Source organism: Dyella ginsengisoli LA-4, from assembly GCF_000334915.1.
Classification (GTDB): domain Bacteria; phylum Pseudomonadota; class Gammaproteobacteria; order Xanthomonadales; family Rhodanobacteraceae; genus Dyella_A; species Dyella_A ginsengisoli_A.
Window position 1 is genome coordinate 113127 of sequence record NZ_AMSF01000025.1, and the last position, 55991, is coordinate 169117.

Consider the following 55991-nt stretch of genomic DNA (forward strand, 5'->3'; position numbering starts at 1 on the left):
ACTGCCGCGGCAGACAGAACATCGCGAGAAAGGCGAGCACGGTCTGCGCCAGGAAGCCCGGCGACTGGCCCTGGGTGAACCGCGCTGGCGGCAGCGCTGCCAGGGCATCCCAGCCGGGCCCGCGCCAGAGGGCGTAGATGGCGAGCGTGAGGAAGGCGACCAGCTTGATGATCGACTCCAGCGCGATCGCCAGCATCATCCCGTGATGGTGTTCGCTGGCGTCGATGCTGCGGGTGCCGAACAGGATGGCGAATGCGGCCAGCAACAGCGCACACCAGAGCGCGCTGTCCGCGGAAGGAATGATCGACGTCGGCCCGGTATCCGACAGCACGTCCACCGACATCGCCATCGCCTTGAACTGCAGTGCGAGGTAGGGCACGACAGCCGTGACCGCGATCAGCGCGACCAGCGCGGCCAGGCCGTGCGATTTGCCGAAGCGCGCGCCGATGAAGTCGGCGATGGTGGTGATGTTGCGCTGGCCGGCCACGGTTACCAGCCGGCTCATCAGGCCGAAGCCGAACAGGAACAGCAGCGCCGGACCCAGGTAGATCGGCAGGTAGGCAAGGCCATCACGCGCCGCCGTGCCGACCGCACCGTAGAACGTCCAGGACGAACAGTAGACGGCAAGCGCCAGGCTGTAGACCAGCGGCCGCAGGGACGCCTTGCGCGGGTACAGCGGGTTGCGGTCGCCCTTCCAGGCGACCACGAAGAGCAGCCCCACGTAGAGTGCGGCCACGATCAGCAGCAGCCAGCCTGAAATCACCGTTGGCCCTCGCCCGATGCGCGCGCGTCCGTGGCGCTCCTGTCCGGTTCTTGTGCTGGCCGCATGCGGCCCGGCACCATGCCGGGCATGTCCGAGCATGTCCGGCCGCCGCAGGCCAAACTAGCAGAGCCCCTGGGCGAAGACGAGATTCACGTGTGGTCCTGCGCCTATCGCCCCGGCGTGGGGCGGGCTCCGCTGCGGCGCCTGCTCGCCCGGTATCTGGGGTGCGAGGCGGACACGCTCCAATTGCATGAAGAGGAGCACGGCCGACCGACACTTCTGACTGGCAGGCACGCGGCGCTCTGTTTCAACTGGTCGCACAGCGGCGAGCGCGCGCTCGTTGCGGTGGCCCGGACGGTTCAGCCCGGTATCGATCTCGAGCATCGCGGCCGGCGCACGCGTGATGTGCTGGCACTCGCCAGGCGCTTCTTCGCCAAGGCCGAGGCAACCGCGCTCGAACGCTGCGACGATACCGCCCGGGTGCTGCAGTTCCTGCGCTTTTGGACGGCCAAGGAGGCGCTGCTCAAAGCGCAGGGCCGCGGCCTGGCGTTCGGCATGGAGCGGGTCGTCGTGTCGTTCGACCTAGGCGGCCCGGAACTGCTCGCGTTCGAAGGTGAAGCACTCGAAGACTGGCACCTGGAAGAGCTCATGTGCGACGAAACGTGGGTGGCCGCGCTGGCCTGGCGCGGTCCCTCGATGGAGGTCCGCTGGCGCGGCGATTTCGAGTGATCCGGCGTCACGCAGTTGGCGTACTCTTGACGTCCGCCGCGGTGTTTCGCTCCGCGCGCGTCCTTCCCTCGCCGCGCTGGTGCCGACTTACATGACCCTGCTGAGCGTCAACCTCAACAAGATCGCCGTGCTGCGCAACTCGCGCGGCGGCGACGAGCCCTCTCTCGCCCGGGCTGCACATACCTGCATCGAAGCCGGTTGCGGCGGCATCACCGTCCATCCGCGCCCGGACCAGCGACATATCCGGCCCGACGATGTCCGGTTGCTGGCGCAGCTGCTGCGGGGGCGCGTCGAGTACAACATCGAAGGCAACCCGTTCGCCGAGGCCCGCGGCAACTATCCGGGTTTGCTGGCGTTGGCCCGCGAGGTGAGGCCGACGCAGATCACCCTGGTGCCGGACGGCGACGGCCAGATCACCTCGGACCACGGTTTCGACCTGGTGCGTGACGCAGACCGGCTGGCGCCGCTGGTGGCCGGCTTCCGTGAAGTCGGTTGCCGGGTCAGTCTGTTCGTGGACGCCGGGACGACCAACTTTGAGCCGGCGGTGCGCATCGGCGCGCAGCGCGTGGAAATCTACACCGGCCCCTATGCCGCCGCTTTCGCGGAGGGCCGCGTCGGCGATGCGCTTGCAGCCTGCGTGGAGACCGCCCGGCGGGCGCAGCAGGCGGGGCTCGCGGTCAACGCCGGCCACGACCTGAGCCAGGCAAATCTCGGCACGTTCAAGGCGGCCATCCCCGGTCTGGCCGAAGTGTCGATCGGTCATGCGCTGATCGGCGAGGCACTTTACGACGGGCTCGCGGCGACGGTACGCCGCTACCTGAGGATCCTCGACTAGCCAGCGGTCGGCAAGAACAGCTCCGGAAAAAGAAAACCCCCGCTCGAGGCGGGGGTTTCCGTTCACGCTTGCGTTTCCGGCAGAGCTTACTTACTGCTCGGTGAAGCCGATCTTGACCAGGCCGTAGCTCTTCGCGTCCGCCAGGGCCCGAGCGAGATACTCGTAGGCCACCGCGTCATCCGCGTTGATCTGGATTTCCGGCTGGTTGGTCTGCTGCGCGATCACCGCCATCTGGGCTTTCATGCCGGCCTCGTCGACAGGCACATCGTTCCAGTAGTAGGCACCCGATGCGTCGATCTTCAGACGGATCGGATCGAGATGATCGGTATCCGGCGGCGGGTTGTTGGTCGGCTGCGGCAAATCGATCTTCACGTCATGCGTCACGATCGGCGCGGTGAGCATGAAGATGATCAGCAGCACCAGCATCACGTCGACGAGGGGCGTGACGTTGATGTCCGCCATCGGCCCCTTGCCGCTTCCCGTACTGAAAGCCATGGTCGTTACTCCTTCGCCGTCGTGATGAAACCGACGTGGACCATGCCCTGGTCCTTCGCATCGGAGAGGATCTTCTTCACGATCTTGTACTCGGTCGTCTTGTCAGCGCGGATCTGGAGTTCCGGCTGGGGAGACTCGGACGCAGCCACGGCCAGGGCCGCCTTCAGCTGGTTCTCGTCCACCGATGCATCGTTCAGGAACATCGATCCGTCCGCCTGCACGGCCAGGTCCAGCGGCTTGATGGGCTTGGGGTCAGCCTTGATCGGAGTCGCCGTGGGTAGCTTGACGGTGATCCTGTGGCTGGCCAGCGGTGCCGTGATCATGAAGATAATCAGCAGCACCAGCATCACGTCCACGAGGGGCGTGACGTTGATTTCCGACATCGGACCGCCGGAATTTCCGGTGCTCATCGCCATGGGTCAGGCCCTCACTTGCCTTCGACGCGGGCGCCAGTGGCGAAGAAGTCGTGCAGGTCGTGCGCGAACTCGTCGAACTGGGCGTAGGTCAGACGGTTGGAGCGGTTGAAGAAGTTGTAGGCGAGCAACGCCGGGATTGCGGTGAACAGACCGATCGCGGTCATGATCAGCGACTCACCCACCGGGCCGGCCACGGCCACCATCGACGCGTTGCCAGCGGCAGCGATGCCGATCAGCGCGTTGTAGATGCCCCACACGGTACCGAGCAGACCGACGAACGGAGCGGACGAGCCGACCGTTGCCAGCAGGGTCAGGCCGCCTTCCAGGCGCAGGCTCTCGCGGGCCACGGCCTGACGCAGGGCGCGGTCGATGAACTCCGAACGGCTCAGCGTCTGGGCCAGACCGTTGCCGCCAGCAGCAGCCTGCTGGTGGTGGGCGACGGCCGAGGCCGCGTCCAGGGCGATCTTGGAGAACGGCTCGCTCTTCGGCTGGGCCTCGAGCTCGCGGATGGCTTCCTGGGTGGAACCGGTGTTCCAGAAGCCATCGATCACCTTGTCGGCGCGCGAACGGACCATCGCGTTGCGAATCGCGTTGGCGACGATGAAGTACCACGAGGACACAGACATGATCACCAGGGTGACCAGCACGATCCAGCCAAGCGGATCGAGGTTGTGGAGAAGTGCGTCGAAGCCGATCTGCTTCATCGCTTCGGCGTTGGACAGAGGTGCAGAGGTCTCTTGGAACATAACGCTACCCTTGGGAAGTCAAGCGTGAACTGTAACTGTAATGGGGATTACAGCTGATTGAGGTTGAAATTGACCGGGACACGGGCGTAACCCTCGACCTTCTGACCATTGCGGATCGTCGGGTTGAAGCGCCAGTGGCGTGCAGCTTCGATGGCGGCGCGGTCCAGCTCGCGATAACCACTCGAGACGTCCACCTTGACGTCCTTCACCGAGCCATCGATACCAACCAGGATCAGCAGCGTCACCGTACCTTCGTGACGCTGACGGATGGCCTGCGGCGGGTAGCGCGGCTGCAAACGGCTGTTGTAGCTCAGATCCTGGCTGGCCGTGATGTCCGACGGCGGCGCAGGCGGTGCCGGCGGCGCAGGCGGAACCGGCGGTGCCGGGTTGTTCGTCGCTTCGTCAACCGGCGGCGGCGGCGCCGGCGGCGGCGGAGTCGGCGGCGGCTGCACCTGCTTGATGATTTTCGGCGGCGGCTGCTTCGGCGGCTCCGGCGGCGGCGGCGGCGGGGGCGGCGGCGGCGGCGGCGGCTCGATGAAGTTTACCTGGACGACCTTATCCTTCTCTTTTTGTGCCTGCTTCGGCGGAGCCATGGGCGCCACCAGCATCAGGAACGCGAAGGAATGCAGCGCGATGGCGGCTGCCAACGCCCAGGTGCGCCTCCAATTGAACGACTTATTGTCGATTTCGTGGTTGCTTGAGGCCATCTGTCACTATCTTGGAGCTAGTCGATCGGTGGGCGTTTGCCGCAGCGCTGAAGCGATGTCTCAGGCCTTAACAAGGCCATGAAACGCGGGAACTTTTCGCGCGCGGAAAGATTTCAACGGTACATCAGCGCAAGGCGTTTGTATAGCTCCCGGGCACGGGTTTTGGACGTCTATTTGTGCCCGGGGAACAAGGCCTTGGCGTTACTTGCCGGCTCCTGCCTTCCGCAACCAGTCCTTGGCCTTTGCCGCGGTTTCCGGATCCTGCGCGGCCTTCCTCATCGCCGCGATGGCGGCGGGCTTGTTCTTCAGGCCGCGCTCGGCCTCGGCCAGCAGCATGTAGGCCGAACCCTGGTGCTTCACACCCTTGGCAATACCCTGCTGGATCAGTGGAACCGCTTCCCGGTTCTTGTTCTGCACCACCAGGATCTGGCCGGCGCGAACGGCGGCCTCGCCGTCGGTCGCCATCGGGATGGCCTTCTTGTACGCGGCGACAGCCTTGGCCTCGTTGCCTGCCACGTAGGCCGCATCGCCGAGCAGCTTGTTGTTCTCGTAGGTACTGGGGATGATCCCGCTGGCCATGCCGTCCTCAAGCGTCTGGACGGCCTTCAGGGCGCTGGGCTTCGGGTTGTCGGTCGTCTGACCGGTGATCAGGTAGAGCTTGGCCAGATTCACATAGTCCTTGTCGGACTTCAGCACGCCCTGAGCCTTGGCCTTCTCCATCAGCTTGATGGCCTCGGGATACTTCTGCGCCTGCATCAACACCGCCACCGCATTGTTCAGCGTGGTCGGGTCGTTCGGGTTGGCCTCGAACTGCTTTTCGGCCAACTGCGCAGCCTGGTCGCTCTGACCCGACTCGGCATAGCTCGCCATCAGGATCTGGTTCCAGCTGTTCTGGGGCTTGTCGGACATCGACATCGCCTGCTTCATCGCGGCGATCGCCTCCGGATACTTCTGCAGCCGGTAGTAGGCATTGCCTTCGAGCGCGTGGGAGTCAGCCGTGTCGCGCTTGCCCTCGGCGCGCCATTTGGCGATCGTGTCGATCGCTGCCTCGTACTGCTCGTCCGCCAACTGGAACTGGGCCATCTCGTATTCGAGCTGGAAGTAGGTGTCATTCGGCATGACCCCGTTGGCCAGTGCCTGGGACAGCAGAGAGATGGCTCCCTTCAGGTCGCCTGCGTTGTACTTCAGGCTGGCCAGACCCTGCAGGGCCAGCGCCTGGGCGTACTTGCTCTTGCTCTTGTCCAGAATGGGCTGCAGGACGGACTCGGCTTTGGCCGCGTCGCCCGAGTTCACCGCATCGAGGCCTTCGTTGAGCTGCTTCTGATCCTTGCTGCTGGTCAGGTCGAGCTTGGGCTCCTTGCGGGTTGCGTTAGGGTACAACGCTTCCTTCTTGTCCTTGTCTGCATGGCTGGCGTGAGCCACCGGCGCAGCAATGATCGTCAAGGCAAGGGTCGCACCTGCCAGCAACTTGAACAGGGGGGCATGCTTCATGGCTGTCCTCATGTCGGGATTACGCGCAGAAAGGCGTAAGGGGATCCCCAAGACTACCGGCACATGCAATCGATAACAAGTCGCGCTGCCACATGACGATTTTATAAAAATCAAACATTTAGCATGCGGCTGCGTATGCAGTTATCTGTAACGCACCTCCAGCGAACACGGCGGCGCCACCAGAATGATGAGCGCCGCCGGACGGGCTGGCCTGAACCCTGTCAGATGTCGAGGTTTGCGACCTTGAGCGCGTTCGCTTCAATAAAGTCGCGGCGCGGTTCGACGGCCTCGCCCATCAGCATGGAAAACATCTGGTCGGCAGCGAAAGCGTCCTCGATACCGACCTGCAGCATGCGCCGGGTTTCCGGATTCACCGTGGTCTCCCACAACTGCTCCGGGTTCATTTCGCCCAGGCCCTTGAAGCGCTGGATGGTGCGGCCCTTCTTTGCCTCGTCGAGCAGCCAGGCGCGGACCTCGGCGAAGCTCGACACGCCACGCGAGGCGTTGCCGCGGCGGATGACTGCACCGGGCTGGACCAGCCCCGAGAGATGCTGGCTGGCCAGGAGGATCGGGCGGAACTCGCTGCCGGCGAAGAACGTCTGCGGCAGCAACCAGGTGTGGCTCAGCCCGTGCTGCTCGCGGACCACTTCGATCGCCGCCGGCTGCTCGGCCGTGGCCTCGCGCAGGGCCAGTCGGTAACGGGGCTTGCCGAGTCCGGAGGCGGCCAGCTTGTCCGTGACGGCATCCAGCCAGCCCTGCATCGCCTTTGCATCCGACCATAGGGCGGCGTCGATCGGCGGATGCTCGAGCAACGCGGTGAGCACGGCCGTGTCGACGCGGTGGCCGAGACGGGTGATCTGGTCGAGTGCGTGCTGGTAGTCGCGCAGCAACTTCTCGAGGGCTTCGCCGGTGATCGCCGGAGCCCCCGGGGCGTAGACCAGCTCGGCGTTGTCCACCGCGTTCGAGATCAGGTACTCGTTGAGCGCCGCGTCGTCCTTCAGGTACAGCTCCTGCTTGCCCTGCTTGAGCTTGTACAGCGGCGGCAGGCCGATGTAGACGTGGCCGCGCTCGATCAGCTCGGGCATCTGCCGGTAGAAGAACGTCAGCAGCAGGGTGCGGATGTGCGAGCCGTCCACGTCCGCGTCGGTCATGATGACGATGCGGTGGTAGCGGAGCTTGTCCGGGTTGTAGTCCTCCTTGCCGATACCGGTGCCGAGCGCGGTGATCAGCGTGCCGACCTCCGCCGAGGACAGCATCTTGTCGAAGCGGGCCTTCTCGACATTGAGGATCTTGCCTTTCAGGGGCAATACGGCCTGGTACTTGCGGTTGCGACCCTGCTTGGCCGAGCCGCCTGCCGAGTCACCCTCGACCAGGAACAGTTCGCACAGCGCCGGATCCTTCTCCTGGCAGTCGGCGAGCTTGCCCGGCAGGCCGGCGATATCGAGCGCGCCCTTGCGACGGGTCATCTCGCGGGCTTTGCGGGCTGCTTCGCGGGCGCGGGCGGCGTCGACCGCCTTGGAGGCGATAGCCCGGGCTTCGTTGGGGTGCTCGAGCAGGAACTCGCCCAGCTTCTCGTTGACCGCCTGCTCGACGGCCGTCTTGACCTCGGAGGAGACCAGCTTGTCCTTGGTCTGCGAAGAGAACTTCGGATCGGGCACCTTCACCGAGAGCACGGCGATCAGGCCTTCGCGCATGTCATCGCCGGACAGGGCAACCTTGGCGTTCTTGGCCAGCCCTTCCTTTTCGATGTAGCCCTGCAGCGAGCGGGTGAGCGCGGCACGGAAGCCGGTGAGATGCGTACCGCCATCTCGCTGGGGGATGTTGTTGGTAAAGCAGAACACGGTCTCCTGATAGGAGTCCGTCCACTGCATCGCAAGCTCCACCGAGATCCCATCCTGCTCGGACATCGAACTGAGGCTGATCACATTCGGATGCAGCGGGGTCTTCAGCTGGGACAGATGCTGTACGAACGAGGCGATGCCGCCCTCGTAGGCAAAGCGGTCCTGCCGCCCCTCCCCACGCTCGTCCTTCAGGTCGATGGTGACGCCGGAGTTGAGGAAGGCCAGTTCGCGCAGCCGCTTGGCCAGTATGTCGTAGTGGAATTCGACCTGGCTGAAGGTTTCCGGGCTGGGAAGGAATCGCACCGTGGTGCCGCGACGCGTGGTCTCGCCCACCACCTTCACCGGGTACTGGGGCTCACCCAGCTTGTATTCCTGGACGTGCTCCTTGCCTTCGCGATAGATCGTCAACCACAGGTGGGAGCTCAGTGCGTTGACCACCGAGACACCCACACCATGCAAGCCGCCGGACACCTTGTACGAGTTGTCGTCGAACTTGCCTCCTGCGTGAAGCACGGTCATCACCACCTCGGCGGTGGAACGTCCCTCCTCTGGATGCATTCCGACCGGAATGCCGCGGCCGTTGTCGCTCACGCTGACCGACCCATCATCGTGAATGGTGACGACGACATGGTCGCAATAGCCGGCGAGCGCTTCGTCGATCGAGTTGTCGACGACTTCGAACACCATGTGGTGGAGGCCGGTTCCGTCATCGGTGTCGCCGATGTACATGCCGGGGCGCTTGCGCACCGCTTCGAGGCCTTTGAGTACCTTGATGTTGCTCGAATCGTAAGTCGTGTTCATTCGGTGGCTGGTCTCCGGCGCCGGAATCCTCCGGCATGGCGCCTCGAAGGGCCGGAGGATGGTCAACCTTCCGATTATAGCAGGGGCGTTGCCACACCCTGTTCCACGTGGAACACGTGCGTGTGGGGGTCCAGGCTGGCTGGCAGTTCGGTCCCCGTGACGAGAACCTGAGCGTCGGCCACGCGCAGCTGCTCGACCAACGCCGCCTGGTGGGCCCGATCGAGCTCCGAGGCGAGGTCATCGATGCAAACGATCGGCCACTCCCCCCGCTCTTCCGAAAAGAGGCTGGCCTGGGCAAGCAGGCAGGCCAGTGCGGTCAGCTTTTCCTGGCCGCGCGACAAGTGCTCCCGGGAGGGTGCGTGGGCAAACGAAATCTGCCAATCGGCCCGATGCGGCCCCATGGTCGTGTGGCCCTTGGACAGGTCCCTTCCGCGCGAACTGGCCAACTGCTCCCTCAACGTCCCATGTTCGGACCATCCCGGGCGATACCGCAGGTTCATTTCGCCCAGCTCCGGTAGCAGGTATGCCGCCGATTTCGCCAGAACCGGAACAAGGCGATCGAGGTAGCCCCTCCTGAGTCGGTCGATGGTCGCGGCACTCTCGTCGAGTTCGTGCTCCCAAGGCGCGAACAACGCATCGTCGGAGCACTTGCTCCGAAGCAGGCTGTTCCTCTGCTTCAAGGCCCTCTGATAGCGCCGCCAAAGAGCGAGGAAAGCGTGTTCCACGTGAAACACCCCCCAATCGAGAAACCGCCGGCGCTCTTCTGCTCCTCCGGAAATCAGCGCGTGTGAGCCAGGATCAAAACTGACCACCGCGCATCTCCCGAGCAATTCCGCGACCGGACAGCCCTCGAAATTAAGGCGCGCTTGCCAATGCGCCCCATCCTTGCCCATGCCGAGACGATCCAGCCCCCCGTCGGCATGCAACACCTCGGCAAAGATGCCCAGCGAGCGCTCTCCGCGTCGAATCAGCGCCTCGCGCGCACCGCTCCGGAACGAGCGACCATGGGAGAGCACAAAAGCTGCTTCGAGCAGACTGGTCTTCCCTGCGCCATTGGGGCCAACGAAAGCATTGATGCCAGGCGACAACTCGAGATCGGCGTCTCGAATACACCTGAGCGAGCTGACCTTCAGCCTCACCAGGCGCACGGAGACACCCACAACGAAGAACGCCGGAGCGTCAGGTGACGGCTCCGGCGTCCAGTGGCAACAGGGATCGAGCGCCTCTGGCTCACGCGAGCGACATCAGAGTCGCAGCGGCATGATCACGTGACGGGACTGCTCACTGTCGTCTTCCTGCACCAGGCAACTGGACTGTGCGTCGCGCAGGTTGAGTCGAGCTTTGTCTCCCCGCAACGCAGCGAGTGCATCCAGCAGATAACCCACGTTGAACCCGACCGCGAGATCCGAAACCGAGGTCTCCGCCTCGACCTCCTCGACGGCCTCTTCCTGTTCCGGGTTATGCGCCACGATGCGCAGCCTCCCGGGGGAAAGCTCCAGTTTCACCCCACGATACTTTTCGTTGGAGAGAATCGCCGCGCGCTGGAGCGCTCCCCGCAACACCTCGCGATCCAGCGTCGCCCGCTTGTCCGCACCGAGCGGGATCACCGCTTCGTAATCCGGGAAGCGTCCGTCGATCAGCTTCGAGGTGAACACCACATCACCACGACGCACCCGCAGGTGATTGCGCCCGAACTCCAGCTCGACCGTGCCATCGCCGTTCTCGAACAGACCGATCAGCTCATTCACGCCCTTTCGCGGAATGATGATCTGGCGGCGCGCGGAGACCGAACTTTCCAGCTGGGTTTCCTTGAGCGCCAGTCGATGACCATCGGTCGCCACGCAGCGTAGCGTGTGTTCCTGCAGGTCAAGCAGCATGCCATTGAGGTAATAGCGCACGTCCTGGTTCGCCATCGCGAATGCCGTGCGCTCCATCAGATCCTTGAGCACCTCTTCCGGCAGGCTGACTTTCTCGACCAGTTCGATCTCGTCGATCGTCGGAAACTCCCCGGCCGGCAAAGTCGCCAACGTGAACCTGCTCCGCCCCGCATTGAGCGCTACGCGGTCGCCGTTGAGTTTGAGCTCGATCTGGGCGCCATCGGGCAACGCACGAACGATGTCGAACAGCTTGCGTGCGGGAATCGTGGTTTCCCCATCAGCCAGGTTCTCTGCGCCCGTTGTCGCGACCATCTCGACTTCCAGATCCGTCCCGGTCAGGGACAGGCGACCGTCGGAGACTCGGACCAGCAGATTGGCCAGCACGGGCAGCGTCTGGCGCCTCTCGACGACGCCAACGACCTGCTGGAGCGGCTTGAGCAGGGCTTCTCTTTGGATGCTGAATTGCATAGGTGGGCGTCCCCTAACACTGCTTTTCTGTTTTTAAAAGAAGGGCGGTAGTTGTTTCTGTACCGGTGCAAAACCCGGATTCAGGAAAACAATGATTTAAAATCAATACCTTGAAGCAAATCCACCCTGTGTCTGAAGCCTTGGCGAGTCTGTGCGCCAATTGTGGATAAATTTCGATGCCAAAACATCCCCCACTTATCCACAAGTTTCGGCACCTCTTATCAAGAGCTTGTGCCTGGAACCGGCTTGAACCTCAACCCGTGAGGGTCCGGATCAGCTGTTCCCAGTCCTGCCGCATGCGTGCGTCGGTCTCGCACAGCTTCTTGATCGTCCGGCAGGCATGGAGCACGGTGGTGTGGTCGCGACCCCCGAACGCCTCCCCGATCTCCGGCAGACTGTGCTCGGTCAGCTCCTTGGCCAGTGCCATCGCCATCTGCCTCGGCCGTGCCAGCGAGCGCACGCGCCGTTTGGACAACAGGTCCTGCAGACGCACGTTGAAGTACTCGGCGACGATCTTCTGGATGTTCGGTACCGTGACGGCCTGGGCGTGCGTAGCCAGCAGGTCGCGCAGGGTTTCTTCCGCGAAATCGGTGGTGATCGGTCGACCGAAGAAGTTGGCCTTGGCCGCGAGCGTGTTGAGCGCGCCTTCCAGGTCACGAACGTTGGAGCGGATGCGCTTGGCCAGCAACATCGCCACGCTCTCGCTTACCTGCACGCCCTTGTCCTGCGCCTTGGACAGCAGGATCGCGGCGCGGGTCTCGAAATCAGGCGGTTCGATCGCCACAGAAAGGCCCCAGCCCAGCCGCGACTTCAGCCTCGGCTCGAGCTTGTCCACTTCCTTCGGGTAGCGGTCGCAGGTCAGGATGATCTGCTGTTTGGACTCGAACAGCGCATTGAAGGTGTGGAAGAACTCTTCCTGGGTGGTGTCCTTGCCGGCGAAGAACTGGATGTCGTCGATCAGCAGCGCGTCGACCGAACGGAAACGCTGCTTGAACTGATCCATGCTCTTGGTGCGCAATGCCTCGATCATCGAGCCGACAAACTGCTCCGAGCGCAGGTACAGCACCTTGAAGTCCGGATTGTGCTCGCGCATCAGGTTTCCGGCGGCGTGCATCAGGTGGGTCTTGCCCAGACCGGTGCCGCCGTACAGCAGCAGCGGGTTGTAGGCCCGGCCGGGATTGGTGGCCACCTGGATCGCGGCCGCCTTGCCGAGCTGGTTGGACTTGCCCTCGACGAAGGTCTCGAAGGTGTAGTGCGGGTCCAGGTTGTGGACGAACGGCGCGCCCTGGGGGACCTGGGCCACTGCCGCCGGACGTGCGGGGGCAGTGGCCGACCCAGATCGCGTCGTCGGGGCGCGATAGGTGTTCGACCCGACTTCGAGACGCACCTCGAGCACATGCCCGGTGAGCTGTTCGATCACCGCTTCGATCCGCGCCAGGTAGCGGTCGCGAACGGTGTCCAGGGTGTAGGGGTTCGGGGCGAACAACTGCAGCCCGGTATGCGCGTCCCGCGCTTGCAGGGGCATCAGCCAGGTGTGCAGTTCGTCGGCGCCGAGCTCGCCTTCCAGACGCTCGAGGCAGCGCCGCCAGAGATCACTCATGAATCGTTCTTTCAACCACGGCAGGGGCGCTTGCGCGCAGGGTGGACGCGAAAGTCTAACAGCACCATCCACCGCGAATGGCAGATTTATCCACACCCCCGTCCACAGCCCGCGCGAGGGGCCATTTGACAGCAGGTCGCGCAACTCCGCATAATTTCCAACCTTTTTCTCACCATTAACCAGGAGGAAGCCATGAAGCGGACCTTCCAGCCCAGCAAGCTCAAGCGCGCCCGCACCCACGGCTTTCGTGCCCGCATGGCCACGGCCGACGGTCGCAAGATCATCAATGCGCGTCGCGCCAAGGGCCGCAAGCGCCTGATCCCGTAAGCGGCGCGCAAGCCATGCGTGCCGCCGGCCTGCCGCGCGAGGCGCGGCTTCGCCGCGCCGGTGATTTCGCCGCTCTGCGACAAGCCAGCGGCCGCCAAGGCGGCCGCTGTTTTTCTGTGCGCTATCGACCGAACGATCACGGCCACGCGCGGCTCGGCCTGGCGATCTCGAAACGAGTTTCCAAGCGCGCGGTCGAGCGCAACCGCATCAAGCGCCTCGTGCGTGAGTCATTCCGCCGCATTCGCCACCAACTGCCCGCCATCGACCTTGTGGTGATGGCGCGCGAGCAAGCCGCGCACTTGCCCGGACCGGAGTTGCTGGCCGAGCTCGACCAGTTGTGGCGCAAGCTTCTGCCGTTGAAGCCCGATCCCGCGGCCGGCACAATCGCGCGTTGACCTATTTTTTTCCGTCGCCGCGCCCTGGCGCCGCGCCTACCGGACCTGCCTCGCGATGAACCAAACGCGTACCTTCCTCCTGTTCGCCCTGGTGGCCGTCGCCTACCTGCTGTGGAACGCCTGGGAAAAGGACTACAGTCCGCAACCAGCCTTGCCCGCCGTGGCGGCCGCAGGTACCGCCGCCACCCCGGCCGCTGCGACCACCGCTGACGGAAGCGTTCCGGGTGCGTCCGTGCCGACCACGCCAGCGCTGCCGTCGAACGAGGTGGCCAAACCGGCTACCGGCGACAAGGCGCAGCTGATCACCGTCACCACCGACGTGCTGCGGCTGACCATCGACACCCGTGGCGGCAGCCTGGTGCGCTCGGAACTGCTGGACTACCCGGTCACGCCGCGCACGAAGAAGGATCCGGACCCTGCGCCGATCCGCCTGCTCGACGATACCGGCTCGCATTTCTTCGCCGCCCAGGACGGTCTGATCAGCGGCACCGGTGCGGCGCCGGACCACCGCGCACTGTTCCAGTCGACGCAGGCCAGCTACACGCTGGCCAAGGGGCAGGACGCACTCAACGTGGACCTTACCTGGACCGACCCCTCCGGGCTGAAGGTCACCAAGCGCTACACCCTGCACCGCGGCAGCTACGTCGTCGACCTCAGCCAGAAGATCGACAACGGCAGCGCCAAGCCCTGGACCGGCAACGCCTACCGCCAGCTGCAGCGCGTGGTGCCTCCGGCCCCGGTGCACAGCAATTTCCTGGCGAAGTTCTCCGACCAGTCGCGCTACAGCTTCTTCGGTGCTGCCTGGTACAGCCCGGAGCACAAGTTCGACAAGCTGGCCTTCGACAAATTCGCCAAGGAGCCGCTGAACCAGCCGGTCACCGGCGGCTGGCTGGCGATGGAGCAGCACTACTTCGTCACCGCCTGGCTGCCGCCGGCGCACGAGGCCGACACCTTCTCCAGCACCGTGATCAACGATCAGGACGGTCCGCGCTACCTGGTGCGCGACATGGGCCCGTCGATCACCGTGGCACCGGGTCAGAGCGGCAGCACCGATGCCCGGTTGTACGTGGGTCCGAAGCTGCGCGAGCAGCTCGGCGCGCTGGCGCCGGGCTTCGAGCTGGCGCTGGACTACGGCATCTTCTCGATCGTCGCCAGCCCGCTGCACTGGATCCTCTCCCACCTGCACCACCTGGTCGGGAACTGGGGTTTCGCGATCATCCTGCTGGTGCTGCTGATCAACGTCGCCATCTACAAGCTCAGCGAGGCGCAGTACGTCTCGGCGGCGCGCATGCGCAAGCTCAAGCCGCGGATGGACGCCCTGAAGGAGCGCTACGGCGACGACAAGCAGAAGATGCAGCAGGCGATGATGGAGCTGTACAAGAAGGAGAAGATCAACCCGGTCGCCGGCTGCCTGCCCATCCTGATCACGATCCCGATCTTCTTCGCGCTGTACACGGTGCTGCGCGAGAGCGTGGAGTTGCGTCAGGCACCGTTCGTCGGCTGGATCCATGACCTCTCTGCGGCTGATCCGTACTTCGTGCTGCCGGTGTTGTACATGGGCGTGATGCTGATGACCCAGTGGATGATGCCGACCCAGCCCGGCATGGATCCGACGCAGGCGAAGATGATGAAGTTCATGCCGCTCATGTTCGGCGTGATGTTCGCCTTCTTCCCCGCCGGTCTGGTGCTCTACTACATCGTCAACGGCCTGTGCCGCCTGGCGCAGCAGTGGTGGGTCACGCGGCGCATCGATCGCGCCGAGGCCGCCAAGGCGCTGGTCAGTCGCTGATCCCGACGGCCCGCCTCTGGCGGGCCGTTGCTTTTCCCGAGTCCTCCGCGTGAACGCCGCCGCGAACCACGACACCATCGCCGCCATCGCTACCGCAGCGGGCGCGGCTGGCGTCGGCGTGGTACGGGTCTCCGGGCCGGGCGTTCCGGCAATCGCGCGGGTCCTGCTCGGCCGCGCTCCGACGCCGCGGCATGCACACTTTGCCTCCTTCCGCGAAGACGACGGTGGGTTGATCGATCGGGGCCTGTTGCTGCATTTCCCGGCGCCGCACTCCTACACCGGCGAGCACGTGCTCGAATTGCAGGGACACGGCAGCATCGTCCTGCTGGATGCCTTGCTGCGCCGGGTCTGTGCGCTTGGTGCGCGTCTGGCCCGACCCGGCGAATTCACCGAGCGGGCGTTTCTCAACGGCAAGCTCGACCTCGCCCAGGCCGAGGCGGTGGCCGACCTGGTGGCGGCCCGCTCGCTCGCCGCGGCCCGCGCCGCCCTGCAGTCGATGGAGGGCGCCTTTTCGCGCCGGGTGCTCGACCTGCTGCAACAACTGATCGACCTGCGCGTGCACGTGGAGGCGGCGATCGATTTTCCCGAGGAAGAAATCGACTTTCTCGCCGATCCGGCCATTGCCCGGAAGCTGCAGGCGCTGCGCGAGGGGCACGCGGCACTGCTGCAAGAGGCCGAGCGCGGCGTGCGGTTGAGCGACGGTCTTCGGGTGGTCATCGTCGGCCGGCCGAACGCGGGCAAGTCCAGCCTGCTCAATGCGCTGGCCGGGCGCGATCGCGCCATCGTCACTTCGATCGCCGGCACCACCCGCGACGTGTTGCGCGAGACCGTGTGGCTCGATGGCATCGCGCTGGAGCTGGCCGATACCGCGGGCCTGCGCGATACCGAGGACGAGGTCGAGCGCGAAGGCGTGCGTCGAGCGCATGGCGAGCTGGCCATGGCCGACGTCGCGCTGCTGGTAACCGAGCGGGCGCATCGCGCGGAAGATCTGTCCCTGCTGGACAGGCTCCCGCCGGAGGTCACGCGCCTGGTGGTGGTGAACAAGATCGATCGCGATGGCCGGCTACCCGCGACGGATGTATCGGACGCAGCCGGGGCGCTGTGGCTGTCGGCGTGCACCGGCGACGGCGTGGATGCCCTGCGCGAGGTGCTCAAGCAGCTCGCAGGACAGAGCGGTGGCGAAGGCGCGTTCAGTGCGCGTCGCCGCCACGTCGAAGCGCTGCGGCATGTCGGCGACCGCCTGGTGCAGGCGGCGCATGCGCTGTCTGCGCTGCACGCCGGCGAACTGGCCGCCGAGGAACTGCGCCAGGCCCAGCACGCACTGGGCGAGATCACCGGCACGTACACCAGCGACGACCTGCTCGGCGCGATCTTCGGTTCGTTCTGCATCGGCAAGTAGCGCACACTCGCGCCAGACGCCGCGGATCAGGCGTTGGCGAGTCCCGCCGTTGCCTCGCGCAGCCGTCGCCAGTGGCGCCAGGACACCAGTGCGTTGACCCAGTACACCGCGTAGAGCACCGAGGTGAGATAGAGGCCGCGGCTGAAGTACAGCGGCACGGCGATCGAGTTGACCAGCAGCCAGAACGGCCAGTTCTGCACGCGCCGACGCATCATCAGCAACTGCGCGACGATGCTGAAAGCGAGCACGGTCGAGTCCAGAAATGGCGCGTAGGCATTGGTGAAGCGCCGCAGCAGCAGGCCATAAATCACCGCTCCGGCGGCGCCGGCCAGCAGCTGTCCGAGCAGCTGACGCGGGGGCAGGTCGGTCACCGGCAGTTCCCCGCCGTCGCGGCCATGCAGCCATTGCCACCAGCCCACCACGCTGGTGCCGACGAAGAACCCCTGCAGCACCACGTCGGCATACAGGCGGCTGTGCAGAAACACGAAGGCGAACAGGCTGCAGCCGACAATGCCGGTCCACCAGGTATGCACGCTGTTTCGCCCGGCCAGCAGGATCGACGCTCCAGCCAGCACGTTGGCGGTGATCTCCAGTGGACTCACGCGCCGGCCCGGCTGCCGAGGAAAGCCTCCAGCTCATCGCGGGTGGGCATTCCGCCCTGCGCACCGAGCCGGGTCACCGACAGTGCAGCGGCGGCGCAGGCCTTGCGCACCGCCACCTCGAGCCCGTCGCGCAGAAACACCGCCAGCGCACCATTGAAGGTATCGCCGGCACCGGTGGTGTCGACCACATCCACGCTGAAGCCATGCTGGTGCAGGGGTTCGCCCTGCTCCCGGTACCACGCGCCTTCGCCGCCCCGCGTCAGCACCACCGGGCATGGCGCGCGTCGCATCAGCTCGCGGAAGTCGGTATCGCCCGCATCGCCCAGCACCGCCGCCAGTTCGTGCTGGTTGGGCGTGAGGTAGCGTGCCTGCGCCAGCCACTCCCGCGGCAGCGGTTGCGCCGGTGCGGGATTGAGAATCACGGGTACGTCGACCGCCCGCCCGAGCCGGACCGTGGCTTCGACGGTTTCCAGCGGAATTTCCATCTGCACCAGCACCGCGTCGGCCCGCTCGATGAGCGCCCGCGCGGCCTCGACCTGCGTCGCCGTGACGTGGGCGTTGGCGCCTGGAACCACGACGATCTGATTGTCGCCTTCGGCCACGGTGATCGAGGCGGTGCCACTGCCCACGTCGTCACGTGTCGTCACATGGGTGGTGTCCACACCCTCCTCGACGAGCCCGCGCGCGAGTTGCTCGCCGAACGCGTCGCGCCCCACCGCGCCGACCATCACCACCTGTGCGCCCAGTCGCGCCGCCGCGACCGCCTGGTTGGCTCCCTTGCCGCCGGGGACGGTGAGAAAGCGCTCGCCCAGAAGGGTCTCGCCTGCTACCGGAAAGCGCGGCACCAGGGTGACCAGATCCATATTGATGCTGCCGACGACGACGATGCGGGCCATGCGCACTCCGGAAAGCGATCGGGTCGTGCAGCATACGCGATGCCCGTCGCGCCTACGCGCCGTCGTCGGCGCCGTCCCGCCGCTTCTGCTTGCGGCGCTCCTGCAGTTGTTGCTTCCACTGCGCGTACTTCTGCTTCTGGTTGTCCGTCAACACAGCCTGGATCTGCGCGTCGGTGCCGCGCTGGATCGCGCGCAGCCGGTCGCGTCGCACCCGCTTGTCCAGCGATGAGTCGCTGCGCAGCTGGGACAGCTGTTGCTGGCGCTGCGCGATCACCGGCGCCAATGCGGCTGCCTGCTGCGGGCTCAGCTGCAGCAGCCGGCTGAGGTGCCGGACCTGGCGCTGCGGATCCTTCGCGGTGCGGGCGCCGGCGGGCACCGTGGTGGACGCATCCTGCGCCGGCACCTGGGGCGATGCCAGGCCCAGGCCGAGCAGTGCGAGAAACATCAACGGACGGGACATGGCCGGCTCCTGCGGAGGAAAGGTTCTTCCCGAACGCCCGGCCATGCGGCCGGTTGACGCCGCCCTTACCGGCTTCTGCTCGGGCCGTTGCCTGGGTCATGCCGGCGGGTGGACGGAACGGCTGCACTGCCTGGGCAAAACCGCCAGCGGGTCCGGCGTGGTCCGGAGCGTGCCGCCGGTGTTGCCAGCGTGGCGCGCCGATGCACCCCTGGATACCGCACCTGTCCCTTGGTGGGACTCAGTCGATGAAGTTGCTGCGCAACAGCTCGCCCACCTCGTCGCCGCGACCGCTCAGCACCGCCTTGGCCGAGTACAGCGCGGTATGCAGCACCTGGCCGGGCTCGATCTTCGGCGGCATCACCAGTTCATAGCGGTTGACCCTGACGTCGAGCAGGGCCGGGCCGGGTCGGGACAGGACGTCCCGGACCGCCTCCTCCAGCGTGTCAGCGCCTTCCACCCGGCGACCGTAGATGCCCATGGCGTCGGCGAGACGGGCGAAGTCGGGGTTCTTCAGATCGGTGTAAGCATCGAGCAGGCCTTCCACCTTCTGCTCCATCTCGACGAAGCCGAGCGAACCGTTGTTGTAGACGACCACCTTGATCGGAATGCATTCCTGCACGGCGGTGAGCAGGTCGCCCAGCAGCATGGCCAGCCCGCCGTCGCCGCACAACGCAATCACCTGTCGCTGGGGCAGTGCCTTCTTGATGCCGAGCGCCGAAGGCATCGCGTTCGCCATGGTGCCGTGTACCAGGCTGGTGAGCGTTCGTCGCCGGCCGTTGCTGCGCACATGCCGCAACAGCCAGACCATCGGGCTGCCGCCATCGGCGGTGAAGACCGCGTCGTCGTCGGCATGGCGATCGATCAGCGCCGTCAGGTACTGCGGATGGATCAGCCCGTCGTGACCGGCATGCTCCTCGCCCTGTTCCCGCCCGCGCGTGTCCGCGCGAACGCGCAGGCTGTTGCGCAGGAAGGCGTGGTCCTCCCGCGGATGCAACCGTGGCAGCAACGCCTGCAGCGTCTCGCGGACGTGCCCGACCACGCCGAGGTCGACGGGATGGCGGCGCCCCAGGTGGGTGGCGTCGCTGTCGACCTGGATCAGGGTGGCCTCGTGTGGGTAGAACTGACTCCAGGCGAAGTCCGCACCGAGCAGCAGAAGGGTGTCGCAGGCATCGATCGCGCGGAAGCCGGAGGGCTCGCCGATGATGCCGGTCATGCCGACGTTGTAGGGATTGTGCGGTTCGATGAAGTCCTTGGCCCGCGAGGTGTGCGCCACCGGAGCCTGGATTCGTTCGGCCAGTGCGACCACCTCATCGTGCGCGCCCTCGCAGCCCGAGCCGCAGTAGACCGTCACCCGCTTGCCGGCGTTGATCCGTTCGGCCATCGCGTCGAGTTCGGCGTCGCTGGGTCGCAGCACCGGCGTGGGCACGTGCGGACGGAACGCGAGGCCCTCCTCGACTTCGGCGCTGCTGATGTCGCCGGGCACGATGATCACCGCCGCGCCACGGCGGTTCAGTGCCGCCTGCGCGGCCAGCGCGGTGACCCGCCGGGCCTGCGCCGGATGATGGATGTAACTGCAAAAGTGACTGCAGGTGTCGTAGATCGGCTTCAGGTCCACTTCCTGCGGGAAGTCCATGCCCATCTCGGCAGTGGCCACCTGGGTGGCGATCAGCACCACCGGCGCGCGGTTGCGATGGGCCTCGAACAGGCCGTTGACGAAGTGCAGGCTGCCCGGGCCGCAGGTGCCGGCGCAGGCGGTGAGTCGGCCGGTGATCAGCGCTTCGCCACCGGCGGCCATCGCCCCGGCCTCCTCGTGGCGCATATGCACCCATTCGATCGGGCTGCGGCGGATCGCATCGGTGATGTGGTTCAGCGTGTCGCCCACAATGCCGTAGCAGTGCTTCACGCCGGCTTCGGCCAGCGTCTCGATGATGATGTCGGCGACTTTCTTCCTGGACATGGGGCACTCCGCGTCGATGGACGATCGGCCCATTGCAACGCCGGTCCCGGCAAGCGGGAGTGAACGCGTGCCTCAAGTGCATACGAAAAAGCCCACCGTTTCCGGTGGGCTTCGCGTGCGGTCGGTGCGGCGGCCTTACTGTGCGCGGCCGACGCCTGAATCGCCCTGCTCCAGCGGCGGCGGATCCCCCGCGACGGCCAGCAGCGACTGTGCATAGCCGTCCTGGATGCTGATGGTCGACACTTCTTCCCAGGCGAAGAACGAGGGCTCACGCAGCCACTCCGCGTCCGGGGTGATTTCCTGCATGTTGAAGCCGTCTTCCTCCACGCCGAGCACGCGCCCGACATAGCAGACTTCCGACTCGTCCTCGCTGTCCACGTGCACGCCGACCACCGGCGAGAGCAGGCCGGCGGCCTGGACCACCTCGCGGATGCCATCCAGCGGAAACTGGCGTGGTACCCGCGGCACGATGTGCTTGATCGCCAGCGCACGTTCGATGAACGCATGGTGCGCGTCCGGCGCCTCCAGCTCGGTGACGTCACGGTGGCGCATCACGTACAGGCCATCGTAGGTGATGGCGTCACCGACCACCCAGAGCAGGAAGAACTCCCGCCCCACGCCGGCCACGTAGCCGCAGAAGCTGCCGTGTTCCAGGTCGCCGCGCCACAGCCGCACCAGCTGCTGCCGCTGCTGCGCTTCACGCAACTGCGCCCGCTGACCGGTGATTTTGAGTTCGATGACCTTGCCCATGACGTCCATTTTAGCAGACTGGGACAGCCCGGCTTGTTTACAGGATGTAGCGGCTCAGATCCTGGTCCTCGACGAGACTTCCGAGCGTTTTGTCCACGAATTCGCCGTCGATCAGGTACTTTTCCCCGCTCTTGTCTGCGGCCTCGTACGAGATGCTCTCCAGCAGGCGCTCCATCACGGTGTGCAGCCGCCGTGCCCCGATGTTCTCGGTGCGCTCGTTCACCTGGCAGGCCACCTCGGCCAGCCGGTCGATCCCCGACTCGGCGAATTCCACCGTCACGCCTTCGGTCGCCAGCAGGGCCACGTACTGCTTGGTCAACGCATTGTTCGGCTCGCGCAGGATCCGCTTGAAGTCGTCGACCGACAACGCCGACAGCTCGACGCGGATCGGCAGCCGGCCCTGCAGCTCGGGAATCAGGTCCGAAGGCTTGGCCAGCGAGAACGCCCCCGAGGCGATGAACAGCATGTGGTCGGTCCTGATCGGACCGTACTTGGTCGACACGTTGGAACCTTCCACCAGCGGCAACAGGTCACGCTGAACGCCCTCCCGGCTGACGCCGGAGTGGCCGTAGTCGCTGCGCTGGGCCACCTTGTCGATCTCGTCGATGAAAACGATGCCGTGCTGCTCGGCGGCTTCCACCGCCTGGGCACGGATCTCCTCGTCGTTGAGCAGCTTGCCGGCTTCCTCGTCGATCAGCAGCGGCCGCGCCGCCCGGATCGCCAGCTTGCGCTTCTGCGTCTTGGCGCCACCCAGGTTCTGGAACATCTGGCGCAGCTGCGCGCCCATTTCCTCCATGCCCGGTGGCGACATGATCTCCACGCCGACATTCATCGCCGTTTCCAGCTCGATTTCGCGATCATCCAGCGCGCCCTCGCGCAGCTGCTTGCGCAGCTTCTGCCGGGTATCGCTGTCGATCGACGGCGTGGCCGCGGTGTCGTGGCTCCAGTCGGCCGGCGCCTGCCGACGCGGCAGCAGGGCGTCGAGGATGCGGTCCTCGGCGCGATCCTCGGCCTGGCTCCGCACGCGCTTGACTGCCTGTTCGCGGGTCAGCTTGTAGGCGACGTCGGCAAGGTCGCGGATGATCGACTCGACGTCCTTGCCCACATAGCCGACCTCGGTGAACTTGGTCGCTTCGACCTTGACGAACGGAGCATTGGCCAGCGTGGCCAGCCGCCGCGCGATCTCGGTCTTGCCCACGCCGGTGGGGCCGATCATCAGAATGTTCTTCGGCGTCACCTCGTTGCGCATCGCCGGCTCCAGCTGCATGCGCCGCCAGCGGCTGCGCAGGGCCACCGCCACGGCGCGCTTGGCGTCGTGCTGGCCGATGATGTAGCGATCGAGTTCGTTGACGATTTCGCGGGGGGTGAGTTCGGACATGGGTCACCGGTCAGTGGGGACTGGCGGGACCGCCGTCCCGGCCCGGGGCCGAAACGGCGGCAGCGACGAGCGCTCAGAGCTCTTCGATCACCGCGTTGTGGTTGGTGTAGATGCAGATGTCGCCGGCGATCTTCAGCGACTTCTCGACGATGCTGCGCGCGTCCAGGTCGGAATTTTCCAGCAGCGCGAGCGCCGCGGACTGTGCATACGGGCCTCCGGATCCGATCGCGATCAGGCCAAGCTCGGGTTCCAGCACGTCGCCGTTGCCGGAAATCAGCAGAGAAGTGTCCTTGTCGGCCACCGCGAGCATGGCCTCGAGTTTTCCGTAGCGGCGGTCGGTGCGCCATTCCTTGGCCATCTCGACCGCGGCGCGGGTGAGGTTGTTGCCGTGCTTGTCCAGCTTCTGCTCGAACAGCTCGAAGAGCGTGAACGCATCGGCCGTGGCGCCGGCGAAACCGGCCAGCACGTCGCCCTTGCCGAGCCGGCGGATCTTGCGGGCGTTGGCTTTCATCACCGTATGCCCCAGGGTCACCTGTCCGTCGCCGCCGATCACGACCTTGCCGTGGCGGCGCACGGAAACGATGGTGGTGGCGTGGAACGATTCCATGGCAGCTCCGTGAGACAGACGAACGGTCTCTGTGGGGTTCGGAGCCGGAGATTGCAAGCGGGGCGCCCCGCCCGGGCTCAGTCGACCGCCCGAGCTCTGGACAGAGCGTCCAGGAAGGCCGTTGCGGCCGCTATGGCTGGTGCCACGTCAGACGGATCGACGGCGATCGCGCCGTCGAGCGGGCCGTACGGCCGGTAGCGGTCCAGATTGGGCCGGGTGAACAGGCCCAGCGTGGGCGTGCCGCTGGCGCAGGCCAGATGCATCACGCCGCAGTCGCCACTGATGTAGCCGTCGCATTGGCGGATCAGCGCCGCCATCCGGCGCACGTCGCTGGAAAAGTAGGCCGGCAACTTTCCCTCCAGCTGCGAGCATCCGTGCGCGGCCACCATCTCGATGAAGCGCAGCGAAGGGTCACGCTGTTGCAGCGTCTCGATGAACTGCTGCCACCACTTGCCGGGCAGTCGCTTGTTGCCGGTGGCGTTGGGGAAGATCGCCACCACTGGCCCCCGGGGGGACGCCTGGTCGAGCAGATCGTCGAGCGTGGCGCGCCCGTCCTCTATTTCGTCGGTGCGCAGTTTCACGCACAGCCGGGGCTGCGGGCGCTGCAGGGCCGCCGCCCCGGCAACCAGTGCATGTCGCAGCGCATGCACCGCATCAAGGGCGAAATGGCCTGGAGCGCTCGACCACACCGCCTGCCAGGCGGAACCGGCCTGGCGCTGATCCTGGGCATCGAATGGCGGGGCGATCCATTGTCTTGCGCCGCTCCAGCGCATGAGCAGGCGGGCGGAGTGCGACCCCTTCACGCAGTCGATGGCGAGGTCGTAACGGGCGCGACGCATCGAACGGATCGCCCGCCAAAGGCGCCAGGGATGGTGACCGGGGCGGCGGGTGAGCTGGTAGATGCGGCGGACCTGGCGAAAGCCGGCAAAGATTTCCGGGGCGGCCTCGCAACCGGTGACCACGTCGACCTCGGCGCCGGGGAAGTGGCGCTCGAGTTCGCACAGCAGCGGCGTGATCAGCAGCGTGTTACCCAGGCGGTGGTTGGGGCGCAGCACCAGGATCCGGTGAATGCCGCGGCAAGCCAGTCCACCGACCGGTACGCGCCCGCCCGCCATGGGCGGTGACGACGGTCCGAGTTCCCGGGATGCGGGGGGGTGCGCCAGCGGGTTGTCCGGGGAGACGACGGGAACCATCGGCAGCCATGCTGAACAGAAGATGCCCGGGAGTGTCGACGCTTCCCGCTTTCAGGCCGCTTGCGTCATTCCGTCGCCAACCTTTCGTCGCCGGAATTACTTGCGTTTGGCACGCGGATGGGCCGCGTCGTAGACGCGGGCCAGATGCTGGAAATCCAGGTGGGTGTAGATCTGCGTGGTGGCGATGTCGGCATGGCCGAGCAACTCCTGCACCGCCCGCAGGTCGCCGGAAGACTCCAGCATGTGGCTGGCGAAGGTGTGTCGCAGCAAGTGGGGGTGGACGCGCTTTGCGCTTCCCTGCTGCAGCGCCAGCGTCTTCAGGCGGGCCTGCACCGTCCGGGGGCTGATCGGCGCGCCACCCCGTCCGCGGAACACCGGCGAGGTGGGGTTCATGCCTTCGGCCCCGCCCAGCGCGCGCAGTGCTTCCACCGCCGGGCGACCCACCGGCACGATACGGGTCTTGCGGCCCTTGCCGAGCACGCGCACCTCGCCGCCTTCCAGGTCCAGATCCTGCCAGTGCAGCCCGCACAGTTCGGACAGACGCAGGCCGGAGGAATAGAACAGCTCGAGCATCGCCCGGTCGCGCAGGCCGAGTCGGCCTTCCTGCCCGCCGTGTTCGATCAGGCTGGCCGTTTCGTCCACATCGAGCACCTGCGGCAGCTTGCGGTGCACCTTGGGTCCCCGGACCCCGAGTGCGGGGTCGTGGTCGAGCCGGCCCTCGCGTGTGAGGTGGCGAAACAGGCTGCGACAGGCCGAGAGCAGGCGCTGCAGGCTTTTCGGCGAGAGTCCGGCACGGTGTTCGGCTGCGACGAAGCGGCGCATGGCGTGGACGTCGAGCTGATCGAAGCCGGCCAACTCGTGCGCCTCCATGTAGCGCAACAGCTTGTCCAGATCGCGCCGGTAGCCGGCCAGTGTGTGCGGCGATGCCTGCCGTTCGTCGGCCAGGCGGACCAGCCAGGCCTCCACCTGCGATCGGGCGGGGGCGGCCGATGTCCGGGTCACGGCGACGGGCTCAGCCGATGTCGCGCGCCCGCGTCAGCGCGGCGGTGATGGTGGTGGCGATCATCTTCAGGAACAGCGTGCCCATGCCGGGCTGGAAATGATCGGGATTGCTCGAGCCGATCGCCAGCAGGCCCAGCTCGCCCAGCGGCATCACCGCCGCCGAGCGCACGTTTTCGGCGCGCTGACCGAACAGCCGGTACAGGCGTTCGGCCGACAGGCGTCCGGCGATCGGCTCGTGGTGGGCCAGGAAGTCCGCGAACTCCGGCAACCCCCCACGCCCCTCCGGCACGTGCACCAGCCAGTCCGCCGGCGGCAGCGTGGCCGGTCCGAACAGCACCAGCCGGACCTGCTCGGTCTGGAAGTCGGCGCTGAGCTTGGCGATGACGCTGCGCGCAGTGACCTCGGGCGTGTTGGCGCGCAGCAGGGTGATGGTCAGGTCGTGCACCCGCTTCATCAGCGCTTCGTTCTCGCTGGCGATGGCGATCAGCTCGGCCAGCCGGCCCTCGAGTTCGGCGTTCTTCTCGCGCAGGCTCTGCAGCTGGTACACGGCCAGGGAGGCGGCGGCCCCCTGTTCGCGGGGCAGCGTCAGTTTCGCGGCAAGGTCGGGGTAGTCGGCCAGGAAGTCGGGGTGGCGGCGCAGATAAGCGGCCACCTGCTCGGGCTGCAGCGTCGGCTCGGTCACGCTGTCGGTCATGCGGGTCGATCCTCGGGCACGTCGGGGACAGGGCGCAGCATCTTTCGCCGCGCGAACGTGCCGAGTCTGCGACCTGCGCGGGCGAACATCAACGCCGCGTCACGCCGGCCACTCGCCCTCGAACACGAAGGCGGCCGGACCGCGCATCCACAGCGTGTGGCCAGGGCCGGGCCATGCGATCGCGAGCGAGCCACCCGGCAGATCCACGCGCACTTCTGCATCCACCAGTCCGCGCCGCCGCAGCACCGCCATCGCCGCACAGGCGCCGGTACCGCAGGCCAGCGTCCAGCCGGCGCCGCGTTCGTGCACGCGCAGCCGGACGTGGTCGCGCGCCAGCAGCTGCACGAAGCCCGCGTTGACCTGTTGCGGAAAATCCGGATGCGCGGTGACGCGTGGTCCCAGCGGGTCCACCTCCGGGGCATCGATGTCTTCCACCAGCAGCACCGCGTGTGGATTGCCCATCGATGCCACGCCGATGGCCAGCGTGTCGCTGCCCACGGCGAGCGGATGAGCGTCGACGTCGCGCGCGCGCTGGAACGGCAGGCGCGACGGCTCGAAAGCCGGTTCACCCATGTCCACCGACACGTCCAGTGGAGCCCGCAGCTGCACCGCGACCGGGCCGGACGGACTCTCCAGCCGCACCGTCTTGCCCAACGGCAGCGCCCCGGCGCGGTGCAGCCAGGCTGCGACGCAGCGAGCGCCATTGCCGCACTGGCCGGATGGCGAGCCGTCGGCGTTCCAGATGCCGTAATAGAAGGCGCAGGACGGGTCGCGCGCCTGCTCGACGGTCAGCAGCTGATCGAAGCCGACTCCCTTGCGACGATCCGCCATGGCGCGGACCAGCGATACGTCCGGAACGGAAGGATCGTGCCGGCGGTCGAGCACGACGAAGTCGTTGCCGATGCCGTGCATCTTGGAAAAGCGCAGCGTCATGCGCCGGGAGTCGCCTCAGCGCGCGCCGGTCGATGCCGGGGTGCTGGTCGCCGGCGCCGGCATCGCGCTGCCTGCGGCGGCGGGCAGGGCTGCGCTTGCGGCGGAGGCGGGCGCCACGGGCCTCGCGGGCAGCACCAGCGGCCCCTTGTTGCCGCAGCCGGCCAGGGCGGCTGCGGACAGGGCGGCCAGGGTGGGCAGGAGCAGACGGCGCATGCGGAATTCCTCGACCAGGGGACCGCGAGTATAGCCCTGCGCCGCGGCCGGTCAGGGCTCGCTGCTGGTATCCCGCTGGGTCTCGCCCACGGTCACCGTGCCCTCGTACTGCGCGTTGCGCACCTTGAAGTACGGCTTCGGGTCCCATGGTTCGGGCGAGGCCATGTCCGCGCTGCCGCACCCTGCCCCACGCAAGCCGACCCGGGCTGCGCGCCTGCAATTCACGCCCTCGGTCCGCGACGGCCCGACCGCTGCCGTTTGCACGCCGGGATCGTCGCCCAGGTGCGAGCCGGTGGGCTGGGTGCGGTAATAACGCAACTCGCCGATCATCCGTGGCTTCGCGTGCACGTCGGCATAGGTCCTGGCCAACTCGTCGCGCGCCACGGTCGCCTGCTTGCGCCGGTCATCGGAGAGGTCCTTCCAGATATCGTCGCGGGTCGCCTCGAAACGGGGATAGCCGCGTTCGGCAGCCAGCGCAGTCCACGCCCGGGCCTTCACCGGGTCGCGAGCGATCCCTTGCCCGCTGAGGCATCTCAAGCCGATGCCGAGCGGGTACACCCTCTCGGCGTGGCAGACGCCGGTGGTGAACAGCTGCATGGCCCCCGCGTAGCGGCCACGGGAACAGGCCTCCATCCCCTGGTACTGGCCGAACTGGCCGGGATGCCTCCAGGTGCTGGCTTTGGCCATGCCGTCGCACCCGGGGATTCCCCGGTGGCTTCGGTGGCCCGGGTCGTCCCGGCCAGCACAACAAGGGCGACGCGCCGCCGCCGCGTGGCGGATCTCCTTGGTCGCCGGTGGGCATCGGCTAACCTAGGCCCGGTCGTGGCCGTCGGCACCGCACCGATGGTCACGGCCCGAACCCGTCCTGCCCCTGGAGTGACCCGTGAACTGGGAGCATCTGCTCGCTCTGCCCGCCACCCTGCTGTTCGTGGTCGCAGCCGCACTGCTGCTGCTGGCGTTGGCCGCCGCCGCGGGTGGCCGTCGTCACTGGCGAGGCCGGCGGCGCCTGCGTGCCTCGCTGGCGCTCGTGCTGACCCTGGCCTGGCTGGTGCTGGCACTGGGCTCGTTCACGCTGGGATGGAGCCTGCGTGGCTACCGCAAGCTGGTCGCCGAGGTGCCGGTGGTGGCGATCGACGCACGCATCCTGTCGCCGCAGCGCTGGTCGCTGACCCTGACCTGGCCGGACGGCAGTTCGCGGGTGGTCGACGTGGCCGGCGATGCCTTCCGGGTCGAGGCGATCGTGCTGAAGTGGAAATTGCCGGCGCTGCTCGCCGGCGCGCCGCCGGTGTACCGGCTCGACCGCATCGACGGTCGCTATGACGATGCCAGGCAGGAGCAGGAGGCTCCGCGCACGGTGATCGACTTCGCTCCCGCCAGTGGCTTCGATCTGCTGACCCTGCGCAAGGACTTGCCCGGCTGGTTGCCCGAGGTGGACGCCGTGTTCGGCAGCGGCGCCTTCCTGCCGCTGGTCGACCGGGGTCACTACGAAGTGACCATGATGCGCACCGGTGCGCTGGTGGCCCGTCCGGACGATGCGACCGCGCAGCGGATGCGGGAACTGCTGCGCTAGCGCAGCGCGGCATCCAGCGGCCGCGCATAGCGCCAGGCGTCCGCGCCGTCTTCGTAGTAGCCATCGATGCGCGCGAAGCGGCGGTAGCCCAGCCGCTCGTAGAGGCGGATCGCGTCGGCGTTGTCGGTGCGCACCTCCAGCCGCAGCTCGCGGCAGCCGCGCCGCCGCGCGGCGCGCTCGACACCGGCCAGCAGCGCCGAACCGACCCCCTTGCCGCGCGCTTCGGGCCGGCTGGCCAGCGAATACAGCCGCGCCACCCGGCTGCCCTTGCGGAAGAACACCACCGCGGTGCCGAGGAAGCGCCGGTGGTTGGCACTGGCCACCAGCACGCGTGCGCTCTCGCTGTCCAGGTGCCGCCGGTACTGCGCCCGGCTCATGCGGTCGCTGTCGAAGGTGGCGTCTTCCAGCGCCACCAGGTCGTCGAGGTCGGACAGTTCGGCACGCCGAACCCGCACATCGGCGGTGGCGGGCGCAACGGGATGGGCGGGGCGGGCAGCTCTTTTCAGGGCGGTCGATCCGGGTGGGGAAGGGTGCGCAGGATGATGTCGCCGGCGTGGGGCGGCCGTGACGAGCGCGGCACTTTAGTGCAGCCGGGGCCACGGCGCACCGGTGTCCGCGATCGGCTCACCGGCGGTTTAGTCGTCCTTCAGTGGACCGGCTTGTGCGCCCGCAGCGCTATGCCAAACTGCGCGCCTTGTGCCGCGCCGCCCGCACCCGGCCTGCGACGGGGCCTCCCTCTCACGCGCGTTCCCGAGGTGTCATGACCCGCCTGGTCATCGTTGTGGAAAAAGCCTCGGACTGGGGCTCGTACTACCCGTCGGTGGACGTGGTCAGCGCGATGGACTACCTGCGCGAACCGATCGGCGCCGACGAGGAGCGCACCCACGTCATCAACCTGTGCCGCAGCTACAAGTACCTGGGCACCGGCTACTACGTCTCGCTGCTGGCCGAGGCCCGCGGACACCGGGTGATGCCCTCGGTGCGCACCATCAACGACCTGCGCCGCCGCTCGCTGTACGGCCTGGACATCGACGACCTCAACGGCAAGCTGACCCGCTTCCTGCCGGCCGGCGGTCGCGACACCACCGACTTCGGCATCCTGGTCTACTTCGGCGAGACCGCCTACCCGGCGCTGCAGGACCTGGCGCGCCAGGTGTTCGAAACCTTTCCCTGCCCGCTGCTGCGGATCGAGTTCGAGCGCGAGCGGGTGTGGCAGGTCGCCTCGATCAAACCGGTGGGCCTGCACACGCTGGACGACGCCCAGGAAGACGCCTTCGCCGCCGAGCTGGACCGGTTCTCCAAGAAGCTCTGGCGCAAGCCGCGGGCGCGCAAGCGCTACCGCTACGACATCGCCATGCTGGTCGATCCGAACGAGGCGATGCCGCCGTCGAACAGGAAGGCGCTGAAGTCCTTCATCGAGGCCGGCAAGGAGCTGGGCATCGAGGTCGATCCGATCGGCAAGAACGACTACCCGCGGCTGGCCGAGTACGACGGTCTGTTCATCCGCGAGACCACGGCCAGCGACAACCACACCTACCGCTTCGCCCATCGCGCCGAGCGCGAGGGGATGGTGGTGATCGACGATCCGGCCTCGATCCTGCGCTGCACGAACAAGATCTTCCTCAACGACCTGATGGTCTCGCGCAAGCTTGCCGTGCCGCGCACCGAGATCCTCTACCGCGACAACCTCAAGGGCCTGAAGGACGTCGGCGAGAAGCTCGGCTTCCCGATCGTGCTGAAGATCCCGGACGGCTCGTTCTCGCGCGGCGTGGTCAAGGTGGAGGACGCCGCGGCGCTGGAGAAGGCGGCCGGCGAGCTGTTCCAGCACAGCGCCCTGCTGCTGGCGCAGGAGTTCCTCTACACCGAGTTCGACTGGCGCATCGGCGTGCTCAACCGCGAGCCGCTGTACGCCTGCAAGTACTACATGTCGCGCGGCCACTGGCAGATCTACAACCATGGTGCCAAGGGCACGGCCAAGTCGGGCGGGTTCGAGACCATCCCGGTACGCGACGTGCCGTCCGATGTTCTCAAGCTGGCGCTCAAGGCCACCCACACGATCGGCGACGGGCTTTACGGCGTGGACCTCAAGCAGGTCAACGGCAAGCCGGTGGTGATCGAGGTGAACGACAACCCGTCGATCGACGCCGGCGTCGAGGACGTCTACCTCGGCGAGGACCTGTATCGCCGGATCATGCAGGAGTTCCTGCGCCGGCTGGAGCACAAGCGGCTGGGCATCGGCCGCTGAGCCGACCGGCTCAGGCGCCGACCGGCACGCCGGCGAACCCCGCGGCCAGCAGGGTCGCCGTCTCGCCCGGCGGCATCGGCCGCCCGAACAGGTAGCCCTGGCCGATATCGCAGCCTGCCTGCACCAGCCAGCTCGCCTGCTGCTCGCTCTCCACGCCCTCGGCCACGGTGTGCAGGCGCAGCTTGCGGGCCAGCGCGATGATCGCCTCGGTGATCTCGCGGTCGTGGTGCGAGGCGTCCGCGCCATGCACGAACGACTGGTCGATCTTGATCGTGCGCGCCGGCAGCTGGCGCAGGTGGCTGAGGCTGGAGAAGCCGGTGCCGAAGTCGTCGATGGCGATGCGGAAGCCGAGCGTCTCCAGCTCGCGCAGGTGGCGCAGCGTGGTGTGCACGTCGGTCATCGCCGCGGTCTCGGTGATCTCGAACTCGATCGCGTGCCGGTCCAGTCCGGTCTCGGCCAGCGTGCGCAGCAGTGACGGCACGAAGTTGGCGCTCTGGATCTCCTGCATCGAAAGATTGATCGCCACCGGCACCAGCGGCAGGCCCTCGGCGCGCCAGCGCGCGATCTGCCCGGCCACCTCGCGCACCACGCGCTCGCCGAGGCGGGCGATCAGGCCGCAGTCCTCGGCCAGCGGAATGAACATCGACGGCGGCAGCTGCCCGCGGGTCGGATGGGCCCAGCGCGCCAGTGCCTCCAGCCCGACCAGCTCGCGCGAGCGCAGGTCGACCTTCGGCTGGTAGCACACGCGCAGCTCGTCGCGGCCCAGGCCCTCGCGCAGGTCGGTGGACAGCGCCAGCCGCTCGCTGGCGCGGGCGATCATCTGCGGCTCGTAGAAGCAGAAGCCGGCCTTGCCCCGCTCCTTGGCGGCATACATGGCGATGTCGGCGTGGCGCAGCAGTTCGGTCGGCTCGGCGCCGTCGTCGGGAAACACCGCCACGCCGATGCTGGGCGTGGCGGTCACCTTCTGTCCGGCCACCAGCACCGGGGCGCCGACGCGGGCGAGGATCTTCTCGCAGATCGCGCCGAGGTTCTCGCGGCTGCGGAACCGTTCCAGTACCACCACGAACTCGTCGCCGCCGAAGCGGGCCACCGTGTCGCGCGGGCGCACGCTTACGCTCAGCGCCTCGGCGACGCGGCGCAGGAACTCGTCGCCGGCCTCGTGGCCGAGCGTGTCGTTGATCGATTTGAAGCCGTCCAGGTCGATGAACATCACCGCCACGTCCAGCCCCTCGCGTCCGGCTGCCGGCAGCAGCTCCTGCAGCTGCGCCAGCACCTTGGCGCGGTTGGGCAGGGCGGTGAGCGCGTCGTGGAAGGCTTGGTGCACCAGCGCCTGGCGCGCCGATTCCAGTTCGGCGCGGATCTGTGCCCCCTGCCGCGCCAGTTCGCGCTGCGCGCGCTGCACCACCGCGGCCAGCAGCAGTACCAGCGCGGAGATCACGAACGCCGCGGCACCGGGCGCCTGCGCCGGGGGGCGCATCGCGGCGTCTGGAGCCAAGGCGTTGCCGGCGACCGGCAGTGCCGCGATGGTCAGGCCGAGCACCCCCGCGGCGCCCCATACCCGCGGCGCGGAGGGCCGGGGCTGCCGTGCGCGCCAGGCCAGCGCGAGCACCGCGCCGGTAGCGCCGAGCAGCAGCATGTACGCGAGACAGCCGGCCACGCCCGGGCGGCTCAGTCGCTGGTCGAAAGTGGTGGCCAGCGCCAGGCCCGTGCCGAGCAGGAGGCCGGCGAGCCAGGCGCGCCCGCGTGCGGCCTGGCACAGCGCCAGCACGGCGCTCGCCCAGGCGATGCCGCCGGCCACGGCGGCATGCGCGCCGCCGAGGCTGGAGGCCCCGGCGTGGCCGAGATACTGCGTGGTCCAGACGCCTGCTGCCAGCACCGCGGCGCCGAAGCCGAGCCACAGCATGGCCACCGCACCGCGCGCAGAGGCCACCCGCGGGATCGTGTCCAGCGCGAGGTAGGCGTGCAGGGTGGCGAGCGCGCCCAGCAGCGCGGGCAACCAGAGGTTGTGAGGTAGTGCCATGCGGCCCCGTGTTCACGCCCGGGGCCGCATCCCCGGGCACTGTCGACGTTCAAGCGAGCGCGTCTTGTAGCACAGAAGCACGCCCACGGCGCGGGGACCGCGGCAGGTTCAGCCCCGGCGCAGGCGCAACCCGGCCAGCGCGCAGGCCGGCGCCAGCACCAGCCAGAACAGCGGCGACCAGCCCGCTCCGACGGTTCTGGCCGGCAGCGGCGTCAGCGTCAGGGCGAAGGCACCGACCAGCAGCCAGCACAGGCCGATCGCGGCGGCGTACTGCGTGAAGGAGGGAGCGACGAGGCTTGCGGTGGACAGGCGGGACATGGCGGACTCCGGTGGCCGAACGGTTGCCGCCGAGCTTCCGGTGGAGCCGTCTCAGCGGCTGCGATGGCCGAAGGTCCCCGCCCGGGCCGTGCATCGGTTCGACATGGCGGGCCGTACCTCCAGAACAATCCCGATCCCCAAGCGAGGCTCCCCATGCAACGCCGCTCCCACTCGCTCGCCCTCCTGCTCGGCATCGCCCTGCTCGGCGGCTGCGCCAGCCAGCCACCGCTGCGCGAGGCGCACCCGGTCGACCTGCAGCGCTACATGGGTACCTGGTACGTCATCGCCCACGTGCCTTACTTCGCCGAGCGAGGCGACGTCGCCACCACCGACGAGTATCGGCTCAAGCCGGACGGCACCATCGCCGTCACCTACCATTACCGCAAGGGCTTCGACGCGCCGGAAAAGACCTGGGGCGGCAAGGCCTGGCTGCCGGATCCGTCCAACGCGGCGCACTGGAAAGTGCAGCTGGTATGGCCGCTGCGCTCCGACTACATCATCGTCGACCTGTCGCCGGACTATGGCTCGGTGCTGGTCGGCCTGCCCTCGCGCAAACTCATGTGGATCATGGCGCGCGAGCGGCAGCTGCCGGATGCCGAGTACCGTCGCCTGCTCGACGTGGCCAAGGCCCAGGGCTTCCCGGTCGAGGAGGTGCGCAAGGTGCCGCAGAAGCCGCAGGACCTCGGCCAGCCGGGCTTCGACACGCCATGAGCCGGATCGGAACGCCGTCGCGGCCCGGTTAGAATCGTTGCCCGTTTCCACCGAAGGACCCGCCATGACCGACCGCCGTTACGCCGTGTTCGGCCATCCGATCGGCCATTCGCTGTCGCCGCGCATCCACGAGGCCTTCGGGCGGCAGTTCGGCCTCGCCGTCGACTACCGCACCATCGACGCGGCCCCGGCGGATTTCCCGGAGGCCGTGCACGCGTTCTTCGCCGACCGCGGCCACGGCGCCAACGTCACCCTGCCGCACAAGGCCGCCGCACTGGCGCTGGCCGACACCGCCAGCGAGGCGGCGCACCGTGCCGGTACCGCCAACGTGCTGACCCGGCTGGCGGACGGCCGGCTGGCCGCCCACAACACCGATGGCGCCGGCCTGGTGCGCGACCTCGTCGACCGCCACCGAGTCGACCTGCGCGGCCACGATGCGCTGCTGCTCGGCGCCGGCGGCGCGGCGCGCGGCGTGGCCTGGTCCCTGCTGGACGCCGGCGTGCAGAGCCTGACCATCGTCAACCGCAGCCCGGCGCCGGCCGACGCGCTGGCCGACGCGATCGGCGAGCCGGCCCGCGTCCACACCCGCTACTGGGAAGACCTCGCCGACATCGGCAGCTACAACCTGATCCTCAATGCCACCTCGGCCGGGGTGCTGGGCAAGTCGCTGGAGCTGCCCACCGCGCTGGTCGGCGCGCGCGCGCTCTGCTACGACCTCAGCTACGGCACCGCGGCGATCGCCTTCCTCGCTTGGGCGAAGAGCGCCGGCGCGCTGTTCGCCTTCGACGGGCTGGGCATGCTGGTGGAGACCGCGGCCGACGCGTTCGAGCTGTGGCATGGGCATCGTCCGGACACCGATCCGGTCTACGCCACGCTGCGCGGCTGAGCCGCCCGATGGACTGCCGCGCCGGCTGCGGCGCGTGCTGCATCGCCCCGTCGATCAGCTCGCCGATTCCCGGCATGCCGCAGGGCAAGCCGGCCGGCGTGCGCTGCGTGCAGCTGGACAATGCGAACCGCTGCCGGCTGTTCGGCCGGCCCGAACGCCCGGCCGTCTGCGCCAGCCTGCGCCCGGAACCGGCGATGTGTGGCGATGACCGCGACCACGCCATGCGCTGGCTGACCCGGCTGGAAGCGGCGACGCGCTGAGCCCGGCGCTTCATCCGCGAAGCGCGAATTCTTGCGCGGCAGGTCCGTGCTAGCGTGCGTCGCACAGGGGGCATCATGACGAAGGGAGTACGCGCATGCTGCCGAGGGGATATTCGAAGTGCGGTCCGTGGTTGTGCGGGCTGCTGGGTGCGTTGTCGATCGCCGGCCCATGCGTGGCCGACGCCAGCGCGGTAGGTTCGACCAATGTCACCGTCGCCGATCCGGCGGTACCGCGACCGCCCGGCACACCGTGCGTGGTGACCTTGTTCAGCGGCGACAGCTTCGTCGATTTCAGCGACCACCCGTACAGCTACGCGCCGCCCAGCGGCTGCGGCACACACTGGGCCAAGGTGGTGCTGGAGGCTGATTTTTCCGTCACCGCCGGACGCCAGTTCGACCGCACTGCGCAGCTCTGGCTGGGTGGGGTGAACCTCTACTACGGCACCACCCAGGAGCCCTCGTCCACGGTCTCGCCGAGCTGGCACGTGGAGCGCGACCTGACCGACTACAGCGCCCTGCTCCGTCAGGCCGGCACTGGCCGCGCGGTGCTGGGCAACGTGGTCAACGGCACCTACACGGGCGTGATCCACGGCAGCGCGCGTCTGTTGTTCTATCCGGCCTCGTTGCGGGCTCCGGGGGCCCTCACGCCTGACAGCGTGCTGCCGCTCGGCAGCGATGCCGTCGGCAACGCCACCCTGCTGGACACCTCCGACAGCCCGCTGTCGAAGACGCTGACCTTGCCGACCAACATCGATCGCGCCTATCTGGACGTCATCGCGCAGAGCCAGAGCAGCGACGAGTTCTGGTACACCTGCGTGCCCGACAGCTACGCGGCCGAAGTGCAGGAGTGCGGCGGCGGCAACTTCCGCGAGGCGGAGGTCAGCATCGACGGGCAGCCGGCCGGCGTGGCTCCGGTCTATCCATGGATCTACACCGGCGGCATCGATCCCTACCTGTGGCGGCCGACGCCGGGCGTGCAGACGCTCAACTTCATGCCCTACCGGGTCGACCTCACGCCGTTCGCCGGGCTGCTCAGCGACGGCAACCCGCACACCGTGGCGGTGAATGTCGCCGGCGCCAACCACTACTTCCTGGCCAGCGCCACGCTGTTGCTCTACCGGGATCCGCACCTGCGCCGGGTCCGCGGCGGACTGCTCCGCAACACCCTGGCCGGACAGGCGCCGACGCCCACCATCGGCGACACGCTGGTGACCGACACCGACGGCAACGTGAGCGGCGCCATCACCACCCGCCTCAGCCGGCATTACGTGATCGCGGGATACGCCATTACCTCGCACGGGCGGGTGGACAGTACGGTGGATCAGACCGTGGCGTTCACCGACACGCAGAGCTTCACCATCGACGCCAGCACCTATCGCCAGGTCACCGACCAGCTCACCTCGGTGGACGGCGTCAGCCGCCACCGCATCGGTCGCCACCTCGTCGGCGAGTACCGCCAGCGGCTCCGCTATCCGCTGCATGTCGACTACAGCTTCGATTCCACCAGCGATGGCGGTTACGCCATGGCGACCCAGGTGCACCAGGGTTACACCAACGACATCCGCCGCGAATTCGGCGGGCGCACGCTGTACGCCGCGCACGTCAGCAACACGGTGGACGCCGGCGACACGCTGGACTTCGACGGCAGCTTCAACGTGACCGGCCACAGCGGCCAGCAGAACGCGCAGAGCTTCGCCTTCCGCGATTCGCTCGGCGGCTGCTACCGCAGCGACGTGGCCAGCGCCGACGGTGTGGTCACCGACGACGCCACCGGGGTGGGCTGCCCGGACGGCCAGAGCCACGTCTACTGGTTCACCCGCCCGGACGGCTCGCCAGGCAGCGGAAGCGCCTTGCTCGGCTGGTAGTCCCGTCGCCGCTGCCGTGCCCGCACGGCAGCGGCACTCCGGCCCGATGGCGGGTCGCCACGCGATCGCAACATCGCCTGACTACCCTGCGCGCCGCCGGTATGCCTGCCGGTGCCGACGATCCCCGGTCAGCCCATGCTCCGATCTTCCATTCCCGCGCGGCGTCGCAGCCAGCGCGGCGTCACCCGTCCGGCCCTCGCCGTGGTCGTGCTGCTGCTGGCGCTGGCCGGCGTGTTCGTTCACGCGTGGTGGCAGCGCATCCGTCACGATGCCCCGCCGCCGGCCGCGCCGATGGCCAGCGCCGCTACCGGAAGCGTGGCTCGCCCGGCCGAGGCGCTACCGCCGGATGCGCTGCTGCGCGCGGCGCGCGCCGATGTCGCCGCGCAGCACCTGCTGGCCCCGGTCGGCGACAACGCATTCGAGCGTTATCTGGTCCTGCGCGCCCAGCCGTCTTCGCGCGGGGTCGCCGACGATGCCCTGCGTGAACTGTTTCCGTACGCGGCGGACCAGGTGGCGGCGACGATCCGCGACGGCCATACCGACGAGGCGAAGCGCGAGCTCGACCTGCTCGCTCGCGCCGACCCGGCCAACTACACGTTGACCCTGCTGCGCAACCAGCTCGCCGCGCAGGAGGCACAGCTCGCCGCGACGGCCGCTGCGGCAACCACGGCAAACAGTCCTTCCGCCGCGGTGCCGGCGCCACGACGCGAGCCGCCGGCGCCAACCGTTGCAGCGGTGCCCGTACCGGAAAGCCGTCCGCCCGCGTCGACGATGCCCGTGCCGCCGCCGGTCGCCCGGATCGCGCCATCGCCGAAGCCCGCGGCGGCGGTCGCGGTGGCACCGGCGCCCCGCGTGACCCCGCCGGTGCTGCTGCGCCGGGTGGAGCCGTACTATCCCCAGGCCGCGCGTCGGGCCCGCCGCCAGGGGTGGGTGGAGCTGGCCTTCACCGTGCTGCCCGACGGGCGGGTGGACGCGGTACGCGTGCTGCAGGCCGAGCCAGGCAGCATGTTCGACCTGGCCGCGACCACCGCGGTGCGCCGCTGGACCTTCAAGCCGGCGACACGCGACGGCCGACCGATCGCGATGGACCTGCACCAGCGGCTGGACTTCCGCCTGTAACGCGACCACGCGCCATCGTCACGGCGATGACATGCGTGCCCCGCACCATGCCTGGCTGGCCCCGACCGAGAGTGATATCCATGCAGCCCCTGATACCGGCCGCGTGCCGGGAGATTCCGCGCCGCGCCGCCCTGCTCGTCCTGATGGCCATGCTCGCGGCGTGCGGCGCGCCGCATGGCGGCAGCGGTTCGTCCGGCGCAGACAGCGCCGGCGGTTCGAACAACGATGGCGTCGGTATCCTGCTCAACCTGGCCGACGACGCGCTGAAGGACCACCGGCTGATCGCCCCGGCCGGTGCCAACGCCTACGAGTTCTACCTGAGCGTGCTCGAGCTCGACCCGGCCAACCCCACCGCACACCGGAACCTCGCCGACCACCTGCCGCAGGCCACCGAGGCGGTGGAGAAGGCGATCAACGGCCGGCAGCTGGACGAGGCGGCGCGCGAGCTGCGCCTGCTGCGCGAGGTGGACAACAACAACTTCACCGTGCAGCTGCTGGCCGGCAAGCTCGACGCGCAGCGCGCGATCGTGGTGCGCGAGGATGAAGCGCGGGCGGCGGCGATCCGGGCCAGGGCGGAGGCGGCCGCCAGCGGTTCGGGCAGCGCCTCAGCGCAGTAGCGGACCGACGCGCCGCTCGAGCAGCGCGACCAGCTCGGGCTGCATGAAATCGTAGTCGTCGGGAATGTCGAGGGTGACCACCCGCTTGCCCTTGAGCCGATGCGCGAAGCGCTGGCGCAACCGCCGCGCGTGCTGCCGCTCCATCACCACGACGAGGTCGGCCCAGTCCAGCTGTTCGGCATCCAGCGGCGTGTCGGCGTCGTCGGCAAGGCCGGCAGAGTCGACCTCCAGTCCGGGCCGGCCAGCGAACAGCGCCGCCGCGGTGGGACTGCGCAGCCGGTGCCGGCTGCACAGGAACAGTACGCGCCGCAGCGTCATCCGGCCTCGGCCAGGTAACCGTCCTTGATCCGCACGTAGTGGTCGGCGGAGTAGTGCAGCTGCTCGATCTGCCTGTCGCTGAGCAGGCGAACGCAGCGGGCCGGGTTGCCCAGCCACAGCTCGCGCTCGCCGACCACCTTGCCCGGCGGGATCAGGCTGCCGGCGCCGACGAAGCCGTATTTCTTCACCACCGCGCCGTCGAGCACGGTGGCGTGCATGCCGACCAGGCAGTAATCCCCGATCGTGCAGGCGTGGATCACTGCGCCGTGGCCGACGGTGACGCCCTCGCCGATCACCGTGGGAAAGCCGCCAGGCGAATACGGGCCGTCGTGGGTGACGTGCACGACGGCGCCGTCCTGCACGTTGCTGCGCGCGCCCACGCGGATGAAGTGCACGTCCCCGCGCAGCACTGCGCCGGGCCAGATCGAGACATCGTCGGCCAGCTCGACGCAGCCGATCACGGTGGCCGCCGGATCGACGTAGACGCGCTGGCCGAGGGTGGGGGTGTGGTGCTGGTAGGTGCGGATGCTCATGGGGGCATTCTAGGAGTGAGTGGAGAGGAGTGAGGAGTGAGAGAAAAGCGGCTCCCCCACGCTTTGGCTCTCTCTCACTCCTCACTCCTCTTCCCTCACTCCTCACTCCTCACTCCTCACTCCTCTTCCCTCACTTCTCGCTCTCCAGCACCTCCACCGTCGCGCGGTAGCCCGCTTCCACCGCCCGCCGCCAGTCCTTCCAGTCGAGCACGCCGACGTGGTCGAGCGACGGGGTGACCAGCCGGTGGGCCAGCGCCCGGCGTTCCAGCGCCGCCGCCTCGCCGCTGACCATGCCCGCGCGCACCAGGCTGGACACCAGCCCCGGACGGCGGTCGCGCTCGAGCAGCACGCGCCACCAGGGCGGGGTGACCGCCTCGTCCACGCCGGCGCGCAGGGTGATCTCGGCGCGGATGTCCAGCGCGGTGATGTGCGCCAGCCCGTCGGCCGCCATCACGTCGGTCGGCAGGTTGTTCGCCAGCGCGCCGTCCACCAGCACCTCGCCGTCCTGCAGCACCGGCGGCAGCACGCCGGGGATCGCGCTGGACGCGCGCAGTGCCAGCCACAGCGGACCCTGTCGCAGCACCCGCGGGCCGGCGCCGGACAGGCTGGTCGCGGTGGCGAAGAACGGCACCGGCAGGTCCTCGATCGCCAACGCGCCGAACGTGCCGCGCAGGGTGCGCGTGGCGCGCGCGCCGCGGGTCAGGGCGACCAGCGGCACGGTCCAGTCCGACAGCAGCCGCCCGCGCAGGAACGCGTTCACGCAGCGCGACTGCCACTCGTCGATGTTCCATCCGGCCGCGATGCCGGCGCCGACGATGGCGCCGATGCTGCTGCCGCCGATCGCATCGAACCGGTGGCCGGCCTCGGCGAGCGCCCGCAGCGCGCCCAGGTGGGCCAGTCCGCGCGCGCCGCCGCCGGCCAGCACCAGCCCGCGACCGTGACCGCTGACCAGGCGCGCCACCCGGGTCATGTCGGCGGCGCGGCAGACGTGGTGGTGCATCAGCTCGCCGCTGAACACGGCGCGCCAGCGGGCGGCACTGCCCAGCGCGACCCGGTGCCCGGGGTGGATCAGCAACAGGTGCCGCGGCCGGTGCCTCGCGGCGGCCGGATGGGCCAGGTCCGGCCAGGGGCGGGCCGGGTCGTTGGCGCGGGCGGCCGGCAGCAGCACGTCGGCCTGGCGCAGGCAGCGTCGCCGCCAGGCCGGGTCTTTCGACTCGTCCAGATAGATGACGAACCGGGCCCGGGCTTCACGTTCGGCGAACCAGTCGGCGCTGCGGTCGCGACCCTGCTGGGCATCGAGCACCACGGCGCTGCCGAGTGCTTCCAGTTCGCGTGCCAGCTGCATGGCCAGGGTGCGCGCCGGTACCCCGGCATCGGCCGCCACCAGGGCGAAGGTGCGCGGCGAGTCGGTGGTCTGTTCTTCGCGCACCCGCGGCTGCATCCGCGCGACCGTTTCGCGCGCCAGCTGCAGCAGCAGGTCCGGATGGCGATGCAGCAGGGCCTCGAAGGTGGGGCGATCCAGCCGCAGCAGTTCGCTGTCGCGCAGGGCGCGCACGGTGCGATGACGCCTGCCGTCGCCGAGCAGGCTGGCTTCGCCGACGCTCATGCCCGCGCCGAGTTGCCGGACCAGGTGGGTCGGCCCGTCGAATACGCCGAGGCTGCCACTGGCCACCAGATAGAGCGCGTCGGCCGGCTCGCCGGCCTTGAACAGGGGCCGTCCGCCTGGCAGCCCGAGTCGCACCATGGCGGCACCCAGCGCCCGCCGCGTCGTCGCATCCAGGCGGCCGAACAGCGGATGCTCCAGCAGCAGGTCGGCAGGGGCGCGGGACATCCGGACGATGCTAGGCGGCGAATGTGACAGCACGGTGCCGCAGCCCGCGCCGCCGCTTGATTTCACCCCCGGCGGTCGCCACGCTGGACCACCACGTAGGAGATCCCATGGCTTCCGAACCCGCCCCCACCGGCAACCCCCTGCTGTCCGACGCGCCGCTGCCGCCGTTCTCGGCGATCCGTCCCGAGCACGTGGGTCCGGCAGTCGATACGCTGCTGGCCGATTACCGCGCCGCCATCGCCGCGATGACCGCGCCAGACGCGCCGCGCGACTTCGACACCGTGATGCTCGGCCAGGAGCGGCTGGAGCAGCGGCTGGCGCGGGCGTGGGCCCCGGTCGGCCACCTGCACTCGGTGGCCGACACGCCGGCACTGCGCGACGCCTACGGTCCGGCCGAGGAAAAGCTCACCGATCACGCGCTGGAGCTGGGCCAGAACCGCGACCTCTACGCCGCGGTGCAGGCGCTGGCCGACGCGCCGGCGTTCGCCACCCTGCCGCGCGCGAAGCGGGCGCTGGTCGAGCATGCGCTGCGCGACTTCCGCCTCTCCGGCGTGGCGCTGGAGGAGCCGGCGCGCAGCCGCTTCCGCGAGATCGGCGTGGCGCTGTCCAGGCTCGGCACCGAGTTCTCCAACGCCGTGCTCGACGCCACCGATGCGTGGCACCAGCACATCACCGACGAGCGCGACCTGGCCGGCGTGCCCGAGTCCGGCCGCGCCGTGCTGCGCCAGTACGCGAAGGAACAGGAACTCGAGGGTTTCCTGGTGACGCTCAAGCAACCCAGCGTGCAGGCGGTGCTGACCTACGCCGACAACCGCGACCTGCGCGAGCGCGTGTACTGGGCCTACCAGACCCGCGCCTCGGACCAGGGGCCGGACGCCGGCAAGTACGACAACTCCGCGCGCATCGACCGGATCATGGCGCTGCGCCACGAGGCCGCGCAGCTGCTCGGCTTCGCCAACGCGGCGGAGGAGTCGCTGGCGACCAAGATGGCCGGGTCCACCGACGAGGTGCTGGCCTTCCTGCGCGATCTGGCCGCGCGCGCCAAGCCGGTCGCGCGCCGGGAGCTCGACACGCTGCGCGAGTTCGCCAGCCGCGAGCTCAAGCTCGACAACCTCGAGCCCTGGGACGTGCCTTACGCCTCGGAGAAGCTGCGCCAGAAGAACTTCGACCTCGACGAGGAGCAGCTCAAGCCGTACTTCCCGCTGCCGGCGGTGATCGACGGCCTGTGGGCGATCACGCAAAAGCTGTACGGCGTCACCCTGGCCGCGCGCGACGATGTCGACGTGTGGCATCCGGACGTGCGCTATTACGACGTGGTCGACGCCGACGGCCGGGTGTTCGCCGGCGCCTACGTCGACCTGTACGCGCGCAGCGGCAAGCGCGGCGGCGCGTGGATGGACGTGTGCCGCGCGCGCTTCGACGATGGCGCGGCGAAGCAGCTGCCGGTGGCCTTCCTCACCTGCAACTTCGCGCCGCCCACCGAGGGCAAGCCCGCCCTGCTCACCCACGACGACGTGCTCACCCTGTTCCATGAGTTCGGCCACGGCCTGCACCACCTGCTGACCGAGGTGGACCTGCCCTCGATCGGCGGCATCGACGGGGTGGAATGGGACGCGGTGGAACTGCCCAGCCAGTTCATGGAGAACTTCGGCTGGAACCGCGAGGCGCTCGACCTGTTCGCACGCCACTGGCAGACCGGCGAGACGCTGCCGGAGGGGCTGTTCCAGCGCATGCTCGCCGCGCGGCATTTCCACGCCGGCCTGTTCCTGGTGCGCCAGCTCGAATTCGCGCTGTTCGACTTCCTGCTGCACCGCGACTACGACCCCGCCCAGGGCGCGCGGACGATGGCCGTACTCGAGCAGGCGCGCAAGGAGGTGGCGGTGCTGCACCCGCCGGCCTGGCAGCGCTTCCCGCACGCCTTCAGCCACATCTTTGCCGGCGGCTACGCGGCGGGTTACTACAGCTACCTGTGGGCGGAACTGCTCAGCGCCGATGCCTTCGGCGCGTTCGAGGAGGCCGCGAAGGCCGACGGCAGCGTGATCGATCCGGCCACCGGCGCGCGCTTCCGCCAGGAGATCCTCGCCGTCGGCGCCAGCCGCCCGGCGCTGGAGAGCTTCGTCGCCTTCCGCGGCCGCAAGCCCGAGCCGGAGGCGCTGCTGCGCAGCCACGGCCTGATCGACTGAGCACGGTCGCTTTCCGGCTCCCCGGTGGCCGGGATGCGGTGAAAGCCGGAAGAAAACCGCGTCGCTTCTAGTAGGCCTGTCGCCGGAGGCAGATCGAGCCGGCGACAGGCTCGCTCGACCCTCGACGATGATCCCGCCGACCGGCGTCCGGTCGGCGCGGCTTCGTGCGGGCCGGCGATGGCAAAACCTTGCCGTGTCTGCGTCCCATGCCCAGCGCCAGGCCACCGGTGGTCATCCGCTTCGCCCGACTGGGCGATACCGTGCTGCTGCAGCCGCTGCTGCGCCTGCTGCATCGACGTCACCGGGAGCCCTGTGTGCTGCTGGCCCTGGGCGAGTGCGCACACGGACTGTACGACGGGCATCCGGACGTCGGTCGGGTGATCGCCCTGCGCACCCAGTCCGGCCCGCTCTGGCTTCATCCGGAGCGCCTGCGCGCGGTCGGAGTGCTGCGTGCGCTGCGCGATTCGCCGTTCTACGTCTGCCAGAACGAGCCGCGCTTCAGCACGAAAGTGCTGCCCATGCTCCGGCGGGCAGGCATTCCCCGCGAGCACTGCAGTTTCATCGGGGAGATGCCGACGGTAGCCGGGGAACACGAGATCGACTGGCTGCTGCGCTTCGGCGATCGCCTGCCGCCGGCGTTCCTGGACGCGGCCGGCGCCGGGGTGGTGGAGGACGTGCCGCGCGCCCCGGAGCTTCCGCTCGCCGACGGTGACCGCATCGAGTGCCTGGACTGGCTGGGCCGGCGCGGCTGGCTGGGGCGCCCGCTGGTGCTGTTGCAGCCGTCCAACAAGCGAACCATGCGCTGGAACGGCGTGCGCGATGCCGCGGACGACGACAAGGCCTGGCCGGCCGAGCGCTGGGGTGCGCTGGCACGCGCCATCGCGGCGCAGTTGCCGGGGGCGCGCATCGTGCTGTGTGGTGCACCCGCCGAGCGCCGTCATGTGGAGTCGATCCGCGCCGCTGCCGGCTGTCCGCAGCTGGTGTCGGCGTGTGGTGAGCTGCCGTTGCCGCGGATGAAGGCGCTGCTGGAACTGGCGCACTCCATGGTCTCGGTCGACACCGGTCCGGCTCATCTGGCCGCGGCGATGGGGTGTCCGCTGGTGGTGATGTTCGGCGCGCGCTGGCCCAGCCAGTGGACCCCGCGCAGCGGCAAAGGGTCGCCGGTCACGGTGCTTGGCGGCCTGCCGGACGTGTTGCGCGTCGACGCCTTGTCGATCGAGAGCGTGTTCTCGGCTTGGACTTCGCTGGCTTGGCAGCTCGCTGCTTCCGCACCCCTCGTCACTTCCGCACCGACGGGCGCTTCGTCGATCGCGGAGTGGCTTCGGGAGATCCCGGGGGCGCCATCGTCGAAGCGACGTTCGCCGCCGGGAACGCGGCAGGAGCCCTGATCGGCTCGTGACCTCTGGGGCGTGTACACGAGCGCCGCCGCCGCTTCAATGGAAGCTGGTTACGACACGGATGCCCGAGGATGAAACGTTTGCTGCCGACGCTCGCTGTGCTGTGGCTGATGCACGCCGCGCCGATCCACGCGGCCTGCGTGCCGGTGAAGGTGCACTACGACGCGAAGACGCAGGTGGTGGAAGCCGCCGTGACCCTGCCCCGGGGCGTGGATACCCTGGCGTTGCGCGACCTCGCGTCCTACCACCGCACGAAGCTGTGGACCTCGCCGGACGGCTCGGCGCGGATCGGCGAGACCACGCTGACGGCGGCCGCGCCAGGGCAGCGCACCCTGCACCTGCGCATGGACGTGCACGGCGCCGCGCCGCTCGAGGACCGCGCGTATGCGCCCTGGCTGCGCTTCACTGACGGCACCGTGGCGGTGTATGCGCCACTGTTCCTCGCCGCGTCGGACAGCCGGATCGAACTGTGTCCGCGCTGGGTGCCTTCGTCGGGACAGCAGGTGATCGGCTACGGCCGCGCACAGCCGACACCGCTGGCGACCGACATGGCCGCGCCCGAGGGGTACGTCGCGTTCGGCCGGCCGCTGGTGCTGCGGCACGGCGCGCTGATGCTGGTGAGCGATCACGGCACGCCGGCCTGGGTGCGCGGACGCATCGCCCGCGAGGCGCCGGCACTGGTCGACCGGTATACGCAGTCGATGGGGCCGGCGCGGGTGCCGATGCTGTTCGTCTTCAACCGGCCGCTGCCGCGTGGCGCGCGCGACTTCAGGGGCGATCACCTGCCCGCCTCGATCACTCTGGGCCTGTTCGGCGATGGCTGGAGCCAGGTCGCCCCGGACAGTGCCGACCAGCTCACCCGCTTCCTCGCCCACGAGCTGTTCCACAGCTGGGATAGCGGTCCCGCGCTGGGTTCGCCGGAAGGCGAGGCGCTGCTGGCCAAGGAAGGTGGCGCCGACCTGGCCAAGATCTTTGCCGGTGGCGCGGTGCTGGGCCAGTCGCGGCAGGCGATCTGGGACGCGGTGGCCCGATCCTATGACAGCTGCCTGCTGCAGCTGCCGCACGACATCAGTGTGGCCAGGGCGCTGGAGCGTCCGCAGCCGGGCGCGATGCCTTATGCCTGCGGCGCGGCACTGATGTCGGCGCTGGCGGTGGCGGCCGATCCCGCCGACCCGGCGCACGGCTATTTCGGCCTGTGGCGCGCGCTCCGCCAGTCGCGCGCGCGGCATCCGCGCGACGGCTACCGCTGGCAGGACCTGATGCCACCCTCGCTCGCGCCGTCGGTGCGGCGTCTTCTGGAGCAGGCGGTGGCCGAGCCGGGGGCATTTGCCCCGAAGCTCGAGCAGGCGTGGTCGTCGCTGGGGGTGAAGGTGCAGCCGGTCACCACCCTCGATGCCGATACCCGCCGTACCTACCTCGGCAAGGTGATGATGCATCTGATGGCGGCGGATTGCGGCGGCACCGTGAGCTTCTGGAACGATCCCGACGGCTTCCGCCTCGACCAGCCGCTGCCGCGCTGCCACGCACTGCACGCCGGCGCGCGGGTGATCTCGATCCTCGGTGAGCCGCTGGCTTCGGCCGACCCGCTGGCGCTGGCCCGCCGCGTACGCGCACGGTGCATCGCCGGCAAGCCGGTACCGGTCGGCTACGCGGCGGAGCACGGCCAGCCGGCGCCTGCCGATTCGCCGCTGCATTGCGGCACGCCCCTGCCGATGCCGCCGGTGCCGGTGCGGCTGGTGGCCCCGTCCGGCTGACCGCGGAGCGGCCTCCGGGCCGCTCCCTTACAATGCGCGGATGAAGATCGCCAGCTGGAACGTCAACTCGCTCAACGTGCGTCTGCCGCACCTCACCCAATGGCTTGCCGACGCGCAGCCGGACGTGGTGGCGCTGCAGGAAACCAAGCTGGAGGACGCCAAGTTCCCGGTCGATGCGCTGGCTGCGGCGGGCTACCGCGCGGTGTACTCGGGCCAGAAGACCTACAACGGCGTCGCCCTGCTCGCCCGTGCCGACAGCCAGCCCGACTTCGCCGACGTGGTCACCGACATTCCCGGACTGGACGATCCACAGCGGCGCATCCTCGCCGCCACGGTCGGCGAATTGCGCGTGGTCGACCTGTACGTGGTCAACGGCAAGGCGGTCGGCGACGAGAAATACGCCTACAAGCTGGACTGGATGCAGCGCGTGCGCGAGTTCCTCGCCGCCGAGCTGGAGCGCCACCCCAAGCTCGTCGTGCTGGGCGATTTCAACATCTGCCCGGACGACCGCGACGTCTACGATCCGGTGGCGTGGGGCGAGGACATCCTGTGCTCCCCGCCCGAGCGCGCCGCGCTGAAGGCGATCACCGACCTGGGACTGCACGACAGCTTCCGCCTGTTCGAAACCGAGGCGGGCCACTTCAGCTGGTGGGACTACCGGCAGGCCGCCTTCCGGCGCAACATGGGCCTGCGCATCGACCTCATCCTGATCGGCGAAGCCCTCAAGCCGCGCGCGCGCGCCGCCGCAATCGACCGCGAACCGCGCCGCTGGGAGCGCCCTTCCGACCACACGCCGGTCACGCTGGACCTGGACATCTGACACGCATGAACAACGCATCGAACGACTGGCCCAGCTCGCTGGACGACAGCGAACTGGACGAACTGGACCGGTACCTGCGCGCCCACGCCGAGGGCGACCACCTGCTGCTGGACGGCGTGCACGGCCTGCTCTCGGCGCTGGCGGTGGGGCCGATCCTGGTGACTCCGGAGGAATGGCTGCCCGAAGTGCTGCACCAGCCCTTCGCCGACGAGGACGAGGGCAACCGTGTGCTGGCCCTGCTGGCCAAGCTCAACGACTCGATCGAGGCCGAACTGGACGTGGACGCCTACGAGCCGATCCTCGGCGAGATCGACACCGAGCTGGGCCCGGCACTGAGCGCCGCGGGCTGGTGCGAGGGCTTCAGCCGCGGCATCGACCTGCGCGCCACGCTGTGGGAGAAGCGCCTGGCCGACGACCCCTCGCTGATGGAGCTGCTGGGTCCGGTGATGGCGCTGGCCGTGGACGAAGGCGTGCTCAACGCCGATGCCGAATTCGAGAAGCTCAGCGACGACGAGTACGACGAGTGCCTGGCGCAGCTGCCGGCCGTGCTCGGCGCGGTCAGCCGCTACTGGCAGGAAAACCCGGCTACCGAAGCCGAGCTGGAGGCGCTGGCCCGCACCGCCCTGGCTCCCGAAGACGAGCACCCGGCGCCGCCGCGCCAGCGCAGCGGTCACTGGGTGCACTGAGACCCCGGGCGCGGCCGTGTCGTCGCTCGGACTGTACGAACCGCTCAACGTGATCAAGCCCGTCGCGTCCGGGTTCTGGCTGGTCGATGGCCCGGAGATCCGCATGGCGGTGCCCGGTGGCCGCCTTCCTTTTCCCACCCGCATGACCGTGGCCCGGCTCGCCGACGGCGGGCTGTGGTGCCACTCGCCGATCGCGCCGGACGCCGGCCTGTTCGCGGCGATCGACGCGCTGGGACCGGTGCGTCACCTGGTATCGCCGAACATGCTGCACTACGCCCACATCGCGGCGTGGAAGCAGCGCTATCCCGATGCCGTAGCGTGGGCCTCGCCCGGCGTGCGCGAACGCGCCGCCAGCCAGCGCATCGCAGTGACGTTCGATGCCGGGCTGGGCGATGCGCCACCGCCGGCCTGGGCAGACACGCTGGACCAGCTGCACTTCCGCGGCAGCCGCGTGCTGGAGGAGATCGTGTTCCTGCACCGCGACAGCGGCACGCTGATCCTCACCGACCTGATCGAGAACTTCGAGCCGTCCCGCCTGCCGCGTGCGATGCGCCTGCTGGTGCGCCTGGCCGGCTCGCTCGATCCCGACGGCAAGGCGCCGGTGGACATGCGCCTGACCTATGTCGACCGCAAGCGCATCGCCCGCGCCTGCCTCGAGCGGATGCTGGCGTGGCGGCCACGCCGGGTGATCCTGGCGCACGGCCGCTGCTATCTGCAGGACGGCGAGGCCGAGCTGCGCCGCGCCTTCCGCTGGCTGGCTTGAGCCGCCGGCGAAACGATCCGTTCGCCGGTCCACCCTTGGCGAATCGCGTGCCCGCGCGCATCTTGTCGCGATCCCCTTCCGCATGGAGTCCGTCATGACCGAGCGCCGCATCTTCCGCCGCATCCGCGGCATGGACACCGCCGACGGCGCGGGCGTGAAGCTCAAGCGCGTCATCGGCCAGAGCGCGCTGGACATGCTCGACCCGTTCCTGCTGCTGGACGAGTTCCGCTCCGACCAGGCCGGCGACTACATCGCCGGCTTCCCAGAGCACCCGCACCGCGGCTTCGAGACGGTTACCTACATGCTGGCCGGCCACATGCAGCACGGCGACAACCAGGGCAACCGGGGTGATCTCGGTCCCGGCAGCGTGCAGTGGATGACCGCCGGCCGCGGCATCCTGCATTCGGAGATGCCGCAGCAGGAGAACGGCCTGATGTGGGGCTTCCAGCTGTGGGTGAATCTGCCGGCGAAGGACAAGATGACCGCGCCGCGCTACCAGGACATCGCACCCGAACGCATCCCGGTGGTGCAGCCGGCGCCCGGTGTCGAGGTGCGCGTGGTCGCCGGCGAGCTCGGTGGCGCCACCGGCCCGGTCAGCGGAGTGGCGACCGCACCGATCTACCTCGACGTGAGTGTGCAGCCAGGTGCCGCGATTACCGTGCCGCTTCCGGAAGGCCACAGCGCCTTCGCCTACGTGTTCGAGGGCGCATCGGCGCAGGTCGCCGGCGAGTCGCTGGCGCGCAGCGAGCTGGCGGTGCTGACCCGCGGCGAGTCGGTGACGATTGCCGGCGGCGACACCGCCGCGCGCGTGCTGCTGGTCGCTGGCCAGCCGCTGAAGGAGCCGGTGGCGCGCTACGGTCCGTTCGTGATGAACACGCCCGAGCAGATCCACGAGGCGATCGCGGATTTCCGCGCCGGGAAGTTCTAGCCCTTCGCCGCCGCGCGCGTCGACAGCCAGGCCCGGACGCGCGCGATGTTCTCGTCCATCGGGCGGGTGCCGTCGAGGGTGCAGGCGTCCTCGTCGGCCGCCGGCGGCTCCAGCGTGGCGAGCTGGCTGTCCAGCAGGGACGGCGGCATGAAGTGCCGACGCTCGCGCATCCGCCGGTCCAGCTCATCGCGCGGTACCGCCAGATGGACGAAGCCCAGCTCGGGTGCAGCGGCGCGCAGCCAGTCGCGATAGCGTCGGCGCAGCGCCGAGCAGGCGACCACGCCGGCCTCGCCGCGGGCCCGTCCCGCTCCGATCCAGGCGGCCACGGCATCCAGCCACGGCATGCGGTCGTGATCGTCCAGCGGCACGCCGGCCGCCATCTTGCGCAGGTTGGCTTCCGGGTGCAGATCGTCGGCGTCGAGGAATTGCGCGCCCAGTGCCGCGGCCAGCGCCGCGCCGATATGGCTCTTGCCGCTGCCGGAGACGCCCATCACCACCAGCGCGGGCCCGGCCGCGTCGCTCACGGCTGACGGAACGCGGTTTCGCCGGGTGCGCCGCCGGGCCGCAGATGGCGGTCGATCGTCTCGTCGATGCCGCCGCGCGCGTGTCCGGGCCGGTGCATCTGTGCACCGATCGCCGGCGCTGGCGAGGCGTGATGCGGTTGTGCGGCCGACCACGCCAGCGCGCCCAGCAGGGCGAACCAGAGCAGCAGCCAGGCCAGCCGATAGCGTCGCGGCAGCAGCGGGGGGAGGTTTTCGGTCATCGTTTCATGCTGCCCAGGAGCAGCCCTTGCAGGTAATAGCGTTGCAGCGCCAGGAACAGCGCGAGCACCGGCAGTACGGTAACGACCGCGCCGGCCATCATCAATTCGGTGTCGCGTGCGTGTTCGCGGGCGAGCGAGGCCAGTCCGATCGGCAGCGTGTAGTGGTCCTGCCCGGTCAGCACGATCAGCGGCCACATGAAATCGTTCCAGGCGGTGAGGAAGGTGATGATCGCCAGCGTCACCACGATCGGCCGGAGCAGCGGCAGCACGATCCGCACGAAGATCCACACCTCGCCGGCGCCGTCCATGCGCGCGGCCTCCAGCAGCTCGCGCGGAATGCCGCGGGCGTACTGGCGCACCAGGAAAATGCCGAACACGCTGGCCAGCGCCGGCAGCACCACGCCTGCGTAGCTGTTCACCAGCCCCAGGTACTTCAGCAGCAGGAACAGCGGCAGCATGGCCACCTGGGCCGGGATCACCAGGCCGCCGATCAATGCGCGGAACACCGCCGTGCGCCCGCGGAAGCGCAGCTTGGCGAAGGCGTAGCCGGCCATCAGGTTGAACGCCAGCGACAACACGGTGATCGCGGTCGATACCGCCAGGCTGTTGGCCAGGTAGCCGCCGATGCCCACCCGCAGGAACAGCGTGCGGTAGTTGGCCAGCGTGGCGTCGGCCGGCAGCAGCGGCGGCGGCAGGCTGCCGCTGTCGCCGGGGTGCATGAACGACACCGAGAGCATCCACGCCAGCGGGAACAGCGCCACGGCGCTGCCGGCCAGCAGCAGGCCGTTGATCGTCCAGCTGGCCAGTCGGGGCCTCATGCCAGTTCGCCCTCGCGCAGGCTGCGTCGCGACAGCCGCAGCATCAGCGCGGTGACCGCGAACATCACGATGAACAGCACGAACGCCACTGCCGACGCCGAGCCCAGGTTCCACCAGGTGAAGCCCTCGTCGTACATCAGGTAGAGCACGCTCACCGTGCTCTGCAGCGGGCCGCCCTCGGTGATCACGTAAGGTTCGGCGAACAGCTGGAAATAGCCCGACACGGTGAGGATCGCCACCATCAGCAGGGTCGGCTGCAGCAGCGGCAGGGTGATGTGGCGCAGCTGCCGCCACGGCGTGGCGCCGTCCATGCGGGCGGCCTCGTACAGCTCGGCGGGGATCGCCTGCAGGCCGGCCATGAAGATGATCATGTTGTAGCCGAAGTTCTTCCACACCGCGAACAGGATGATCGTGGGCATCGCCCAGTGCGGATCGCCGAGCCAGTCCACCGGATGCAGCCCGAGCCACTCCAGCAGCGCATTGACCAGGCCGTACTTGGTGTTGAACAGGTAGCGCCAGACGATCGCCACCGCCACCACCGTGGTGACCACTGGCGCGAACAGCGCGGTGCGGAAGAATGCCCGCGCCTTGGCCAGCGGCGAGTTGAGCAGCAGCGCCGCACCCAGCGACACCACCATCGACAGCGGCACGCCGACCGCGACGAAGTAGGCGGTATGTCCGAGCGCCGCCCAGAACACCGGGCGGTGCAGCAGCGACCAGTAGTTGTGCAGGCCGACGAAGCGTACGTTGTGCGGGTCGGCCAGCGCGTACAGGTCGTAGTCGGTGAAGCTCAGCGCCAGGGCGCCGAGCACCGGCAGCAGGAAGAACACGCCGAGCACGATCAGCGCGGGGGTCAGGAACAGCCAGGCGACGCGCTGCCGGTTCATCGCCCCTCCTCGCGGTGGTCGAGCACCCAGCGCCGCTTCTCCAGGATCGCGTCGACGCGACTGTCCAGTTCCGCACAGGCCTGGTCGACGCTCAGCTCGCCGGCGATCACGCGGGCGGCGGCCAGCTGCATCTCGTTGGCGATGCGCTCCCACTCCGGCACCGGTGGGGTCGGCTTGACGTGCTCGAGCTGGATGCGGAACGCCTGCGCCTTGGGGTCACGGCTCAGCGCGCCACCGGCCCAGGCACTGCGCCGCGGCGGCATGTCGCCGACCAGGTCGTAGAAGCGCCGTTGCACGGCGGGCTCGGACAGGTACTGGATCAGCGCCCAGGCCGCCTCCTTGTGCGACGAGCCCCGGAAGATCACCAGACTGGCGCCGCCGGCTGCCCCGGTGCCCGGGCCGTCGGGACCGGGCAGGGGTGCGGTGTCCCAGGTGGACTGCGCGCTGGCAGGCAGGCGGCTGCGGAACTCGCCGATGTTCCACGGCCCGGAAAAATAGAACGCGTAGACACCGCGACCGAATTCCTCCCATGGGTTGCCGGCCACCACGTTGCTGATGGCCGGCGCCTGGTGCAGGCGGAAGGTGTCGACGTAGAAGCTCAGCGCGCGCTTGAAGCCGGCGCTCTCGAAATTGCCGTAGCGGTTGCCGTCGCGCAGCAGCGGGTCGGGTTGCTCCAGCGCGAGCGACATCAGCTGTTCGTATTCGTTGGTCGGCAGCAGGATGCCGTAGCGATGCTCGGCCGGATCGCTCAGCGCGGCAAGCATCTGCCGCCACTCGGCCCAGGTGCGCGGCGGATGGTCGAAGCCGGCCTGGCGGAGCAGGTCGACGCGGTAGAACAGCAGGCGGGTGTCGACGTACCACGGCACGCCGTAGAGGTGCCCGTCGATGCGGTTGGTGGCCCAGATGCTGTCGAAGTAGTCGGCCGGCTGGATGACGGTCGAATGGGCGACGCGGGCGTCCAGCGGCTCCACCGCATCCAGCGCCACCATCTCCGGCAGCCAGGTGTTGCCCAGCTGCATCAGGTCCGGCATCGAGCCACCGGCATAGGCGGTGAGCAGCTTCTGGTGCGCGGCGCTGAGCGGCAGCTGCTGCACCCGCACCTGGATGTCCGGATGGGCCTGTTCGAACGGCGCCAGCAGCGCCTGCATCGCCTCGCCCTCGCGACCGAACGTCCAGAACGTCAGGGTCTGCCGTCCGCCGGTCTCCTCGTGGCAGCCGGTCAGCAGGCCGCCAGCCACGCAGAACACGGCGAGGGCGCGCAGCACGGCCCGCTGCGCCTGGCGCAGGGCGGGCCGTGCGCCTCGTTTCACGGCGTGGCCGGCTCCGCCGCCAGCCAGCCGCCGGTGAAGCCGGCGCGCTCCAGGCCCTTGCGGATGTACGGGTTTTTCTTCATCACGTTCCACACGAAGCCGCTGCGCCAGTTCTCGATCATCAGCAGGATCGGGCCCTGGTCGATACCGAGCTGCTCGGTGTCGACCCAACCCACGTCGGGCACCAGTTTGCCCGTACGCAGCGCGGTCTGGGTATGAAAGCTGGGATTGAAGGCGTCGACGAAGCCGTACTGGTCGTAGATGTACTGGCCGTAGCGTTGCTTCATGGCCATCAGCGCCGGCAGCACGATCTCCGGCGCGAACGCGATCGAGCCGCCGGCCGCGGTCGGCGCGATGGTGCCGTCGTCGGAGATGTAGTCCAGCCCGGCGCCGCGCGCGGTGTAGCCATGGAACTTCCGCTCGCCCTGGGCGCTCTTGACGATGAACCCGCCCGGCCCGTTGCTGGCGGTCAGGCCCCACACGTTCTTGCCGTAGCCGGTCCAGCCGCCGGGATTGGCGATGGCGTAGTTGCGCTGGGCGTAGGTGGCGCGGCGACCGTTCTCGAAGTAGTCGAGGTTGTGCTTGCGGTTCCAGTCGTCGCGGATGCCGCGGAAGTCGATCCACGACTCGGTGTACTGGTGGCCGAACATCGGTGCGAAGTTGAGGAAGGTTTCGCCGTGGAAGCGGCCCCAGGTGGTGTCGTAGGTGGAGCACCAGGCCTTCCATGCGTCCGGCTTGACCGGGTGGGTGGGCGAACCCAGCGCCAGCAGGTAGACCAGCTTGCCTTCGTTGTAGCCCTTCCAGTCGCTGGGGATGAACTTGCCGCCCGGGGTCCAGCCCATCGAGATCAGCGGATAGCGCACCTGCATCCACGGCCAGTCGACCGCCCGGTAGATGGCGTCGGCGAGCTGGCGGATCTGCTGTTCCTGCGGGGTGTCGCGGTCGTAGTAGGACTGGGCGAACAGCACGCCGCCAAGCAGCAGCGTGGTATCGACGCTGGACAGCTCGGTCCAGCGCCCCTCGCGCTTGCCGGTGCGCATGTCGAGGAAGTGGTAGAAGAAGCCGTGGTAACCGGCTGCATCGTCCTCGCTGGCGTTCTGCGGCGCGTCGTGGAAGAACTTCAGCGTGGCCAGCGTGCGCTGCACGGCCTGGTCGCGGGTGATGTAGCCGCGCTCCGCGCCGATGCCGTAGGCGGTCAGGCCGAAGCCCACCGCGGCGATGCTGGAGAACGACTCGCCCGGGTAGTGATCCGGTACCAGCCCGGTCGCCGGGTCGGCGCTGTCCCAGAACCAGCGGAAGGTGCGCTGTTCCAGGTCGTCGATCATCGCCTGCTGGGCGGGCGGCGCCTCCTGGAAGGTGTGGATGGCCTTCAACGGTGGCGTGGTGCGGCCGGCAGCGCCGGCCGGCGCGGTGGCCAGGACCAGCGCAGCGGCGAACAGGGCGACGAAAACGTTTACCCTGGAGATTCTCTTCTTTGCAGCCTGCATCAGGAAGCGGTCTCGTCAGAAAAAGGAGGGGGCGAAGCGCGGCACCGGCGGTCGGCGCCGGGCGCACCATGATCGGAACGCCCTAGGCGGGCATCGGTGCACCAGGTACCGGAGCGGCGCAGTATCTCGCGATGAAGGCCTCATGCGCGGGCATGGCCTGGACGCAGTCGGCGATAACGCGTTGTACGTGCTGCATGAAGGCGCGCAGCTCCTGAGGCGGTATCTGGTCGGCCAAAGGGTGGCATCCCTGCGGAACGATGCCCTGCCCGATCATCACCTGCACCCAGCTCACCTGGGCGAACATCTCCTCCGCATTGCGGAAGAATCGCCCGCTGTCGCGGAACAGGGCGATGTTGTCCTTCAGCGACGACGGGATGTCCATCGTCCGGCACTGGTTCCAGAACGGCGTGTCGTCGCGCCGGGTCGCGTGGTAGTGCAGGATCAGGAAGTCGCGGATGCGCTCGAACTCGAAGCGCGACTGCTCGTTGTAGCGGTCGACCAGCACCGGGCTGATGCCCTGTCGCGGGAAAAGGTTCAG

57 protein-coding genes (2 of these 57 cut by a window edge) are annotated in these 55991 nt (G+C 68.6%); 21 read left to right on the plus strand and 36 right to left on the minus strand.

The genetic code is table 11. The annotated features are described in order from the left end of the window. A protein-coding gene (locus C693_RS0107550; RefSeq protein WP_017461655.1) for a hybrid sensor histidine kinase/response regulator crosses the window boundary here: on the minus strand, window positions 1-763 show its beginning. It extends 2708 nt beyond the left edge of the window; the window shows 763 of its 3471 coding nt (coding positions 1-763); its start codon is at window positions 761-763; its stop codon lies beyond the left edge, outside the window. Window positions 764-850: 87 nt separating this feature from the next. On the opposite strand from C693_RS0107550, the gene C693_RS0107555 reads away from it, so the two are divergent. Next, window positions 851-1492, plus strand: coding sequence for a 4'-phosphopantetheinyl transferase family protein (locus tag C693_RS0107555; RefSeq protein WP_026107257.1), 642 nt, complete (start codon window positions 851-853; stop codon window positions 1490-1492). A 91-nt stretch (window positions 1493-1583) separates the two neighbouring features. Continuing rightward, the gene (locus C693_RS0107560) at window positions 1584-2327 is read left to right on the plus strand and encodes a pyridoxine 5'-phosphate synthase (RefSeq protein WP_017461657.1); all 744 of its coding nucleotides are present in this window, start codon (window positions 1584-1586) and stop codon (window positions 2325-2327) included. A gap of 90 nt (window positions 2328-2417) precedes the next feature. On the opposite strand, the gene C693_RS0107565 is transcribed toward C693_RS0107560, so the two are convergent. The 9 genes from C693_RS0107565 to dnaA form a co-directional block, all read right to left on the minus strand. After that, entirely contained in the window at window positions 2418-2822 is a 405-nt protein-coding gene (locus tag C693_RS0107565; protein ID WP_017461658.1) for an ExbD/TolR family protein, read from the minus strand. A 5-nt stretch (window positions 2823-2827) separates the two neighbouring features. After that, a complete protein-coding gene (locus C693_RS0107570; RefSeq protein WP_017461659.1) occupies window positions 2828-3238 on the minus strand; it encodes an ExbD/TolR family protein in 411 nt (136 codons plus the stop codon). An 11-nt stretch (window positions 3239-3249) separates the two neighbouring features. Further along, entirely contained in the window at window positions 3250-3984 is a 735-nt protein-coding gene (locus C693_RS0107575; RefSeq protein ID WP_017461660.1) for a MotA/TolQ/ExbB proton channel family protein, read from the minus strand. 47 nt (window positions 3985-4031) lie between these two features. Beyond that, a complete protein-coding gene (locus tag C693_RS0107580; RefSeq protein WP_017461661.1) occupies window positions 4032-4691 on the minus strand; it encodes an energy transducer TonB in 660 nt (219 codons plus the stop codon). Window positions 4692-4892: 201 nt separating this feature from the next. After that, a complete protein-coding gene (locus tag C693_RS0107585) occupies window positions 4893-6182 on the minus strand; it encodes a tetratricopeptide repeat protein (RefSeq protein WP_017461662.1) in 1290 nt (429 codons plus the stop codon). 221 nt (window positions 6183-6403) lie between these two features. Beyond that, a complete protein-coding gene (gyrB, locus tag C693_RS0107590) occupies window positions 6404-8824 on the minus strand; it encodes a DNA topoisomerase (ATP-hydrolyzing) subunit B (protein WP_017461663.1) in 2421 nt (806 codons plus the stop codon). A 74-nt stretch (window positions 8825-8898) separates the two neighbouring features. Next, window positions 8899-9972 (minus strand): DNA replication/repair protein RecF, encoded by a 1074-nt coding sequence (gene recF, locus C693_RS0107595; protein WP_043598557.1) that lies wholly within the window; start codon window positions 9970-9972, stop codon window positions 8899-8901. A gap of 96 nt (window positions 9973-10068) precedes the next feature. Continuing rightward, window positions 10069-11169 carry a DNA polymerase III subunit beta gene (dnaN, locus tag C693_RS0107600; protein WP_017461665.1) on the minus strand — a complete coding sequence of 367 codons (1101 nt, stop codon included), beginning with the start codon at window positions 11167-11169 and terminating at the stop codon, window positions 10069-10071. Window positions 11170-11422: 253 nt separating this feature from the next. Further along, window positions 11423-12769 (minus strand): chromosomal replication initiator protein DnaA, encoded by a 1347-nt coding sequence (gene dnaA / locus C693_RS0107605; protein ID WP_017461666.1) that lies wholly within the window; start codon window positions 12767-12769, stop codon window positions 11423-11425. Between the two features lie 192 nt (window positions 12770-12961). On the opposite strand from dnaA, the gene rpmH reads away from it, so the two are divergent. From rpmH to mnmE, 4 genes are read left to right on the plus strand one after another with little or no spacing between them, the layout of a single operon-like run. Continuing rightward, window positions 12962-13096, plus strand: a complete 135-nt coding sequence (gene rpmH, locus C693_RS0107610; protein ID WP_007082494.1) for a 50S ribosomal protein L34 — start codon at window positions 12962-12964, stop codon at window positions 13094-13096. A 14-nt stretch (window positions 13097-13110) separates the two neighbouring features. Then, the gene (gene rnpA, locus C693_RS21335; RefSeq protein WP_017461667.1) at window positions 13111-13491 is read left to right on the plus strand and encodes a ribonuclease P protein component; all 381 of its coding nucleotides are present in this window, start codon (window positions 13111-13113) and stop codon (window positions 13489-13491) included. 55 nt (window positions 13492-13546) lie between these two features. Continuing rightward, window positions 13547-15280, plus strand: coding sequence for a membrane protein insertase YidC (yidC, locus tag C693_RS0107620; RefSeq protein ID WP_017461668.1), 1734 nt, complete (start codon window positions 13547-13549; stop codon window positions 15278-15280). A gap of 49 nt (window positions 15281-15329) precedes the next feature. Then, window positions 15330-16679 carry a tRNA uridine-5-carboxymethylaminomethyl(34) synthesis GTPase MnmE gene (gene mnmE, locus C693_RS0107625; protein WP_017461669.1) on the plus strand — a complete coding sequence of 450 codons (1350 nt, stop codon included), beginning with the start codon at window positions 15330-15332 and terminating at the stop codon, window positions 16677-16679. A gap of 26 nt (window positions 16680-16705) precedes the next feature. Here the strand turns inward: mnmE and pnuC are convergent, their stop codons facing one another. The 13 genes from pnuC to C693_RS0107690 form a co-directional block, all read right to left on the minus strand. Beyond that, on the minus strand, window positions 16706-17281 hold the full coding sequence (gene pnuC, locus C693_RS0107630; RefSeq protein ID WP_017461670.1) for a nicotinamide riboside transporter PnuC: 576 nt from the start codon (window positions 17279-17281) through the stop codon (window positions 16706-16708). Continuing rightward, window positions 17278-18177, minus strand: a complete 900-nt coding sequence (rbsK, locus tag C693_RS0107635) for a ribokinase (RefSeq protein ID WP_017461671.1) — start codon at window positions 18175-18177, stop codon at window positions 17278-17280. The genes pnuC and rbsK overlap by 4 nt, the downstream gene beginning before the upstream one ends. A 52-nt stretch (window positions 18178-18229) precedes the next feature. Continuing rightward, entirely contained in the window at window positions 18230-18637 is a 408-nt protein-coding gene (locus tag C693_RS0107640) for a hypothetical protein (RefSeq protein ID WP_017461672.1), read from the minus strand. A gap of 238 nt (window positions 18638-18875) precedes the next feature. Beyond that, the gene (locus C693_RS0107645; RefSeq protein WP_017461673.1) at window positions 18876-20594 is read right to left on the minus strand and encodes a ubiquinone-dependent pyruvate dehydrogenase; all 1719 of its coding nucleotides are present in this window, start codon (window positions 20592-20594) and stop codon (window positions 18876-18878) included. Between the two features lie 135 nt (window positions 20595-20729). Next, on the minus strand, window positions 20730-21344 hold the full coding sequence (locus C693_RS0107650; protein WP_017461674.1) for a hypothetical protein: 615 nt from the start codon (window positions 21342-21344) through the stop codon (window positions 20730-20732). A 37-nt stretch (window positions 21345-21381) separates the two neighbouring features. Next, window positions 21382-22722 (minus strand): ATP-dependent protease ATPase subunit HslU, encoded by a 1341-nt coding sequence (gene hslU, locus C693_RS0107655; protein ID WP_017461675.1) that lies wholly within the window; start codon window positions 22720-22722, stop codon window positions 21382-21384. Between the two features lie 73 nt (window positions 22723-22795). Next, window positions 22796-23329 carry an ATP-dependent protease subunit HslV gene (hslV, locus tag C693_RS0107660; protein WP_017461676.1) on the minus strand — a complete coding sequence of 178 codons (534 nt, stop codon included), beginning with the start codon at window positions 23327-23329 and terminating at the stop codon, window positions 22796-22798. Window positions 23330-23406: 77 nt separating this feature from the next. Continuing rightward, window positions 23407-24384 carry a glycosyltransferase family 9 protein gene (locus tag C693_RS0107665; protein ID WP_241762646.1) on the minus strand — a complete coding sequence of 326 codons (978 nt, stop codon included), beginning with the start codon at window positions 24382-24384 and terminating at the stop codon, window positions 23407-23409. Between the two features lie 234 nt (window positions 24385-24618). Next, window positions 24619-25524: a tyrosine recombinase XerC gene (gene xerC / locus C693_RS0107670; RefSeq protein WP_043598535.1), complete on the minus strand. Its 906-nt coding sequence runs from the start codon at window positions 25522-25524 to the stop codon at window positions 24619-24621. A gap of 10 nt (window positions 25525-25534) precedes the next feature. After that, window positions 25535-26218 carry a DUF484 family protein gene (locus C693_RS0107675; protein ID WP_017461679.1) on the minus strand — a complete coding sequence of 228 codons (684 nt, stop codon included), beginning with the start codon at window positions 26216-26218 and terminating at the stop codon, window positions 25535-25537. 99 nt (window positions 26219-26317) lie between these two features. Continuing rightward, a complete protein-coding gene (gene dapF, locus C693_RS0107680) occupies window positions 26318-27151 on the minus strand; it encodes a diaminopimelate epimerase (RefSeq protein WP_017461680.1) in 834 nt (277 codons plus the stop codon). Between the two features lie 15 nt (window positions 27152-27166). Then, window positions 27167-27364 carry an LPS translocon maturation chaperone LptM gene (gene lptM, locus C693_RS0107685; protein ID WP_017461681.1) on the minus strand — a complete coding sequence of 66 codons (198 nt, stop codon included), beginning with the start codon at window positions 27362-27364 and terminating at the stop codon, window positions 27167-27169. 51 nt (window positions 27365-27415) lie between these two features. Beyond that, window positions 27416-28051, minus strand: a complete 636-nt coding sequence (locus C693_RS0107690; protein WP_017461682.1) for a hypothetical protein — start codon at window positions 28049-28051, stop codon at window positions 27416-27418. 196 nt (window positions 28052-28247) lie between these two features. Here C693_RS0107690 and C693_RS0107695 point away from each other — a divergent pair, with 196 nt between their 5' ends. Beyond that, window positions 28248-28934 carry a hypothetical protein gene (locus tag C693_RS0107695; protein WP_017461683.1) on the plus strand — a complete coding sequence of 229 codons (687 nt, stop codon included), beginning with the start codon at window positions 28248-28250 and terminating at the stop codon, window positions 28932-28934. Here C693_RS0107695 and C693_RS0107700 read toward each other — a convergent pair. Then, window positions 28931-29389 carry a GNAT family N-acetyltransferase gene (locus C693_RS0107700; protein WP_017461684.1) on the minus strand — a complete coding sequence of 153 codons (459 nt, stop codon included), beginning with the start codon at window positions 29387-29389 and terminating at the stop codon, window positions 28931-28933. The genes C693_RS0107695 and C693_RS0107700 overlap by 4 nt on opposite strands. Before the next feature lie 305 nt (window positions 29390-29694). Here C693_RS0107700 and C693_RS0107705 point away from each other — a divergent pair, with 305 nt between their 5' ends. After that, window positions 29695-31179 carry a RimK family alpha-L-glutamate ligase gene (locus C693_RS0107705; RefSeq protein WP_017461685.1) on the plus strand — a complete coding sequence of 495 codons (1485 nt, stop codon included), beginning with the start codon at window positions 29695-29697 and terminating at the stop codon, window positions 31177-31179. A gap of 10 nt (window positions 31180-31189) precedes the next feature. Here C693_RS0107705 and C693_RS21340 read toward each other — a convergent pair whose 3' ends face one another. Then, on the minus strand, window positions 31190-33199 hold the full coding sequence (locus C693_RS21340) for a putative bifunctional diguanylate cyclase/phosphodiesterase (protein ID WP_026107258.1): 2010 nt from the start codon (window positions 33197-33199) through the stop codon (window positions 31190-31192). Window positions 33200-33307: 108 nt separating this feature from the next. Next, window positions 33308-33517: a hypothetical protein gene (locus C693_RS21345; RefSeq protein ID WP_017461687.1), complete on the minus strand. Its 210-nt coding sequence runs from the start codon at window positions 33515-33517 to the stop codon at window positions 33308-33310. A gap of 153 nt (window positions 33518-33670) precedes the next feature. Here C693_RS21345 and C693_RS0107720 point away from each other — a divergent pair, with 153 nt between their 5' ends. From C693_RS0107720 to C693_RS0107745, 6 genes are all read left to right on the plus strand, one after another. Beyond that, window positions 33671-34228 (plus strand): lipocalin family protein, encoded by a 558-nt coding sequence (locus tag C693_RS0107720; protein WP_017461688.1) that lies wholly within the window; start codon window positions 33671-33673, stop codon window positions 34226-34228. Between the two features lie 64 nt (window positions 34229-34292). Then, window positions 34293-35114 carry a shikimate dehydrogenase gene (gene aroE, locus C693_RS0107725; RefSeq protein ID WP_017461689.1) on the plus strand — a complete coding sequence of 274 codons (822 nt, stop codon included), beginning with the start codon at window positions 34293-34295 and terminating at the stop codon, window positions 35112-35114. An 8-nt stretch (window positions 35115-35122) separates the two neighbouring features. Beyond that, complete coding sequence (locus C693_RS0107730; RefSeq protein ID WP_017461690.1) at window positions 35123-35374, plus strand: YkgJ family cysteine cluster protein; 252 nt, start codon at window positions 35123-35125, stop codon at window positions 35372-35374. A 95-nt stretch (window positions 35375-35469) separates the two neighbouring features. Continuing rightward, window positions 35470-37239 (plus strand): peptide-N4-asparagine amidase, encoded by a 1770-nt coding sequence (locus C693_RS0107735; RefSeq protein ID WP_017461691.1) that lies wholly within the window; start codon window positions 35470-35472, stop codon window positions 37237-37239. Window positions 37240-37374: 135 nt separating this feature from the next. Further along, window positions 37375-38358, plus strand: a complete 984-nt coding sequence (locus C693_RS21350) for an energy transducer TonB (protein WP_017461692.1) — start codon at window positions 37375-37377, stop codon at window positions 38356-38358. Window positions 38359-38438: 80 nt separating this feature from the next. Continuing rightward, window positions 38439-38975, plus strand: coding sequence for a hypothetical protein (locus C693_RS0107745; protein WP_017461693.1), 537 nt, complete (start codon window positions 38439-38441; stop codon window positions 38973-38975). On the opposite strand, the gene C693_RS0107750 is transcribed toward C693_RS0107745, so the two are convergent. The 3 genes from C693_RS0107750 to C693_RS0107760 all read right to left on the minus strand — a co-directional run bounded on the left by C693_RS0107750 (window position 38964) and on the right by C693_RS0107760 (window position 41657). Continuing rightward, a complete protein-coding gene (locus tag C693_RS0107750) occupies window positions 38964-39293 on the minus strand; it encodes a low molecular weight protein tyrosine phosphatase family protein (protein WP_017461694.1) in 330 nt (109 codons plus the stop codon). The two genes, C693_RS0107745 and C693_RS0107750, sit on opposite strands and share 12 nt — an antisense overlap. After that, complete coding sequence (locus C693_RS0107755; RefSeq protein ID WP_017461695.1) at window positions 39290-39826, minus strand: gamma carbonic anhydrase family protein; 537 nt, start codon at window positions 39824-39826, stop codon at window positions 39290-39292. Before C693_RS0107755 ends, C693_RS0107750 begins: the two co-directional genes overlap by 4 nt. Before the next feature lie 130 nt (window positions 39827-39956). Continuing rightward, window positions 39957-41657 (minus strand): patatin-like phospholipase family protein, encoded by a 1701-nt coding sequence (locus tag C693_RS0107760; protein ID WP_017461696.1) that lies wholly within the window; start codon window positions 41655-41657, stop codon window positions 39957-39959. A 107-nt stretch (window positions 41658-41764) separates the two neighbouring features. Here C693_RS0107760 and C693_RS0107765 point away from each other — a divergent pair, with 107 nt between their 5' ends. The 7 genes from C693_RS0107765 to C693_RS0107795 all read left to right on the plus strand — a co-directional run bounded on the left by C693_RS0107765 (window position 41765) and on the right by C693_RS0107795 (window position 50188). Continuing rightward, the gene (locus tag C693_RS0107765; RefSeq protein ID WP_017461697.1) at window positions 41765-43840 is read left to right on the plus strand and encodes a M3 family metallopeptidase; all 2076 of its coding nucleotides are present in this window, start codon (window positions 41765-41767) and stop codon (window positions 43838-43840) included. 206 nt (window positions 43841-44046) lie between these two features. Continuing rightward, window positions 44047-45228 carry a glycosyltransferase family 9 protein gene (locus tag C693_RS0107770; protein ID WP_017461698.1) on the plus strand — a complete coding sequence of 394 codons (1182 nt, stop codon included), beginning with the start codon at window positions 44047-44049 and terminating at the stop codon, window positions 45226-45228. 80 nt (window positions 45229-45308) lie between these two features. Further along, a complete protein-coding gene (locus C693_RS0107775) occupies window positions 45309-46991 on the plus strand; it encodes a hypothetical protein (RefSeq protein WP_017461699.1) in 1683 nt (560 codons plus the stop codon). 40 nt (window positions 46992-47031) lie between these two features. Continuing rightward, the gene (gene xth, locus C693_RS0107780) at window positions 47032-47811 is read left to right on the plus strand and encodes an exodeoxyribonuclease III (RefSeq protein ID WP_017461700.1); all 780 of its coding nucleotides are present in this window, start codon (window positions 47032-47034) and stop codon (window positions 47809-47811) included. A 5-nt stretch (window positions 47812-47816) separates the two neighbouring features. Continuing rightward, a complete protein-coding gene (locus tag C693_RS0107785) occupies window positions 47817-48497 on the plus strand; it encodes a YecA family protein (RefSeq protein WP_017461701.1) in 681 nt (226 codons plus the stop codon). A gap of 16 nt (window positions 48498-48513) precedes the next feature. Further along, window positions 48514-49260 carry a DUF4336 domain-containing protein gene (locus C693_RS0107790; protein WP_017461702.1) on the plus strand — a complete coding sequence of 249 codons (747 nt, stop codon included), beginning with the start codon at window positions 48514-48516 and terminating at the stop codon, window positions 49258-49260. Between the two features lie 94 nt (window positions 49261-49354). Next, entirely contained in the window at window positions 49355-50188 is an 834-nt protein-coding gene (locus C693_RS0107795) for a pirin family protein (protein WP_017461703.1), read from the plus strand. Here C693_RS0107795 and C693_RS0107800 read toward each other — a convergent pair. From C693_RS0107800 to C693_RS0107830, 7 genes are all read right to left on the minus strand, one after another. Further along, window positions 50185-50712: a gluconokinase gene (locus tag C693_RS0107800; RefSeq protein WP_017461704.1), complete on the minus strand. Its 528-nt coding sequence runs from the start codon at window positions 50710-50712 to the stop codon at window positions 50185-50187. The two genes, C693_RS0107795 and C693_RS0107800, sit on opposite strands and share 4 nt — an antisense overlap. Then, window positions 50709-50951: a hypothetical protein gene (locus tag C693_RS0107805; RefSeq protein WP_017461705.1), complete on the minus strand. Its 243-nt coding sequence runs from the start codon at window positions 50949-50951 to the stop codon at window positions 50709-50711. Before C693_RS0107805 ends, C693_RS0107800 begins: the two co-directional genes overlap by 4 nt. Further along, window positions 50948-51769, minus strand: coding sequence for a carbohydrate ABC transporter permease (locus C693_RS0107810; protein ID WP_017461706.1), 822 nt, complete (start codon window positions 51767-51769; stop codon window positions 50948-50950). Before C693_RS0107810 ends, C693_RS0107805 begins: the two co-directional genes overlap by 4 nt. Next, window positions 51766-52656: a carbohydrate ABC transporter permease gene (locus tag C693_RS0107815; protein WP_017461707.1), complete on the minus strand. Its 891-nt coding sequence runs from the start codon at window positions 52654-52656 to the stop codon at window positions 51766-51768. The genes C693_RS0107810 and C693_RS0107815 overlap by 4 nt, the downstream gene beginning before the upstream one ends. Continuing rightward, window positions 52653-53966 carry an extracellular solute-binding protein gene (locus tag C693_RS21355; protein ID WP_017461708.1) on the minus strand — a complete coding sequence of 438 codons (1314 nt, stop codon included), beginning with the start codon at window positions 53964-53966 and terminating at the stop codon, window positions 52653-52655. The genes C693_RS0107815 and C693_RS21355 overlap by 4 nt, the downstream gene beginning before the upstream one ends. Continuing rightward, complete coding sequence (locus C693_RS0107825) at window positions 53963-55453, minus strand: glucoamylase family protein (RefSeq protein WP_017461709.1); 1491 nt, start codon at window positions 55451-55453, stop codon at window positions 53963-53965. The genes C693_RS21355 and C693_RS0107825 overlap by 4 nt, the downstream gene beginning before the upstream one ends. An 82-nt stretch (window positions 55454-55535) precedes the next feature. Then, a protein-coding gene (locus C693_RS0107830) for a tryptophan halogenase family protein (protein WP_017461710.1) crosses the window boundary here: on the minus strand, window positions 55536-55991 show its end. It continues 1077 nt past the right edge of the window; the window shows 456 of its 1533 coding nt (coding positions 1078-1533); its start codon lies off the right edge, out of view; the stop codon is at window positions 55536-55538.

Bases quoted from the DNA above. Each gene is read 5' to 3' on its own strand.
- C693_RS0107560 (WP_017461657.1), top strand. From the start codon at position 1,584: ATGACCCTGCTGAGCGTCAACCTCAACAAGATCGCCGTGCTGCGCAAC.
- C693_RS0107575 (WP_017461660.1), bottom strand. From the start codon at position 3,984: ATGTTCCAAGAGACCTCTGCACCTCTGTCCAACGCCGAAGCGATGAAG.
- C693_RS0107825 (WP_017461709.1), bottom strand. From the start codon at position 55,453: ATGCAGGCTGCAAAGAAGAGAATCTCCAGGGTAAACGTTTTCGTCGCC.
- C693_RS0107585 (WP_017461662.1), bottom strand. From the start codon at position 6,182: ATGAAGCATGCCCCCCTGTTCAAGTTGCTGGCAGGTGCGACCCTTGCC.
- dnaA (WP_017461666.1), bottom strand. From the start codon at position 12,769: ATGAGTGATCTCTGGCGGCGCTGCCTCGAGCGTCTGGAAGGCGAGCTC.
- C693_RS0107675 (WP_017461679.1), bottom strand. From the start codon at position 26,218: ATGACCGACAGCGTGACCGAGCCGACGCTGCAGCCCGAGCAGGTGGCC.
- C693_RS0107650 (WP_017461674.1), bottom strand. From the start codon at position 21,344: ATGGGCAAGGTCATCGAACTCAAAATCACCGGTCAGCGGGCGCAGTTG.
- C693_RS0107795 (WP_017461703.1), top strand. From the start codon at position 49,355: ATGACCGAGCGCCGCATCTTCCGCCGCATCCGCGGCATGGACACCGCC.
- C693_RS0107690 (WP_017461682.1), bottom strand. From the start codon at position 28,051: ATGGCCAAAGCCAGCACCTGGAGGCATCCCGGCCAGTTCGGCCAGTAC.
- C693_RS0107705 (WP_017461685.1), top strand. From the start codon at position 29,695: ATGACCCGCCTGGTCATCGTTGTGGAAAAAGCCTCGGACTGGGGCTCG.
- C693_RS21340 (WP_026107258.1), bottom strand. From the start codon at position 33,199: ATGGCACTACCTCACAACCTCTGGTTGCCCGCGCTGCTGGGCGCGCTC.
- C693_RS0107570 (WP_017461659.1), bottom strand. From the start codon at position 3,238: ATGGCGATGAGCACCGGAAATTCCGGCGGTCCGATGTCGGAAATCAAC.
- yidC (WP_017461668.1), top strand. From the start codon at position 13,547: ATGAACCAAACGCGTACCTTCCTCCTGTTCGCCCTGGTGGCCGTCGCC.
- C693_RS0107640 (WP_017461672.1), bottom strand. From the start codon at position 18,637: ATGTCCCGTCCGTTGATGTTTCTCGCACTGCTCGGCCTGGGCCTGGCA.
- C693_RS0107730 (WP_017461690.1), top strand. From the start codon at position 35,123: ATGGACTGCCGCGCCGGCTGCGGCGCGTGCTGCATCGCCCCGTCGATC.
- C693_RS0107815 (WP_017461707.1), bottom strand. From the start codon at position 52,656: ATGAACCGGCAGCGCGTCGCCTGGCTGTTCCTGACCCCCGCGCTGATC.
- hslV (WP_017461676.1), bottom strand. From the start codon at position 23,329: ATGGAATCGTTCCACGCCACCACCATCGTTTCCGTGCGCCGCCACGGC.
- aroE (WP_017461689.1), top strand. From the start codon at position 34,293: ATGACCGACCGCCGTTACGCCGTGTTCGGCCATCCGATCGGCCATTCG.
- C693_RS0107775 (WP_017461699.1), top strand. From the start codon at position 45,309: ATGAAACGTTTGCTGCCGACGCTCGCTGTGCTGTGGCTGATGCACGCC.
- C693_RS0107765 (WP_017461697.1), top strand. From the start codon at position 41,765: ATGGCTTCCGAACCCGCCCCCACCGGCAACCCCCTGCTGTCCGACGCG.
- C693_RS0107805 (WP_017461705.1), bottom strand. From the start codon at position 50,951: ATGACCGAAAACCTCCCCCCGCTGCTGCCGCGACGCTATCGGCTGGCC.
- C693_RS21345 (WP_017461687.1), bottom strand. From the start codon at position 33,517: ATGTCCCGCCTGTCCACCGCAAGCCTCGTCGCTCCCTCCTTCACGCAG.
- rnpA (WP_017461667.1), top strand. From the start codon at position 13,111: ATGCGTGCCGCCGGCCTGCCGCGCGAGGCGCGGCTTCGCCGCGCCGGT.
- dnaN (WP_017461665.1), bottom strand. From the start codon at position 11,169: ATGCAATTCAGCATCCAAAGAGAAGCCCTGCTCAAGCCGCTCCAGCAG.
- C693_RS21350 (WP_017461692.1), top strand. From the start codon at position 37,375: ATGCTCCGATCTTCCATTCCCGCGCGGCGTCGCAGCCAGCGCGGCGTC.
- C693_RS0107770 (WP_017461698.1), top strand. From the start codon at position 44,047: ATGCCCAGCGCCAGGCCACCGGTGGTCATCCGCTTCGCCCGACTGGGC.
- dapF (WP_017461680.1), bottom strand. From the start codon at position 27,151: ATGACGCTGCGCTTTTCCAAGATGCACGGCATCGGCAACGACTTCGTC.
- C693_RS0107810 (WP_017461706.1), bottom strand. From the start codon at position 51,769: ATGAGGCCCCGACTGGCCAGCTGGACGATCAACGGCCTGCTGCTGGCC.
- C693_RS0107645 (WP_017461673.1), bottom strand. From the start codon at position 20,594: ATGTCCAGGAAGAAAGTCGCCGACATCATCATCGAGACGCTGGCCGAA.
- C693_RS0107750 (WP_017461694.1), bottom strand. From the start codon at position 39,293: ATGACGCTGCGGCGCGTACTGTTCCTGTGCAGCCGGCACCGGCTGCGC.
- C693_RS0107745 (WP_017461693.1), top strand. From the start codon at position 38,439: ATGCAGCCCCTGATACCGGCCGCGTGCCGGGAGATTCCGCGCCGCGCC.
- C693_RS0107720 (WP_017461688.1), top strand. From the start codon at position 33,671: ATGCAACGCCGCTCCCACTCGCTCGCCCTCCTGCTCGGCATCGCCCTG.
- xth (WP_017461700.1), top strand. From the start codon at position 47,032: ATGAAGATCGCCAGCTGGAACGTCAACTCGCTCAACGTGCGTCTGCCG.
- C693_RS0107760 (WP_017461696.1), bottom strand. From the start codon at position 41,657: ATGTCCCGCGCCCCTGCCGACCTGCTGCTGGAGCATCCGCTGTTCGGC.
- C693_RS0107580 (WP_017461661.1), bottom strand. From the start codon at position 4,691: ATGGCCTCAAGCAACCACGAAATCGACAATAAGTCGTTCAATTGGAGG.
- C693_RS0107755 (WP_017461695.1), bottom strand. From the start codon at position 39,826: ATGAGCATCCGCACCTACCAGCACCACACCCCCACCCTCGGCCAGCGC.
- C693_RS0107735 (WP_017461691.1), top strand. From the start codon at position 35,470: ATGCTGCCGAGGGGATATTCGAAGTGCGGTCCGTGGTTGTGCGGGCTG.
- lptM (WP_017461681.1), bottom strand. From the start codon at position 27,364: ATGCGCCGTCTGCTCCTGCCCACCCTGGCCGCCCTGTCCGCAGCCGCC.
- C693_RS0107555 (WP_026107257.1), top strand. From the start codon at position 851: ATGTCCGAGCATGTCCGGCCGCCGCAGGCCAAACTAGCAGAGCCCCTG.
- gyrB (WP_017461663.1), bottom strand. From the start codon at position 8,824: ATGAACACGACTTACGATTCGAGCAACATCAAGGTACTCAAAGGCCTC.
- C693_RS0107565 (WP_017461658.1), bottom strand. From the start codon at position 2,822: ATGGCTTTCAGTACGGGAAGCGGCAAGGGGCCGATGGCGGACATCAAC.
- rpmH (WP_007082494.1), top strand. From the start codon at position 12,962: ATGAAGCGGACCTTCCAGCCCAGCAAGCTCAAGCGCGCCCGCACCCAC.
- rbsK (WP_017461671.1), bottom strand. From the start codon at position 18,177: ATGGCCCGCATCGTCGTCGTCGGCAGCATCAATATGGATCTGGTCACC.
- hslU (WP_017461675.1), bottom strand. From the start codon at position 22,722: ATGTCCGAACTCACCCCCCGCGAAATCGTCAACGAACTCGATCGCTAC.
- C693_RS0107785 (WP_017461701.1), top strand. From the start codon at position 47,817: ATGAACAACGCATCGAACGACTGGCCCAGCTCGCTGGACGACAGCGAA.